Here is a 55,265-nt window from a genome sequence, read left to right as displayed (position 1 = left end):
TCTTCTGCTCGATGGAAATGGCGGGCGACAGGCCGTCGATCTGGTCGACGTCAGGCTTCTGCATCATCTCAAGGAATTGCCGCGCGTAGGCCGACAGGCTTTCGACGTAGCGGCGCTGGCCTTCGGCATAGATCGTGTCGAAGGCAAGCGATGACTTGCCGGACCCCGACAGGCCGGTCATGACAATCAGGCTGTCACGCGGCAAGTCGAGATCGACATTCTTCAGATTGTGTTCGCGCGCCCCGCGAATGGAAAGATATTTATGGTCGGCCATAGCCGGTCGCCGCCTCAGAATCTGGAATTTCCTGGAATGGCGGGTTTTCCCGGCCATCCCCTATGTAGGTAGTTTTGCCGCCACGTCGAGAGACGCCACAATTCCCGACCAAAGCGTTTAACCGTCTTTCGCGTGAACGGGCAAGCGGAAAGAACAAAGGCCGAACACGCTCCTGACAAAGCTGTGCAAAAGCTGACCTGCACGTAACCTCCCGGCGATCACATTTTTCGGTAACCGGCTATTGATGGTTGACGCCACCAGCTGACGGGAGCAGTCTCCAGCAGTCAACGAAGACGGCCGTCTTTCGATGGCCTCGCCGCCCAAAGGCGGCCTGCGAGACGCCGCAGGCATTTGCGATTTGTGCTTCGTGACGACAACGTCGCAATGGACAAAGGAGCGGAGCTATGACGCCACCGGATCGTCCCATAGGGTTCCAGTTGTTACTGGAGCGGCGGCAGGCATAAGTGCCAGGGTTTAGCGTTTTCGCCACCCGACAAACCGTGACCTGCCATATCCCCGTAAAAATCAGAGACTGTTAGTCGGATCGTCGGTTGAACGCCGCGTTGCATCCGAAATCAAATGCCGGCAGTACACTCCCGGTAGAGATTGGATTTGAGATCCAAAAAGGCCCCGTCCGTTTGCGCAAAGCACGGCGGGGCCGTTTTCATGTGCGGATTGTCTGTTTGGCGCAACGCAGCACGCGCCGACAGACTGTCAGTGGCGCGGCGGCCCGATCGAGCCGGCGCCGACATCGACGGTGATGCTGCCGGAAATCCTGACATCCGTATCGCCGATCTTGAACTGGCCGTTGCCGGGAAACGCGTCGTCGGACTCCGGAGCCGGCTTGGCGATGCGGTAGTCACCGGTTACGCCGGGCAGGGCGCCTTTTTGCGTTGACGGCGAACTGTCTTCGGCAAGTGCCGCGCCGCTGGTGAGGCCCCCAATGGCGAGCGCTATAACGGCGATGACGCGGTGCAATGATCTGGACTGATGAGTGTCGGTCATCCCAAGACTATAGTGGCGCGCCGCCGATGGAACCAGACCGGCATCGTCAAATCTTCGACAGCCGGACGTACTCCGATCCGGCCCTGGCTCACGCCGCCTTTTTTCGCGTGTCGAAAACATGGTCGACGATGCCCCATGCCTGGGCCTCGCGGGCGGTCATGAAGTGGTCGCGGTCCAGCGTGCGCTCGACCTCTTCATAGCTGCGGCCGCAATGCTGCGCGTAGAGTTCGGCCATGTGCCGTTTCGTCCGGCCGATGCGCTCGGCATGGCGCTGGATGTCGGAGGCCTGGCCCTGGAAGCCGCCCAGCGGCTGGTGCAGCAGGATGGTGGCGTTCGGCAGGGAAATTCGGCGCCCCGGTGTGCCTGCCATCAGCAGGAACGAGCCCATCGATGCGGCAAAGCCCATGCATACGGTCGACACCGGGCAGCTGATGTATTGCATTGTGTCGTAGATGGCGAAGCCGCTGGTGACCACGCCGCCCGGCGAGTTGATGTAGAGCGAGATCTCCTTGTCGGGATTGTCCGATTCCAGCGACAGAAGCTGCGCGCAGACCAACGCCGAGATGTCGTCGTTGATCTCACCGTTGATGAAGATGATGCGCTCGCGCAGCAGCCGCGAAAAGATGTCGAAGGCGCGCTCGCCGCGGCTCGATTGCTCGATAACCATCGGCACCAGACTGGCAACACCGCTCATTATCTCTCTCCGTCCGTTTTGTTTTCAGGCCGCGCGAAGCAGGAGGCGAGGCGTGTTTGCGGCGATTGGCTTAGATGACCTGTTTGCACCGAGCGAAACCCGGCAGCCGGCGCCTGCCATGGCGACGGCAGGCATGGCCTTGCGGGCAAAGCCGTCATGGACGACACGCAGATGCGTGCCGCCGGAAACGGTTCGGGCAAGTGTGAAGGTGACAATGCTGTCCAATGGGCTGTCGAGCGGATCCTGCCGCGCGGCGTCGCCTGGCTGCTCCCGCCAGGAATAGCGCAGCAGCTTCTCGGGATCGGCGTCGAGGATTTCGCATTCGATCGACGCGCCCGTTCCGGCGAAGGCAAAACGGTTGCCGATCTCGGGTCTCATGTCGTTCGGCATCATCCAGGCGGCCAGCAATTCCGGTACGGTCAGGGCCCGCCATACCTTTTCCGGCGGCTCGGCAAGCTCGTACTCGAACTCGAGCGCATCCGGGGCGTCGCTTTGACCGTTGTTGGTCGTTGATCCCGCCTTCTTCATTGATCCATGTCCTTCAAAACCGCCTTCAGCCTTTCGATGCGTTCCGGCCAGAAGGTCCGGTAGCGTTCGATCCAGGAGAGCAAGGGGGCGAGCCCCTGCGGATCGGCGCGGTAATAGGCGTTGCGGCCGGCTCGCCGCTCGACCACCAGCCCGGCGCCACGCAGCACCGCCAGATGCTGCGACACCGCGGGCTGCGACACCGTCATCCCGGTGCGCAATTCCGACACGCTCATCTCGCCGGCGGCCAGCCGCTCAAAGACGGCGCGGCGCGTCGGGTCGGCCAGTGCGCGAAAAATCTCTGCTTCGATCATGCCAAAAGCATAAGTGCATACTTATCGATTTGGCAAGCGGTCTTTTCGAGCCCATATGATCGGCTTCGGCATTGCTGCCATTCCTTGACAATAAGCAGCGATGCGGATAAGAACGAAAAGGGAACAAAAACCTTGTGGGTAAAGGCAGCCATGGCAAGCGGCGATCGCCTGCAACCTGTAAGGTGCTGCGACAAAAATTTGTTTCGGATGAGCGCGGAGAAATATCATGGCGGGTAGCGTCAACAAGGTCATTCTGGTCGGCAATCTCGGCGCGGATCCCGAAATCCGTCGCCTGAATTCGGGTGAACCGGTCGTCAACATCCGCATCGCCACATCGGAAAGCTGGCGCGACAAGAATTCCGGCGAACGCAAGGAAAAAACCGAGTGGCACAACGTCGTCATCTTCAATGAGGGCATCGCCAAGGTGGCGGAGCAGTATCTGAAGAAGGGCATGAAGGTCTATGTCGAGGGCCAGTTGCAGACGCGCAAATGGCAGGACCAGACCGGTGCCGACAAGTACACGACGGAAGTCGTGCTGCAGAAATTCCGCGGTGAGCTGCAGATGCTAGACGCACGCGGACAGGGCGAGGGCGGTCAGGTCGGCGGCTATACCGGTGGCGGCAGCAGCCGTGGTTCCGATTTCGGCCAGTCCAGCCCGAGCGAAGGCTTCAATCGCGGTGGTGGCGGTGCCAAGAGCGGCGGCGGTGGCGGTTCGTCGCGCGAATTGGATGACGAAATCCCGTTCTGATCGCAACAGTTATGTCAGACACAGTGCCCCGAGAGTCATTCATGGACTTTCGGGGTTTTGCATCGTGATTGAGGTTGACCGGGCCGATCAAGGAAATACGGTGAAAGGACGAGTTCGGTGAAAGCACGCGTAAAGTGGGTCGAGGAGCGCACCTTCGTCGGGGAATCCGGCAGCGGTCACAAGGTCGTGCTCGGAACAGCGCACGGATCGGAAGGCAAGACGCCGGGTCCAAGCCCGATGGAGCTGGTGCTGATCGGCACCGGTGGCTGTTCGGCCTATGATGTCGTGCATATCCTCGAAAAAGGCCGCGAGGCGGTCGAGGACTGCGTCGTCGAACTCGACTCCGACCGGGCCGAAACCGAGCCCAGGGTTTTTACACGCATCCATATGCATTTCGTCGTCAAGGGCAGGGCACTCTCCAGCGACAAGGTGAAACGCGCGATCGACCTTTCGATCGAAAAATATTGCTCGGCGTCTGCGATGCTGGCCAAGACCGCGACGATTACCCACGATTTCGAAGTGATCGACACGACTGTGAAATAGGGCCGGCTTCGGCGGCAGCTCGTCGCGTTACCCCGCCATCAGCGCCTTGATGCCATCGGCCACGAATTGCACGGCCAGTGCCGCCAGGATGACGCCAAGCAGCCGGGTCAGGATCGAACGACCAGTCTGGCCGAGGATGCGGTCGATGCGTTCCGACAGCACGAACACCAGATAGGTGATGGCGAGGCAGACGAAGATGATGCCGACCAGGGCTGCCTGCGCGGCAAATCCCTGAAATGAACCGGAAAGCAGCACCGTCGCCGAAATCGCGCCGGGGCCGGCGATCAGCGGGATCGCCAGCGGGAAGGCGGCGATGTTGTGGATCATGTCCTTGGTGATGGCGACGTCGCCGATCTTCTCCTTACGGTCCTGCCGGCGCTCGAACACCATCTCGAAGGCGATGAAGAACAGCAGGAAACCGCCGGCGACGCGGAAGGCCGGCAACGTTATGCCGAACACCGACAGGATCGATGCGCCGGCAACTGCAAACAACGCCATCACCAGGAAGCCGATGATCGAGGCACGGACGGAAACCTGCTGGCGCTCCTCGCGGTTCATGCCGCGCGTTACGGCCAGGAACAGCGGCGCCAGGCCAGGCGGATCGATGGTCACGAGAATGGTGACGAAGGCGTTGAACAGGCTGTCGAAACTCGGCATCTCTGACCCTCCCGCCGGGCCGTGCCCGGACAGAATATTGGTAGAGCAAAGCCCGGTCGGTGGGAACTGTCAGCGGGAAAGTGGTTGATGCCGGCGCAAAGGATCGCGACGCTTTTATTCTGGGCTGCTGCTGCATTCCTCGGCGATCAAACCTCTCGGCGCGCCAGGAACTCGACTTCCAGCCGCCATGTCGCGCCATTGTCTTGCGAGCGTTCGCCCAGCCATCGGAAGGAGTTTTCGGTGATGCGTGAAAAGCTCCAGCGTACTGAACTGCCGGTGCCGTCGGCGCCCACTTGCATGATCGTGTCGCCCTCGGCGCGACCGAGCTGGCGGCTGTAATACTGGTTGCGCGGATCGCTCCAGAAGATGTGCCAGGCATCCGCGCCGGGATCATAGACGCGCAGCGTCGTGCCATAAAAAGTCCATTTGCCGAGCGAAGGCTGGGAACCAGTGTCCCGCGCGGGCAGGATCCACACGTCCTGAATCGCCCGGCCTTCCAGCACCCAGCCGAAATGCACCTCGCCACGCCCGGTCAGCACCGTACCGTCCTCGAGATGGCGCGAGGCGTTGAAAGTCCAGGCGCCGACGAAGCGGCCGTAAAGGCTCAGTTTTTCGGCAAGCCCTTCGATCGGTCCGGGGCTATGCAGGGCTTCGGCAAACGAGGATTGATCGAACATGGTTGTGGCCTCTTCTTGTCAGGAGACCGGGAAGGGTAGGCGGTGAAGGGGTTCTGGGCTTGGGAAAAATTGCTATATTTCGGCCATGACAGCGACCACACATATTCTCGCCTCCGGACCTGGCTGGCACGTGACGGATGTCATCTGCACGGCCGGTGCCGGCGACCGGCCGTTCGAGGAAGCACATCAGGATTTCTGCGTGGCTGCCGTCACCAGCGGCACGTTCCGCTACCGTGCGCAACAAGGCACGGCGATGCTGGCGCCCGGCGCGCTCCTGCTCGGCAATCCCGGCACATGCTACGAATGCGGGCATGAGCATGGCGGCGGCGACCGTTGCCTGTCGTTTCATTTCGGACCGTCTTACATGGAGCGGGTCGTGGCCGGCGTGCCGGGCGCCAGGAAGCTGGCCTTCGCCACGCCGCGTCTGCCGCCTTTGCCGGTGCTGGCGCCACTGCTGGCCGAGGCGGAAGCCGCGCGCGAGACTGCTGACATGGATGCCTTCGAGGAACTTTCCCTGCGCATGGCCGGTGCCGCCGCGACGATTGCCACCGGAGCCACGCATGTCAGGCGCGCGCCGAGCCGCCGCGATCAGAAACGGGTGGCCGAAGTGGTGCGGCGGATAGAGTTGGATGCCGACGGGCCGGTCTCGCTTTCAGCGCTTGCGGATGAGACTGCGACCAGTCCTTACCATTTCCTGCGCATCTTCCGGCAGGTCGCGGGCATGACGCCCTATCAGTTCTTGCTCAAGACGCGGCTGCACAGGGCAGCGGTGCGGCTACGCATGTCGAACGATACGGTCTCGGCGATCGCCTTCGAGGCCGGCTTCAACGATCTGTCGACCTTCAATCGTCGTTTTCGGCGGATCATGGGGGAGACGCCGGGCCAGTATCGCAGCCGCCGTGGCGCACAGGCCGTTTCTGCTTCGTGAATCGGCCCCGTGCCCGCAAAGGCACACACGCAGGCTTTTGCGAGAGGGCGGCGAAAACCGCCTTGGCCATATCGTCGCAATCAGCGGTATCCATTTGAAATTACCATCAAAAATGACACTGGAAAAGTGCCGTGAAGGTTGGAGTTTCGGGCTTGCTTCCTATATAAGCACCAAGTGATTCCTGATTAGATTGTGATCCGATTTGACCGACCAGAAGACACCGCGCGGCGCCGACGGCGGCCCCACCGGCATCGAGCCGATATCCATCGTCGAGGAGATGCAGCGCTCCTATCTCGATTACGCCATGAGCGTGATCGTCAGCCGTGCGCTGCCGGACGTGCGCGACGGCCTCAAGCCGGTGCATCGCCGCATTCTCTTCGCCGCCCATGAGAGCGGCTACCACTGGAACCGCAAATATGTGAAGTCGGCGCGTCCTGTCGCCGACGTGATGGGTAAATACCATCCGCATGGCGACGCCTCCATCTATGACGCCTTGGTGCGCATGGCACAGGACTGGTCGCTGCGCGTTCCGTTGATCGACGGGCAGGGCAATTTCGGCTCCATCGACGGCGATCCGCCTGCGGCGATGCGCTACACGGAAGCGCGCCTGACCAAGGTCGCGCACGAGCTCCTGGAGGATATCGACAAGGATACCGTCGATTTCCAGGACACTTATGACGCGTCGGGCAGCGAGCCGAAGGTTCTGCCGGCACGGTTTCCCAACCTTTTGGTCAACGGCTCGGGCGGCATCGCCGTCGGCATGGCGACCAACATCCCGCCGCACAATCTCAGCGAAATCTGCAACGGCGCCATCGCCCTAATCGACAATCCGGCGATCGACCTGCCGGCGTTGATGGAGATCATTCCGGGACCGGATTTCCCGACCGGCGGCATCGTGCTTGGCCGTTCGGGCATCTACAACGCCTATTCGACCGGCCGTGGCTCCATCGTCATGCGCGGCAAGGTCAACATCGAACAGCGCGGCAATGACCGCGAGTCGATCATCATCACCGAAGTTCCCTACCAGGTGAACAAGTCGTCGATGATCGAGAAGATGGCTGAACTGGTGCGCGACAAGCGCATCGAGGGCATTTCCGATATCCGCGACGAGAGCGACCGCCAGGGCTACCGCGTCGTCATCGAATTGAAGCGCGACGCCGTTGCCGACGTCATCCTCAACCAGCTCTATCGCTTCACGCCGCTGCAGACCTCCTTCGGCGCCAATATGGTGGCACTGAACGGCGGCAAGCCGGAAGTGATGAACCTGACCGATATGCTGAAGGCGTTCGTCGCCTTCCGCGAGGAGGTGATCACAAGGCGGACGAAATTCCTGCTGCGCAAGGCGCGCGACCGCGCCCATGTGCTGGTCGGTCTCGCCATCGCCGTCGCCAATATCGACGAGATCATCAAGCTGATCCGCACCGCTCCGGATCCGCAGACGGCGCGTGAGCAGTTGATGGAGCGGCGCTGGCCCTCTGGCGACGTGGAATCTCTGATCCTCCTGATCGATGACCCGCGTCATCGGATCAATGAAGACGGCACCTACAATCTGTCAGAGGAACAGGCGCGCGCCATCCTCGAACTGCGCCTGCAGCGCCTGACCGCGCTCGGCCGCGACGAGATCGCAGACGAGTTGAACACGATCGGCGCCGAAATCATCGATTACCTGGACATTTTGTCTTCCCGCGCGCGCGTCCAGCAGATCGTCAAGGACGAGCTTGCCGCCGTGCGCGACGAGTTCGGCACGCCGCGCCGCACCGAACTCTCGGAAGGCGGTTCGGACATGGAAGACGAGGACCTGATCCAGCGCGAAGACATGGTCGTGACGGTGAGCCATTCCGGCTACATCAAGCGCGTGCCGCTGTCGCTCTACCGGGCGCAGCGCCGCGGCGGCAAGGGTCGCTCCGGCATGTCGACCAAGGAAGAGGATTTCGTCACCCGGCTGTTCGTGGCCAACACGCACACGCCGGTGCTGTTCTTCTCCTCGCGCGGCATCGTCTACAAGGAAAAGGTCTGGCGGCTGCCGATCGGCAATCCGCAGTCACGGGGCAAGGCGCTGATCAACATGCTGCCGCTGGAGCAGGGCGAGCGCATCACCACCATCATGCCGCTGCCCGAGGACGAGGCCAGCTGGGGCGAACTCTACGTGATGTTCGCCACCACGCGTGGCACCGTGCGCCGTAACGATCTATCCGACTTCGTCCAGGTCAACCGCAACGGCAAGATCGCCATGAAGCTGGAGGAAGAAGGCGACGAGATCCTCGGCGTCGAGACCTGCACCGACAAGGACGACGTGCTGCTGACCGCCAGTTCCGGCCAGTGCATACGCTTCTCCGTCGGCGACGTGCGCGTCTTCCAGAGCCGCAATTCGGTCGGCGTGCGTGGCATAACCATGGCCGAGACCGACCGCATCATCTCGATGTCGGTGATAGAGCATGTCGATGCTTCGCCGGCGGAACGCGCCGCTTACCTGAAGCGCGCGGCGGCGGAGCGGCGTCTTGCCACAGAAACGGCCGGCGAAGAGGAAGAGATCGCGCTGACCAATGAGGAGATCGGCGAGGAGACGGAGCTTTCCGAAAGCCGATACGAAGAGCTCAAGGCGCACGAACAATACGTGCTGACGGTGACCGAGTTCGGCTACGGCAAGCGTTCGTCGTCTTATGATTTCCGGCTGACTGGACGCGGCGGCAAAGGCATCCGCGCCACCGACGTGTCGAAGGCAGCCGAGATTGGCAGGCTGGTGGCGACGTTCCCGGTCGGCAATGACGACCAGATCATGCTGGTGTCGGACGGCGGCACCGTCATCCGGGTGCCGGTCAACGGCATCCGTTTCGCCAGCCGCGCCACCAAGGGCGTGACCATCTTCAACACGGCTGAAGGTGAAAAGGTGGTTTCGGTCGAGCGGATATCGGAACCGCAAGCGGACGAAGAAAGCGACGAGACGGTCGAGGGCGGTCCCGATGCCGCTCCGGCGCCTGACGCCGGTCCGGAGGGTACGGACTAAGTCCGGCACCCAGGTTTTGACATGGCAACGCCGGCCAGTTGGCCGGCGCAGCAGCAAATCAGGCTTTATCAGTAGTGACGATATGGCTTGCGCGGGCCGAAGCCTTCGAAGCGCTTGGTGTTTGCCTTGACGCGGATGCGTTGTGCCTCGTGATGCAGCCCAAAGACGGTGGCGATCAGCATGGCGACGGTCATTGCGGTGGCGAGCATGTAGATCAGCATGTGCGTGTTCTCCTGCGCCTAACAACGGATAGATGGGATTTTGGTTTCATCTTATTAAGGTGCAACCTAGTGAACGCTGCGTGAAGGCTTCGTGATCAGCGTGTTCATCTGTCGTTCATGTGCCGGAAAAGGTTCATGGCCGGCGCGCCGATCGGATTTGCCTTTGCGAGAGAGGCTCGCTAGAGCCTGTTCCATCTTGATGGACGGAAGATGGAACAGGCTCTAGCTTTCATTTGAGCATGATCTCTAGGACAAACGAAAAACCGTTTGTCCGCAAAAACCGGTTTCCACTTTTTGGGATCATGCATTAGAAGCACCAGCCATGACTGAACGCATCGCCCTCTATGCCGGCTCCTTCGACCCGCTGACCAACGGCCATCTCGATGTGCTGAAGGCCTCGCTGGCCGTGGCCGATATCGTTTATGCGGCGATCGGCATCCATCCGGGCAAGCAGCCGCTGTTTTCCTTCGAGGAGCGGGTGAAGCTGATCGAGACGGCGACGAAGACGGAATTCGGCAGCGATGGTGCCCGCATCAAGGTCGTCGCCTTCGACGGGCTGGTCATCGACGCCGCCAGGAAGCACGGCGCCTCGATCATGATCCGCGGCCTGCGCGACGGCACCGACCTCGACTATGAGATGCAGATGGCCGGCATGAACGAGACCATGGCGCCTGAACTGCAGACGGTTTTTCTGCCCGCCAGTCCTTCGGTGCGCACCATTACCGCCACACTTGTCCGCCAGATTGCCTCGATGGGCGGCGACATTCGCCCCTTCGTGCCGGCGGCGGTTGCCGGCGCGCTCACAGCCAAGTTCAAGAAGTAAGTTTTCGGAGAAAACCATGCAGCTGAAAAAGCTAGCCTCGTTCCTTGTCGTGCTCGCCGGTCTTGTGGCTGCGTCGGTCTCGGCTTTCGCCGCCGACCCGGAAAACACAATGATCATCACGCTGAAGGACGGCGACGTCACCATTGCGCTGAGGCCCGATCTGGCGCCAAAGCATGTCGAGCAGATCAAGAAGCTGGTGCGCCAAGGCGCCTATGACAACGTCGCCTTCCACCGCGTCATCGACGGCTTCATGGCGCAGACCGGCGACGTCAAGTTCGGCAATATGAAAAAGGGTTTCAGCGCCGAGGCCGTTGGCACCGGCGGTTCCGACCTGCCCGACCTGCCCGCCGAATTCTCACAGACCGAACATTATAAGCGCGGCGTGGTCGGTATGGCCCGCTCGCAGGACCCCAATTCGGCCAATTCGCAGTTCTTCATCATGTTCGCTCCGGCACCGCCCCTCGATGGCCAGTACACGATCGTCGGCAATGTCGTCAGCGGCATGGAACTGGTGGATCACATCAAGAAGGGCGACCAGGCGGACAACGGCACGGTCACCGATCCCGACCGGATGATCAAGGTGCGCATCGCCGCCGACAAGTAAATTGTCGAATAACTCTGTTTTTCTGAAAAAGGATATCTGACATGGCCGAAATCAAGGACCGCGAGAACGCGCTCATCATGGAAACGACCAAGGGCAATGTGGTCATCGAACTTTTCCCCGACCTGGCGCCGGGCCATGTCGCCCGCATCAAGGAACTGGCCAGGGAAGGCGCCTATGACGGCGTGGTCTTCCACCGCGTTATCGAGGGTTTCATGGCGCAAACCGGCGACGTCAAGTTCGGCAATTCCAGCAAGCCTTCCTTCGCGCCGTCCCGCGCGGGCATGGGCGGCTCTGAAAAGCCGGATTTGAAGGCTGAATTCTCCAACGCCAACCATGCTCGCGGCACCTGCTCGATGGCCCGTTCGCAGAACCCGAACTCGGCCAATTCGCAGTTCTTCATCTGCTTCGACGATGCCGCCTTCCTCAATCGTCAGTACACGGTCTGGGGCCAGGTCATCGAAGGCATGGACAATGTCGACAAGATCAAGCGCGGCGAGCCGGTGCAGGATCCCGACAAGATCGTCTCGCTGAAGGTCGCGGCCGACGTCAAGTAAGGGCAAACGACAATGATGGGCGTCGTCTGGTCGCTTCTCGGCATCCTGTCCGGCGCCTTCATTGCCATTCAGGCGCCGATCAATTCGCAACTGGCGCGCGGCCTGGGCCTCCCGGTCGCGGCGGCTGCGTTTTCGTTCCTGTCGGGCGCGATCGTGCTCGGCATTATTTCCGTCACGGTGGTGAAGCTGCAGGGCATCTCGCTCGACTGGAAGGCGCCGGCGCCCTGGCTGTTCGTGGCCGGCGGCATGCTGGGCGGTTTCTATGTCACGCTGTCGACGATTCTGACGCCACGCATCGGTGCGGCCGCGCTGATGGCGTTTCTGGTCGCCGGCCAGTTGCTGGCCGGCATGCTCATCGACCGCATCGGCTTCCTCGGCGTCGCGGTGCGTGAAATCTCGCTCGGTCGCATCGCCGGCGCGGTGCTGCTGCTGGTCGGAGCGCTGCTCGTCCGGCTCTACTGATGCGCGTCGATCTCTTTGACTTCGATTTGCCGGAGGAGCGCATCGCGCTTCGCCCGGCGGAGCCGCGCGACAGCGCCAAGATGCTGGTGGTCAAGCCGGGCGAGGCGCTCGACGACCGGACGGTTGGCAACCTGCCATCGTTGCTCAGGGCCGGCGACGTGCTGGTGTTCAACGACACCAAGGTCATTCCAGCGCAGCTCAAAGGCATCCGGCGGCGGGGTGAGGCGACGGCGCAGGTCGAAGCCACGCTGCATATGCGCATGGCGCCGGACCGCTGGCTGGCCTTCATGCGGCCGGGCAAGCGCATCGCAGCCGGCGACCGTATCCATTTCGGCCATGACGGCAATTCCTGTTTCCTCGGTCAGCTCGACGCCACGGTGATCGAGAAAGGCGAGGGCGGCGAAGCGCTGCTTGGCTTCGATCTGTCGGGGCCGTTCCTCGACGAGGCGCTGCACGCGGTCGGCCACATTCCGCTGCCGCCCTACATCGCCTCGAAACGCGACGACGACGAACGCGACCGGGCCGACTACCAGACCATCTATGCAAGCGAGGAAGGCGCCGTTGCGGCTCCGACAGCGGGCCTGCATTTCACGCCGGAGCTTTTTGCAGCGCTTGACAGCAAGGGCATCGAACGCCGCTTCGTCACCTTGCATGTCGGCGCAGGCACGTTCCTGCCGGTGAAGGCGGACGATACCGCCGACCACAAGATGCATGCCGAGACCGGTTCGGTCAGCGAAGCCACTGCGGACGCCCTGAATGCCGCAAGAGCAAGGGGCGGGCGCATCGTCGCTGTCGGAACGACCTCGCTGCGTCTGCTGGAGAGTGCGGCGCGTGAGGACGGTACTCTGGCTGCGTGGTCCGGTCCGACCGATATCTTCATCACGCCCGGCTACCGTTTTCGCACCGCCGACGTGCTGATGACCAATTTCCATCTGCCGCGCTCGACGCTGTTCATGCTGGTCTCGGCCTTCAGCGGCCTCGGCACGATGCGCGCGGCCTATGCGCATGCCATCGAGAGCCGCTACAGATTCTATTCCTATGGCGACGCAAGCCTGCTTTTCCGAGCGGAGACGAGCGATGGACGATGATCTGCAAGCCTTTGACCGTGATGCGCTGGTCGCGGAAGTGAAAAAACTGCGCGCGGGCATTCGCCAGCACCGCGATTCCACCATGCGCGGCATCCACTACCGCCAGTCGCTTGACAATCAGGCGCCGGACGCCCCGGTCCACGACAAGGAATTCAATGGCTAAGCCGTTCAGCTTCAAGGTTCTGGCAACCGACGGCAAGGCGCGACGCGGCGTGATCGACATGCCGCGCGGCGAAATCCGCACGCCGGCCTTCATGCCGGTCGGCACCGGCGGCACCGTCAAGGCGATGTATATGGACCAGGTGCGCGGTGTCGGCGCCGACATCATCCTGGGCAACACCTATCATCTGATGCTGCGGCCCGGCGCCGAGCGTGTGGCGCGGCTCGGTGGCCTGCACGAGTTCGCCCGCTGGCCGCATCCGATTCTGACCGACAGCGGTGGTTTCCAGGTGATGTCGCTGTCGAAGCTGAGAAAGCTGACCGAAAAGGGCGTCACCTTCCGTTCGCATATCGATGGCGCTGCCTACGAGATGTCGCCGGAGCGGTCGATCGAGATCCAGGGACTGCTTGATTCCGACATCCAGATGCAGCTCGACGAATGCACGGCGCTGCCGGCCGAGATGAAGGAGATCGAGCGCGCCATGGAGCTGTCGCTGCGTTGGGCCGAGCGCTGCAAGACGGCGTTCGGCGATCAGCCGGGCAAGGCGATGTTCGGCATCGTGCAAGGCGGCGACAACGCAGCGCTCAGGGTGCGTTCGGCGCAGGCGCTGAGCGCGATGGAGCTGAAGGGCTACGCGGTTGGCGGCCTGGCCGTCGGCGAGCCGCAAGCGGTGATGCTCGAAATGCTCGACATCACCTGTCCGGAATTGCCAGCGGACAAGCCGCGCTATCTGATGGGCGTCGGCACGCCTGACGATATCCTGAAATCGGTGGCGCGCGGCATCGACATGTTCGACTGCGTAATGCCGACGCGGGCCGGCCGCCACGGCCTTGCCTATACAAGGCGCGGCAAGGTCAATCTGCGCAACGCCCGCCATGCCGACGATCCGCGGCCGCTCGACGAGGAAAGCGACTGCCCTGCCGCCCGGGACTACTCACGCGCCTATCTGCATCATCTGGTGCGCTCACAGGAGGCACTTGGCGCCATGCTTTTGACCTGGAACAACCTTTCCTACTATCAAAAGCTGATGCAGGATATCCGCGCTGCGATCGAGGCCGGCGCCTTCGAGGCGCGCGGCGCGGAAATCACCGAGGGCTGGGCAAGGGGCGATATCCCGTTGCTGTGAGGCCTCAAGTGCTGGGCGAATTCGAGGCGCGCAGGCTGCAACCGGTGATCTGGAACGTGCCGTCGGGCTGTTGCTGCAACGTGTAGACAGCCTCGTAGTCCTTGCCGTTGGGGCCGACGATCAGCACCTGCTGGACGATCGAACCCGGAGCCGTCTCCTCGACCTTGCCGAAGGAATAGGTCCGCGGCTTGCGCACCGGCGGATAGCCGTTGGTCACCATGTTCATGAAGGCGTCGACGGTCGGGAAGATCCGCTTCACATTCGGGGCGGCGAAGCTGTAGGCAGTGGCGCCGTCATCGGCAATGAGGGCCCCTAGCTGACTGTCGATGACGGACTGGCCCGCCTTGATCTCGGCATCGCCGGCCAATGCCGACGATACAAAGAGGAATGGAACGACTGCGATTGCGAAAAAGGCGTGGCGCATGGCCTGTCTCCGTTATCCCGCGAAATATCTTCCCTCAAAAATGGTGCTGTCCGAAGACGCATCATAACATACGCTTGGCAGCGCATCGCGGTTTCAGCGATTGCGAATAATCGCTGGCGATCGGCGGCAGATTGCATGCTGGTGTAGGGGCTGCGGGAGGTTGCAGCCCAGGCCTGGGCCGGCTGAGTACGGATTCCAGCGCTTGAAAGCCCGCCTCCAGTCTGCCAGAAGGGCCGCTGGACTTGGACGTTTAGCGGGACGAAGCCATGAAGGCGTTTTTCGTGCAGATCAAATGCGAGCTCGGCAAATCCTATGAGGTTGCCAGCGCGCTTGCCGATGCCGAGATCGCCTCGGAAATCTACTCCACCGCCGGCAATTACGATCTGCTCGCCAAATTCTACGTCGACGACGAGGAAGACGTCGGCCATTTCGTCAACGAAAAGGTGCAGATTCTCCCCGGCATCAAGGACACGTTCACCGTCGTCACGTTCCGCGCTTTCTAGCTGGCAAACGCATTTGCCCGGGCACGAGGCAAAGGCTGACCAAGGTCATATTTCACCTGCCTCAATTTTAGGCAGGCGCAACATACTGATCGTCCGTATCTCCCAAATCACCGATTGCGCTTGATTTTCTCCGGCGACGCCAGTGAAATGGCGTCACAGGGGAGTATGCGATTGGCAGCGTTCGATGAAATGCTTCCGGAAGTCTCCGGATTGAGAAGACCGTATTCGGCTTATGATCGCTGGCTGAAGGAGCAGGACCCAGCCAGGTTGACCGAGAAGATGCAGGACGCCGAACGCGTCTTCCGCAAGACCGGTATCACCTTCGCCGTTTATGGCGAGCAGGAAGCCTCCGAGCGGCTGATCCCGTTCGACATCGTTCCCCGCATCATTTCAGGCAATGAATGGCGGCGCCTCACGCAGGGCATAGAGCAGCGCGTGCAGGCGCTGAACGCCTTCCTCGACGACATCTATCATCGCCAGGAAATCCTGCGCGCAGGGCGCGTCCCCAGGGAATTGATCGCCAGGAACGAGGCCTTCCTGCCGGAGATGATCGGGGTCAGGCCGCCGGCCGGCGTCTACACCCATATCATCGGCGTCGACATCGTCCGCATCTCGGAGGACGAATTCTACGTGCTGGAGGACAATGCGCGCACACCGTCGGGCGTCTCCTATATGCTGGAGAACCGCGAGACGATGATGCAGCTGTTCCCCGAGCTGTTCCAGAAGATCAAGGTGCGGCCGGTGGAAAACTACCCTCAGCTTCTGCGCCAGTCGCTGGCGGCGGTGCGGCCGCAAAGCACAAAGGGTGCGCCGACCATTGCGGTGCTGACGCCCGGCAGTTTCAACTCCGCCTATTTCGAACACGCCTTCCTCGCCGACCAGATGGGCGTGCAACTGGTCGAAGGCCAGGATCTGCGGGTCGTCGACGGGCATGTCGCGATGCGCACGACCGAAGGCTACAAGCAGATCGATGTGCTTTACCGCCGCGTCGATGATTCCTTCCTCGACCCGCTGACCTTCCGGCCGGACTCCGCACTTGGCATACCCGGCATCATGGATGTCTATCGGGCCGGCAACATCACCATCGCCAACGCGCCGGGCACCGGCATTGCCGACGACAAGGCGATCTATTCCTACATGCCCGAGATCATCGAATTCTACACCGGCCGCAAGGCGATCCTGGGCAACATCCCAACCTGGCGCTGCTCGGAGCCGGACAGCCTGAAATACGTGCTCGAACACATCGACGAACTGGTGATCAAGGAAGTGCACGGTTCCGGCGGCTACGGCATGCTGGTTGGGCCGGCAGCAACCAAGAAGGAATGCGAGACGTTTGCCAAGAAACTCCAGGCAAAACCTTCGAATTACATCGCCCAGCCGACGCTCGCGCTGTCGACATGCCCGATCCTGACGGAAAAGGGGTTGGCGCCGCGCCATGTCGATCTCAGGCCTTATGTGCTGGTCTCCGACCGCATCCAGATCGTGCCCGGCGGGCTGACCCGCGTCGCGCTGAAGGAAGGCTCGCTGGTGGTCAATTCCTCGCAGGGCGGCGGGACGAAGGATACGTGGGTGCTGGATGATTGAAGTGAGTGAGTAAGGAATTAGGCAGTAGGCAGCAGGCAGCAGGCAGCAGGCAGTAGTGGAAGCAGAGGACAGGGAAATGCCATATTCCATTGAGATTCAAACTCTTACTATTCCCTACTGCCTATTCCCTACTCACTAGCCCGAGGGGCCAATTCAATGCTTTTAGGCCGCACCGCCAACGGGCTCTATTGGATGAACCGCTATATCGAGCGGGCGGAAAACATGGCGCGCTTGGTCGATGCCGGCCTGCGCATGGCGCTGACCCGCACGCAGAGCGCCTCGGAAGAGTGGAGTTCGGTGCTGCTCAGCGCCGGTTCCGACGTCACCTTCAGCCAGAAATATTCTGACTATACCGCCGCCAATGTCGCCGACTTCCTGTTGCGCGACACGTCGAACCCGTCGAGCACGATGGCGTCGATCGAGACGGCCCGCAACAATGCCCGCATGGTGCGTACCGCGCTGACGCGCGAAACCTGGGAAAGCATCAACGAAGCCTGGATGTCGCTGAAGCGGATGCTGGCCAGGCCGATCGACGAGCGCGACCTACCCAGCGTGCTCGACGCCATCAAGCGCGAGACGGCGCTGATCCGCGGCTCATTCTACGGCACCATGCTGCGCAACGAGATCTTCGACTTCTCGCAGCTCGGCACTTATGTCGAGCGCGCGGACAACACGGCGCGCATCCTCGACGTGAAATATTATGTGCTGCTGCCGTCGATCTCCTGGGTCGGCTCGACGCTCGACAATTATCAGTGGGAATCGATCCTGCGTTCGGTCTCGGCGCATCGCTCCTATCGCTGGGTCTACGACGCCGATTACAAGCCGACCAACATTGCCGATTATCTGATCCTCAATGTCCGGATGCCGCGCTCGCTGATGTTCTGCTATCGCTTCCTGTCGGAGCATCTGAAATTCCTCGGTGACGATTACGGCGAGCGCCATGCCTGCCACGCAACGGCCGAGAAGACGCAGACAATGCTGAGAGCCGGGTCGATCAAGGGCATATTCGACGCCGGCCTGCATGAGTTCCTGGCCAATTTCATTCGCGACAACACCAAGCTGGGCGAAGAGATCGCACAAGATTATCGGTTCAATTGAGCATGGTCCCGAAAGGTGGAGCCGGTTTTCTCAGACAAATGGAAACCGTTTGTCCGGAGATCGTGCTCACAAACGGAATAGAAGCATGCGGCTGAAGATCACCCACCGGACCGAGTACCGTTACGATACGCCGGTGCACTATCTGTTGCAGCGGCTGCGGCTGCTTCCGGTCAGCGGATCGACGCAGACCATTCTGTCCTGGGCTCTGGCGATCGAAGGCGCGCGCGAAGAGGTCCGCTTCGTCGACCATTTCGGCAACGACACAAGGCTGTTGAGCGTCGAGGGCGAGCGCGACTTCATCACTGTGGAAGCATCAGGCGAAGTGGTGACGCGCGACACCGCGGGTGTCTCGGGACCACACCAGGGCTTTACGCCGCTCTGGCTGTACAGCCATGAGACACCATTGACGACGATCGGCAGCGGTGTTCGCGATCTCGCCGCGTCGGTCGGCAAGGGCAGCGACATTGAAAGGCTGCACCGGCTGATGGCCATCATCGGCGAACGCGTCGCCTACACGCCCGGCACCACCAACGCGACGACGCCGGCGGAGGAAGCCTTGGCGCTCAAGACCGGGGTCTGCCAGGATCATACCCATATCTTTGCCGCCGCCGCCCGCGCCATGGGCTTTCCAGCTCGCTATGTCAGCGGCTATCTGATGCTGGATGCCACGGTCGAGCAGGCGGCCAGCCATGCCTGGGCCGAAGCGCATGTCTCGGGTCTCGGCTGGGTTGCCTTTGATGCCGCCAATGGCATTTCACCCGACGAGCGTTATGTAAAGGTGGCAACGGGCCGCGATTACCGCGACGCCACGCCGGTGTCGGGAATTCGGCTGGGACAGGCGGAAGAACGGCTTGCGGTCACCGTCACGGTGGAGCAGTAATCCTCCGCACGATTGCTGCCGAGCGATTCATCGTTTCAAGGAACGCCGAACCGCTCTATCCCCTTGTTTTAACGCAATTCCGCACGGAAAACCGCTTCACACTTTTCCTGGAATTGCTCTAGAAGAGATTCCATGACCTATTGCGTTGGCCTGAAGATCGACCGCGGGCTCGTGTTCATGTCGGACACGCGCACCAATGCAGGCATGGATTCCATCTCCACCTTTCGCAAGATGCATGTCTGGGAAGAGCCGGGCGAGCGTGTCATCGTTTTGATGTCGGCGGGCAATCTGGCGACGACGCAGGCCGTGGTCAGCCTGCTCGACGAGCGCACCAAGGCGATCTCCGAAAGGCATTCTACGGTGCTCGAAACGCCGTCGATGTACCAAACGGTCCGCATTGTTGGCGACACGGTCAAGGAGGTCATCGCCAATTCGTCACCCGCTGGCGAAAAGGCGGATTCCTATTTCAATGCGTCCTTCATCCTCGGCGGTCAGATCAAGGGCAGCGAGCCGCGCCTGTTCATGATCTATCCCGAAGGCAATTTCATCGAATCGACCGATGACACGCCGTTTTTCCAGATCGGCGAGACCAAATACGGCAAGCCGATCATCATCCGCGCCTACGAAAGGACGATGAGCCTGGCCGAGACGGTGAAGCTGCTTTTGGTGTCGTTCGATTCGACGTTGAAGTCGAACCTGTCCGTCGGCTTGCCGCTCGACCTGCTCTTCCTGGAGAAGGACGCCTTCAAGGTCGGATTGAAGAAGCGGATCGGCCAGGATGACCAGTACTACCGCACGATCTCCGACGGCTGGTCGAATGCGCTGAAGACGGCCTTTGCCAGCCTGCCGGATTTCCCCGGCTGAGGCGTGCGGCATCCGTTGCTGGTTGCATATATTTCACGCGTTAATTAATAAGGAGGCCAGCCGCGATGGATGGTGGCGGTCGATCATGTCGGGAGGACAGGATGAACAACGATGATTTCCGGCAATGGTCGCGGCGCGCCGCCGACTGGGGCGCTGACTATCGCAACAATCTGCGCGACCGCCCCGTGCGGCCACTGGTAGAACCCGGCGCCATTTCTGGAAGCATTGAGGTTTCGCCGCCCGAAGACGCCGAACCGATGGACCGGATCTTCGCCGACTTCGAAGAGAAGATCCTGCCGGGAATGACGCATTGGCAGCATCCGCGTTTCTTCGCCTATTTCCCGGCCAATGCGGCGCCGGTCTCGGTGGTGGCGGAATATCTGGTTTCGGCGATGGCCGCGCAATGCATGCTCTGGCAAACGTCGCCGGCGGCGACCGAACTCGAAACGCGCACCGTCGACTGGATGCGCCAGGCGCTCGGCCTGCCCGAAGGGTTTTCCGGGGTGATCCAGGATTCAGCCTCGTCGGCGACACTGGCCGCGGTGCTGACCATGCGCGAGCGGGCGCTCGATTGGCAAGGCAACAAACAAGGCCTGGCAGGGCAGGCGCGGCTGCGCATCTATTCCTCCGATCAGGTGCACACGTCGATCGACCGGGCGATCTGGGTGTCCGGCATCGGCGAGGACAATCTCGTGCGCATTCCGGTCGGCGGCCGCTTTCGCGCCATGGACACGGCAGCACTCGAGGCGGCAATCGCCGCCGACCTGGAAGCCGGCATGCAGCCGGCCGGCATCATCGCTTGCGTAGGCGGCACCAGCACCGGCGGCACCGACGACATTGCAGCGGTTGTCGAGGTCGCACGGCGGCATGGGCTTTATCTTCACGTCGACGCCGCATGGGCGGGATCGGCGATGATCTGTCCGGAGTATCGGCATTTCTGGACAGGCGTCGAAGGCGCCGATTCGATCGTCTTCAATCCGCACAAATGGCTGGGCGCGCAGTTCGACTGCTCGATCCAGTTCCTGCGCGATCCCGAGAGCCATGTCAGGACGCTGGCCATCAAGCCGGATTATCTGAAGACGCACGGTCATGACGGCATCATCAACTATTCCGAATGGTCGGTGCCGCTTGGCCGGCGCTTCCGCGCGCTGAAATTGTGGTTCCTGCTGCGCGCCCATGGCCTGGAAAATCTGCGCACGATGATCCGCAATCATGTCGGGTGGAGCGAAGGGTTGGCGGCGCGGCTGGCAAGGGAGCCGGATTTCGAGATCGTCAGCGAACCGATGCTGTCGTTGTTCTCGTTCCGACACAAGACCGCAACCGATGCGGACGAGCACAATCTGCGCCTGGTCAATGCGATCAATGACGATGGCCGTATTTACCTGACGCAGACGAGGGTCGACGACAGGATCGCAATCCGGTTCCAGGTCGGACAGTTCGAGGCGACCGCCGCCGATGTCGATGCGGCTTTTGTCGTCATTACTGAAGTAGCACGTGGCCTGGATCGCTGATTTCGTTAGCCGGCTTATGCCTTTCCATCGATTTCGTTTTCGACTATAGACAAGAAAAACGAAAACGGGAGGTTGCCCCATGTATCTGTCGCCACGCCATGCCGAGATTATCCAGATGGCCAAGGATCATGGCCGCGTGCTGGTAGATGATCTGGCCACCCACTTCAATGTGACGCCGCAGACCATACGCAAGGATCTCAACGATTTGTGCGACCAGCGGCTGCTCTCGCGCATCCATGGCGGCGCGCTGTACCCCTCCGGCATCGAGAACATGGAGTATGAGGCGAGACGCAAGATCGCCGCCGACGAAAAGGAGGCGATCGGCCGTGCGGCCGCCAGGTTGATTCCCGACAATGCCTCGCTGTTCATCAACATCGGCACCACGACAGAGTCGGTCAGCAAGGCGTTGCTCGATCACAACGGTCTCATGGTCATCACCAATAACATCAATGTTGCCAATAGGATGCGGATATATCCGTCGATCGAGGTGGTGATTGCGGGTGGTGTCGTGCGCGGGTCCGATGGCGGTGTGGTCGGCGAGGCGGCGGTCGACTTCATCAGGCAGTTCAAGGTCGACTACGCGGTGATCGGTGCATCCGCCATCGACCATGACGGCGCCTTGCTCGATTTCGATTTTCGCGAGGTCAAGGTGGCGCAGGCGATCATCGCCAATGCAAGGCATGTCATCCTGGTTTCCGACCAGACCAAATTCGAGCGAACCGCACCGGTGCGCATCGGCCATCTGTCGCAGGTCAACACCTTCATCACCGATCGTTGCGACATCCCGTCAGTGCGCAAGATCTGCCAGGAGGCCGAGGTTCAGCTGATCGAGACGTCGCTCGCCTAGGCGGTTTTCACCCGATATCACGCGCTCGCGATATTTCGTTTGACATTCGTTATCATTTCGAAATAATTCCGACACGGTTTCGTAAAAGCCCAAAAATGGTGCAATGCGAAATCGTTGGAGGAATTGTGGACGCATCTCCGATCCGTGACATTTTCGTCATAGGTGGCGGCATCAATGGCTGCGGCATTGCCCGTGATGCCGTCGGTCGTGGCTTTTCCGTGTTTCTCGCCGAGATGAACGACCTCGCCAGCGGAACCTCCTCGGGTTCGACCAAATTGATCCATGGCGGCCTGCGCTACCTCGAATTCTACGAATTCCGCCTGGTGCGCGAGGCGCTGATGGAGCGCGAGGTTTTGTGGAAGAACGCGCCGCACATCATCTGGCCAATGCGCTTCGTGCTGCCCTATGCCAAGGGCCTGCGCCCGGCCTGGCTGATCAGGCTCGGTCTCTTCCTCTACGACCACATTGGCGGGCGCAAATTGCTGCCCGCGACCCGGACGCTGGACATGGCCAGGGATCCGGCCGGTAAGCCTTTGAAGCCGCTGTTCAAGAAGGCCTTCGAATATTCTGATGGCTGGGTCAATGACGCGCGGCTGGTGGCGCTGAACGCACGTGATGCCGCCGACCGCGGCGCCACGGTTCGCACCCGCACGAAAGTGACCGGCGCGCGCCGCGAAAACGGCCTGTGGGCAATCCAGATCGAGGATCTGCAGACCGGCGAGACCGAGGAGATCAAGGCGCGACTGCTGGTCAATGCCGCCGGCCCCTGGGTCGATCATGTGCTGTCCGGCGTCGTCGGGCTCAACGATGTGCACAATGTTCGTCTCGTGCAGGGCAGCCACATTGTCATCGCCAGGAAGTTCGACGATCCACGCGCGTATTTCTTCCAGAACAAGGATGGCCGCATCATCTTCGCCATTCCCTATGAGGAAGAGTTCACCCTGATCGGCACCACCGACCAGGATTATCCCGGCGATCCGCATGACGTGAAGATCAGCGACACCGAGATCGATTATCTCTGCGCCGCGGCAAGCGAATATTTCGCCCAACCCGTCAAGCGCTCGGACATCGTTTGGACCTATTCGGCCGTCCGTCCGCTCTATGATGACGGCGCCTCCAAGGCGCAGGAAGCGACGCGCGACTATGTGCTCAAGGCCGATGGCGGCGAGGGCGCCGCCCCGATCGTCAACGCCTTCGGCGGCAAGATCACCACCTATCGCCGGCTGTCGGAATCGATGCTGGAAAAGATCGAGGGTTTTCTCGGCAAGCGCGGCAAGCCGTGGACGGCAAACGCGCCACTGCCGGGCGGCGATTTCCCGGCCACCGGTTTCGATGCCGAAGTGGCGAAATTGAAAACCGCTTATCCATTCCTCGACGCGCGCCTGGCTCGCCGGTTGACCCGGCTCTATGGAACCCGCGCGAGGATGCTGTTGGGGCTGGCCAAATCGAACGTCGATCTCGGCCGCAACTTCGGCGCCGATCTCTATGAGGCCGAGGTGCGCTATCTCGTTCAAAACGAATGGGCCGTCACATCAGAAGATGTATTGTGGCGCCGGACCAAGCGCGGTCTGCATCTCAGCCGCGAGCAGGTGGCGGCGCTCGATGAATTCATGCGCGGCATAAGCCGGCGCCATGTCGCGGCTGCCGAATGAAGAGGGGTTTGAGCTGATGCGGAAGGCCTGGGAGGAGGCGTCATGCTGGAACTGAGAAACGTCACCAAGACGGTCGGTGCGGTCGAGCATATAAGCGACGTGTCGCTGACGCTCCAGCACGGCTCGCTCAACGTCCTGCTCGGACCGACGCTTTCGGGCAAGACCAGCTTGATGCGGCTGATGGCCGGCCTCGATGTGCCAACCTCCGGTTCGATCTGGTTCGACGGTCAGAATGTCACCGGCGTGCCGGTGCAGAAGCGCAAGATCGCCATGGTCTACCAGCAGTTCATCAACTATCCGGCGATGACCGTCTATGAGAACATCGCTTCGCCGCTGCGGGTAGCCGGCATCGAGCAGGCCAGGATCGACAGCCAGGTAGGTGAAGCCGCCGCACTTCTCAAGCTGACACCCTATCTCGACCGCACGCCGCTCAGCCTGTCCGGCGGCCAGCAGCAGCGCACCGCACTGGCGCGCGCCATCGTCAAGAACGCCAGCCTGGTCCTGCTCGATGAACCGCTCGCCAATCTCGACTACAAATTGCGCGAGGAACTGCGCGCCGAATTGCCCAGGATATTCGCCGCCGCCGGCACCATCTTCGTCTACGCCACCACCGAGCCGCACGAGGCCCTGCTGCTTGGCGGCAACACGGCGACGCTTTCGCAAGGCAAGATCACCCAGTTCGGACCGACCATCGAGGTGTTCCGCAAGCCGGTAGATCTGGTGACAGCCAGGACGTTTTCCGATCCGCCGCTTAACACCATCGTGCTCGCCAAGAAGGGTCGGGATTTCCTGCTCGAGGGCGGCGTGAACCTACCGGTGCCGGCCGAACTCTCCGGCATTGCCGACGCCATCTATACGATCGGTTTTCAGCCGCACCACTTGTCGCTCGAGCGGCCCAATGCGGCGGCGGTGCCGGTGCGTGCCAAGGTGACGATCACCGAGATCACCGGATCGGAGAGCTTCATCCATCTCGATTTCGCCGATGCGCGCTGGGTCATGCTGACCCATGGTATCAGGCATTTCGAGCCAGACGAGGTGGTCGAGGTGTTCATCGATCCGCGCCACATCATGGTTTTCGACGAGCACGGCAGCGCCGTGACTGCGTCGAAGCTGGCGGCTTGAGGGCAAAGAGATGGCACGCATCGACGTCAACCATGTCCGACATTCCTACCTGCCGAACCCGCAGAAAGATGCCGATTTCGCGCTGCGGGAAGTGCATCATGTCTTCGAGGACGGCGGCGCCTATGCGCTGCTCGGGCCCTCCGGTTGCGGCAAGACCACGCTGCTCAACATCATTTCGGGATTGTTGCACCCCTCGCACGGCCAGTTGCTGTTCAACGGCAAGGACGTGACCAATTTATCGACGCAGGAGCGCAACATCGCGCAGGTGTTCCAGTTCCCGGTCATTTACGACACCATGACCGTCTACGATAATCTGGCCTTCCCGCTGCGCAACCGCGGCGTGCCGGAAGCCGATGTCGACCGCAAGGTTCGCGAGACGTTGGAGATGATCGATCTGGCGTCCTGGGCGAAGAAGAAGGCGAGGGGCCTGACCGCCGACCAGAAGCAGAAGATCTCGCTCGGCCGCGGGCTGGTGCGCTCCGACGTCAACGCCATCCTGTTCGACGAGCCGCTGACCGTCATCGATCCGCACATGAAGTGGGTGCTGCGCTCGCAGCTGAAGCAGTTGCACCGCCGCTTTGGCTACACCATGGTCTATGTGACCCACGACCAGACCGAGGCGCTGACCTTCGCCGAGCAGGTCGTGGTCATGTATGATGGCGGCATCGTGCAGATCGGCACACCGGCCGAATTGTTCGAACGGCCACGCCATACCTTTGTCGGTTATTTTATCGGCTCGCCGGGCATGAACGTCATGCCGGTGGCGATCGACGGCAAGACGGCGACACTCGGCTCGCAGCGCATCGAACTGCCGGGCGCGCCAAAGGCAGGCAGCGGCGCCGTCGAGCTCGGCATCCGTCCCGAATATGTCCGGCTCGGCCGCGAAGGCATGGCCGTGCAGGTCAGCAAGGTCGAGGATCTCGGCCGCCACAAGGTGGTGCGCGCCAAGCTCGAAGGCCGCGATATTTCTGCCGTGATCGGTGAGGACGAGACCCTGCCCGCCGATCCGAAGGTGCGGTTCGACCCGGCCGGCATCAACATCTATGCCGATTCCTGGCGTGTCGAGATGGAGGCCTAGATGGAGAAGACCTGGAACAACAAGGCCTGGTTTATGGTGCTGCCGGTTCTTCTGCTGGTGGCGTTCTCGGCGGTGATCCCGCTGATGACGGTGGTCAACTATTCGGTGCAGGACACGTTCGGAAACAACGTCTTCTTCTGGAACGGCTCGGACTGGTACACCGAAATCCTGGAGTCGGAACGCTTCTGGCTGTCGATGGTCCGCAACCTGATCTTTTCCGCAACCATCCTCGCCATCGAGATTCCGCTCGGCATCTTCATCGCTCTTAACATGCCCAAGAAAGGCTGGGGCGTGCCAGTCTGCCTGGTGCTGATGGCTCTGCCGCTGCTGATCCCGTGGAACGTCGTCGGCACGATTTGGCAGGTATTCGGCCGCATCGACATTGGCCTGCTCGGCTACACGCTGTCGGCGCTCGGCTTCGACTACAACTACGTCAACGATCCGACTGATGCCTGGGTGACGGTCATCCTGATGGACGTATGGCACTGGACAAGCCTCGTCGTTCTGCTCTGCTACGCCGGACTGGTCTCGATCCCCGATGCTTTCTACCAGGCGGCCAAGATCGACGGCGCCTCACGCTGGGCAGTGTTCCGCTACATCCAGCTGCCGAAGATGAACCGCGTGCTTCTGATTGCAGTGCTGCTGCGCTTCATGGACTCGTTCATGATCTACACCGAGCCGTTCGTCGTCACGGGCGGAGGCCCTGGCAATTCGACGACGTTCCTGTCGATAGACCTGGTCAAGATTGCGATCGGTCAGTTCGATCTCGGGCCGGCGGCCGCCATGTCGATCATCTACTTCCTGATCATCCTTTTGCTGTCTTGGGTGTTCTACACCGTCATGACCAATGTCGATGCGGAGCGCTGAGATGAGCGGCGCCAACGAAGGAACGACGAGGCAGGACCGAGTGCGTGAGACGGCGGTTTCGGACGGGCTCGCCAGCACATTGTCGCAGGACCAGCTTGCGCGGCTGATGCGCCGGCGCGGCGAAGAATCCCGGTTCTGGTGGTTGGTGCCAACGATCTACATCATCTTTCTGATGCTGCCGATCTACTGGCTGGTCAATATGAGCTTCAAGACCAATCAGGAGATTCTGGGCGCGTTTTCGCTGTGGCCGAAGAGCCCGACCCTGGCCAACTACATCGTGATCTTCACCGACCCGTCCTGGTACAAGGGCTACATCAATTCGATCATCTATGTCGTCATGAACATGGTGATCTCGGTTTCGGTGGCGCTGCCGGCGGCCTACGCTTTCTCGCGCTACCGGTTCCTCGGCGACAAGCACCTCTTCTTCTGGCTGTTGACCAACCGCATGGCGCCGCCGGCAGTGTTCGCGCTGCCGTTCTTCCAGCTCTATTCGGCGTTCGGGCTGATCGACACGCATATCGCGGTGGCGCTGGCGCACTGCCTGTTCAACGTGCCGCTGGCGGTCTGGATCCTCGAGGGTTTCATGTCCGGCGTGCCGAAGGAGATCGACGAGACCGCCTATATCGATGGCTATTCCTTCCCGCGCTTCTTCCTGAAAATCTTCATGCCGCTGATCGCAAGCGGCGTCGGCGTGGCCTGCTTCTTCTGCTTCATGTTCTCATGGGTCGAACTGCTGATCGCGCGCACCTTGACCACGACGGCCGCCAAACCGATCGCGGCGATCATGACGCGTACGGTCTCGGCCTCCGGGCTCGACTGGGGCGTGCTGGCCGCCGCCGGCGTGCTCACCATCCTTCCAGGCGCGCTCGTGATCTGGTTCGTCCGCAACTACATCGCCAAGGGCTTTGCCCTAGGGAGGGTATGACCATGAACCTCACCTGGATGGCATGGACGCTGCCAACGGCGATCTTTTTCATCACGATCCTGGTACTGCTCTGTGGCATGGCGGTCTGGGAATACGCCTCGCCTGGCGGCAATCCCCGGGTCGGCCTCCTGCGCTTCGAGACGACGCGCGGCGACCGCCTCTTTGTTTCGCTGCTCGGCAGCGCCTTTATCCATCTCGCTTGGCTGGGTCTTGTCGGACCCAACCTGTGGTGGGCTCTCGCTCTCTCCGTAGTCTACGCCGTCGGCGTGTTCCGCTACGTATAGAGGGGGAAACTGTTGGAGCGACCGCGTGCCGACGGCCGCTCCAGATCGCACTTGAAACTTGAAAAGTGGAGGAACGAAATGCGAAGGCAATTTTTAACATCAACGACTGCGCTTGTCCTGCTCTGGGGAGCAGGCCAGGCCTATGCCGGAATGGACGAAGCCAAGACTTTCCTCGATACCGAAATCAAGGACTTGTCGACGCTCGATCGCGGCGCCCAGGAAGCCGAATTGCAATGGTTCATCGATGCCGCGAAGCCTTTCGCCGGGATGGACATCAAGGTGGTCTCCGAGACCATCGATACGCATAGCTATGAGTCCAAGGTCTTGGCGCCCGCCTTCACCGCGATCACCGGCATCAAGATCACTCACGACCTGATCGGCGAAGGCGATGTCGTCGAGAAGCTGCAGACGCAGATGCAGTCGGGCGAAAACATTTACGACGCCTACGTCAACGACTCCGACCTGATCGGCACCCACTGGCGGTACCAGCAGGCGCGCAGCCTGACCAAGTGGATGGCGAATGAGGGCAAGGATGTCACCAATCCCAACCTCGACCTCGCCGACTTCATCGGCACCAAGTTCACGACCGCTCCGGACGGCGACCTCTACCAGCTGCCCGACCAGCAGTTCGCGAATCTCTACTGGTTCCGCTACGACTGGTTCAACGACGAGAAGAACAAGGCCGATTTCAAGGCCAAGTACGGCTACGACCTCGGCGTTCCGGTCAACTGGTCGGCCTATGAGGACATCGCCGAGTTCTTCACCGGCCGCGAAATCGACGGCAAGAAGGTCTATGGCCACATGGACTACGGCAAGAAGGACCCCTCGCTCGGCTGGCGGTTCACCGATGCCTGGCTGTCCATGGCCGGCAATGGCGACAAGGGCCTGCCGAACGGTCTTCCGGTCGACGAATGGGGCATCAAGGTCAACGAGAAGTCGCAGCCTGTCGGCTCGTGCGTCGCGCGCGGCGGCGACACCAACGGCCCGGCTTCCGTATATTCGATCCAGAAGTACCTGGATTGGCTGAAGGCCTATGCGCCGCCGGAAGCCCAAGGCATGACGTTCGGCGAATCCGGCCCCGTCCCGTCGCAGGGCACGGTCGCGCAGCAGATGTTCACCTACACCGCCTTCACCGCCTCCTTCGTCAAGGAAGGGCTGCCGGTCGTGAACGCGGACGGCACCCCGAAATGGCGCTTTGCTCCCTCGCCGCATGGCGTCTACTGGAAGGACGGCATGAAGCTCGGCTACCAGGACGTGGGTTCATGGACGCTTCTCAAGTCCACGCCTGACGATCGCGCCAAGGCCGCCTGGCTCTATGCGCAGTTCGTCGTATCGAAGACGGTCGACGTGAAGAAGAGCCATGTCGGCCTGACGCTGATCCGCGAGTCGACGATCCAGGACAAGAGCTTCACGGAACGCGCTCCGAAGCTCGGCGGCCTGATCGAGTTCTACCGCTCGCCGGCCCGTGTTCAGTGGTCGCCGACCGGAACGAACGTTCCGGACTATCCGAAGCTGGCACAGCTCTGGTGGCAGGCGATCGGCGATGCGTCGTCGGGTGCCAAGACGGCACAGGAGGCGATGGACTCGCTTTGCTCTGAGCAGGAAAAGGTCATGGAACGCCTGGAAAAGGCCGGCATCCAGGGCGATATCGGCCCGAAGATGGCCGAAGAGCATGACCTCGCCTACTGGAACGCCGACGCGGTCAAGAAGGGCAATCTCGCTCCTCAGTTGAAGATCGAGAACGAGAAGGAAAAGCCGGTCACCATCAATTACGACGAGCTGGTGAAGAGCTGGCAAAAGTAAGACTGTTCTAAGCGGGCGTCTGCGCCCGTGTGACATTGGGGGAGGCGGCATCTTGCCGTCTCCCCTGTTTGTGTAAAAGACAAAGCGGGGAGGCATAATGACCGGATATATCCTTGCCATCGACCAGGGCACGACTTCGACCCGGGCGATCCTGTTCGACGGCGAGATGAAGGTCGCCGGCAGTGGGCAAAAGGAATTCGCCCAGCACTATCCGGCCTCCGGCTGGGTCGAGCACGATCCCGAGGATATCTGGGCGAGTGTGGTGTCGACCGTGAAGGCGGCGCTGAAGAAGGCCGGCCGGAATGCTTCCGACGTGGCCGCGATCGGCATCACCAATCAGCGCGAAACCGTGGTCATCTGGGACAGGGCGACCGGCAAGCCGATCCACAATGCCATTGTCTGGCAGGACCGGCGCACCGCGCCGCTGTGCCAGAAACTCAAGAAGCAAGGGTTGGAGAAAAAGTTCACCCGCAAGACCGGCCTGCTGCTCGATCCCTATTTTTCCGGCACCAAAATCGCCTGGATGTTGGACAAGGTGAAAGGCGCGAAAAAACGCGCCGAGAAGGGCGAATTGCTCGCCGGCACCATCGACAGCTTTTTGATCTGGCGGCTGACCGGCGGCAAGGTCCACGCAACGGACGCCACCAACGCCTCGCGCACGCTGGTCTACAATATCGCTGAGAATGCCTGGGACGACGAGTTGCTGTCGATCCTCAACATCCCGGTAGAAATGCTTCCCGAGGTGAAGGACTGCGCCGATGACTATGGAATCACGGAGAAAAATCTCTTTGGCGCCGAGATAAGAATCCTCGGTGTCGCCGGCGACCAGCATGCGGCAACCATCGGCCAGGCCTGCTTCGAGCCAGGCATGATGAAATCGACCTACGGCACCGGCTGTTTTGCGCTCCTCAACACAGGCAGCGACCTGGTGCGTTCGAAGAACCGGCTCTTGACCACCATTGCCTACAGGCTGAACGGCAAGACGACTTACGCGCTGGAGGGCTCGATCTTCATTGCCGGTGCTGCGGTGCAATGGCTGCGTGATGGCATCAAGGTGATCGGCAAGGCCGAACAGAGCGGCAAACTGGCTGATGAAGCCGATCCGACCCAAAACGTCTATCTGGTGCCGGCCTTCGTCGGGCTCGGCGCGCCGCATTGGGACGCCGAGGCACGCGGTGCGATTTTCGGACTGACGCGCAATTCAGGACCGGCGGAGTTTGCCCGCGCCGCGCTCGAATCCGTCGCCTACCAGACACGCGACCTGCTCGACGCCATGCGCAAGGACTGGAAAGGCGCTTCGGCCAAGACAGTGCTGCGTGTCGATGGCGGCATGGTGGCGTCGGACTGGACCATGCAGCGGCTGGCCGACATCCTCGATGCGCCGGTCGACCGCCCGACCATTCTCGAGACGACCGCGCTCGGTGCAGCCTGGCTGGCCGGCTCGAAAGCTGGCGTTTGGCCGGATGCAAAGAAGTTTGCGAAGAGTTGGGCACTCGAACGGCGCTTCAAGCCGGACATGGATGGCTCCGTGCGCGCAGCTAAGCTCGCTGGTTGGCGCGATGCTGTGCGCAGGACGCTCAGCGTGTCATAAACAGCCATCAGTGGCGGGTGATGGGGCGCGAGGAATGCAGCCAGATTGGTATCCTGCTTGGCGCGACGAGGCTATCGAACAGCTGAAGGCCAAGAATGCACGCTTGAAAAAAGATCTCCACCTCGGTAGCTGGTTGCGCTATGACTATGACCTGACGGCCGGAACGCTTCTGTTCTCGCAAGACGGGGTCGCCAAGGTCGTTACCGAAATCCAGATTGTCGGCTCAACGAGCACGGAGGCCGGAAACTGGCTGTGGGCTTGGGCAAATTCCAGCCTGCCCAGCGAGCTCCTCAGCGATGCAAAGCTAGTCCGATCCTTCGGGGAGCAGAATGGCATCGACGAACTGGCCCAAGCCTATGCGACGGATGCGGACAATGCGCTGGAAGTGGTTGGTTGGGAACTCAGTGCGGTGATGGCCCGTATCTGCAATGGGTTGGGTATCTATCGTTGTCCCAGCAGAGAGGACGGCGGTGGCTTTTATCTGATGCTCAAGAGCATCAACTGGGCAAGCTGACGGCAACTGTTCGTCTTCCGGCCAAAGGATCAAAAGCCCGCGCCGTTGCCGGCGCGAGCTCCACTAACGCATCTCAGCTACTTAAACGCGCCTTGATCAGTAAGGCGAACGGCACTCCTTGCGAGGGCCGTAATTCGGCTGGAACGTGTTGTCCGAAGCACGGTAGCTGCGATAGCGGTCGTAGCACCATTGGACGTGGGCGTTGCCTCCGTAGACGCGGTTGTTTTCGTTGTTGATGATTGCGCCGGTAATCAGCGCGCCAGTAGCGAAGGCGGCAAGCGGGAACCAATAATCGCCGTGACGACGGTAGCCGGGGCGATATTCGCGATAGCCCCGATGGCCGTTCCAATATGCGCCGCGATTGCGGGAAAAATTGCGGTCACGCGAAAAACTGCGGTCACGCGAAAAATTGCGATTGTGGCGGTCCTTACGCCACTCCCGGTACTGGACTGTCTGCACATCCGGCACCGCGACCTGGGATTGCGGCACATAGTTCGGTTGGGCATTAACGGACACCGCCTCCGCCGCAACGAATGTGACGGAGAGAGTGGCCGCCAGCAGGCTCGTTGTGATTCTGTTCATTGGTCTTCTCCTCGATAGTTTGGCGGACGTCCCTGTGCCGGGAAAACGAGCGGCGCATACAATTGTTCCCCAGACTGGATGCCGCTGTCGGGCAGAAATGCCAGTGTTCCCTTGGCTGTTCTCCCACCGATGGCGCGGCTGGCAAGTGTCGCGACAGGGCGAAGCCGCCCGTGTTTGCGAGCCCTCTTTTTCCGGTTGACCGGTCGAGGCACTCTCCCTATGTTCCGCGCAATTTCGAGGGCCGCCTTTCGCCCGCGGGAGCGCGTAGCTCAGCCGGTAGAGCAACTGACTTTTAATCAGTAGGTCATGGGTTCGAATCCCATCGCGCTCACCAAATCCACGCGATAAACTGTCACCCATCTCTCGGGAAGGGCACACCACAACCGGTGGGGAAGCCGTCAACGCTTCCAGAAAGCGCGGTGCGGTGCGAGCATCTCGTCGGCGATTTCGGGGAAGGGGCCAAAGACCTCGATCTTTTTCTGGCCGGAGTCGAGGACGGTGCGCGAAGAGAGGCTCATCGTCGGATTCTCTGCGTGATCCCCGGTGAGCGCCAGCAGCTCGGTCTCCTCGAAGCCGTAGACCAGCCGGCCGATATTCGCCCAGTAGAGCGTTCCGGTGCACATCGCGCAGGGCTCACCGGTTGAGACCAGCGTGCATTGCCATAAGAACTCCGGCTCGTAGGCTGCCGCGGCGCGCCGGGCGAGCTCCGTCTCGGCGTGGCGCACCGTGTCGAGATTGCCTTGCCGCATCAGCACCCGATCGTCCGGCCCGACCAGCACGCAACCAAACGGATGATGCCCATGCGCCGCCGCCTCGCGCGCGACCGCGTCGGCGGATCGAAGGTGGGCGAGCATCTGATCGCGTGTCATGGCAAGATCCTGTCATGCCGACATCCACCGATGAGCGGCTGAGCGAGATTGGTGCCAACGGACGCGAGTGGCAAGAGCCAACTTTTGCTTGAGACCTTTGCCTCGGGATATCAGACCTTTGCCCTACAATCCGCCGGCCGGTCTTGGCGTCGAACAGATGAGCACAGGCGCGGCAAAGCGGAAAGCCGGCTGAAAAGGCCATCCTCGCCGAGCTTCTCGAAGGAGTTCGGCGGCGCGAAAATGCGAACAGCGTCAGACCGAAGGCTCCCCGAACACCAGCGAAACATTGGCGCCGGCGTGGCGTTCGAGCCGGCCGGCGAGGTCGAGTTCCAGCAGCACCATGAAGACCTGGGCCGGGTGCAGGCCGGTGTGGCGGATGATCTCGTCGACCGCCACTGGCGTCGGGCCGAGCGCCTCGATGACGCGGGCGCGGTCGCTTTCGCCGGGCGGTGGTGTGGCCGAGAAGTCGGGCGGCTCTTCGAACGGCGGCACGTCGGGCGCCCGCATGCCGGTCAGCGGGGCGATCGCCCTGGAAATATCCGATGCCTCGGTGACCAGGGTGGCACCATCCTTGAGCAGGCCGTTGGTACCGGCGGCGCGTGGATCGAGCGGTGAGCCCGGCACGGCAAAGACCAGCCGGCCCATTTCGCCGGCAAGCCTGGCGCTGATCAGGGAGCCGGAGCGTTGCGCTGCCTCGACCACCACCAGCCCAAGGACCGCACCCGCAACAAGGCGGTTGCGGCGCGGAAAATCCTGGGCGCGCGGCTGCCAGCCGAACGGCATCTCCGAAATGATGGCGCCACGCTCGGCGATTTCCTCGCACAGGCCGGCATTTTCAGGCGGGTAAGGCAGGTCGAGACCGCCAGCCAGGACGCCGATCGTGCCGGTCGCAAGACTGCCCTGATGCGCCGCGGTGTCGATGCCGCGCGCCAGGCCGGAGACGATTGCGTAGCCGTCGCGGCCGAGGTCGGCTGCCAGCATGCGTGCCATCTTGATGCCGGCCAGCGACGCGTTGCGTGCCCCGACGATGGCGACACCCGGCGGCCGGAAAACAGCTGCGTTGCCCTTTACCGCCAGCAGGGGCGGCGGATGGTCCATGTTGCGCAACAGGGGTGGGTAGTCTGTCTCACCGATCCCGACAAAGCGGGCGCCGGCCTTTCCGGCTAGTTCCAGTTCCGCCTCGGCTTCGGCAACGGAAGGGATGCGAGCGATCCGGATGGCGCCGCCCGAAATCATCAGTTCCGGCAATATCTCCAGCGCCACCTCGGCCGAACCGAAACGGTTGATGAGGTCGCGAAAGGATGCGGGGCCGACATTCTGGGTGCGGATCAGCCGCAGCCAGCTCAGCCGCTGCCGGTCGCTGAGACGCGGCCCGGCGGCCGGCCCACTCACGACGGCGGCAGGCTCGCTCACCCCTTGGCTCCGATCTTGCCCTCGGTGCCGGCAAGCAGGCGTGAAATGTTTTCCCGGTGCTTGATGAAAACGATGATGCTCATCAGCACGAACAAGGCCGCATTCTGCGGTGTGCTCAGGACATGGAGGGCGATCGGCACGATGACCGCCGCTGTCAGCGCCGCAAGCGAGGAATACCGGAAGAGGAATGCCATCACCAGCCAGGCGACGGCGAAGATCAGCGCCACCTGCCAGGAAAGGCCGATCAGCACACCGAGATAGGTGGCGACGCCCTTGCCGCCCTTGAAACCGAGCCAGACCGGGAAGAGATGACCGAGAAAGGCGCCGAGACCGGCCCAGATCGCCAGGTCAGGCGCGAAATGGCCTGCTATCAGCACGGCGGCCGTGCCCTTCAGCGCGTCGAGCAGCAGCGTCGCGGCGGCAAGGCCCTTGTTTCCGGTGCGCAGAACGTTGGTGGCGCCGATATTGCCGGAGCCGATCTTGCGCACATCGCCAAGGCCAGCCGCGCGGGTGAGCAGGAGCCCGAACGGAATCGAGCCAAGCAAATAGCCGAACACGAGCGCTGGGATGAGGCTGTAAATCATTGTTTCCCCCGCATTTCCCCAGTTCGGCCGGATCAGGCGCGATGCGCCGTGGCCGGTTCAGGCGGAAAACACTGTGCGGCCCGCAACCAGCGTTTGCAAGACCTTGCCTTGCAGTCGCGCGCCTTCGAAACAGGTGTTTTTCGACCGCGAACGAATGCCGCTTTCGCTGACGATCCAGGGTCCGTCGAGGTCGACAAGCGCAAGATCGGCGACAGCGCCCGGCTTCAGCGTGCCGCCGGGCAGGCCGAACAGTTTTGCGGGAGCGGTGGACAGGGTTTCTATCAGCCGCAGCAACGGCACATCGCCATTGTGGTAGAGCCGCAGTGCGGCGCCCAGAAGCGTCTCCAACCCTATGGCGCCGGCCGCCGCATCGGCGAAGGGCAGGCGCTTGGTGTCGACATCCTGCGGATCATGCGAGGAGACGATGATGTCGATCGTGCCGTCCCTGACCGCCTCGATCATCGCCAACCGGTCTTCCTCGGCGCGCAAAGGTGGCGTCAGGCGGAAGAAGGTGCGGTATTCGCCGACATCGTTTTCATTCAGCGACAGATTGTGGATCGCCACGCCTGACGTCACCGTCGCGCCGTCGGCTTTCGCACGCGTTATGGCGTTTGCCGCCATCGCCGTCGAGATCTTTGCTGCATGGTACGAACCACGCGTCAGCCGGGCCAAGGCCAGATCGCGCTCCAGCGGGATGGATTCGGCTTCGCGCGGAACGCCGGAGAGGCCGAGCCAACTGGCGTAGAGGCCTTCATTCATCACGCCGGATGAACCGAGGTCCGCATCCTGCGTCTCATGCACGATGGTGGCGTCGAAGTCGCGCGCATAGGTCAGCGCGCGGCGCATCACCAGCGCGCTCGATATGGTGTGGCGGCCATCGGTGAAGGCGACGGCGCCGGCTTCGCGCAGCAGGCCGAACTCGGTCATTTCGCGCCCGTCGAGGCCCTTGGTGATCGCCGCAGCCGGAAAGACGTTGACGATGGCCGTGTCCTTGGCGGTGCGCAGCACGAATTCGACCAGCGCCACATTGTCGATCACCGGATCGGTATCGGGCATCATGACGATGGATGTGACGCCGCCGGCCGCCGCCGCGACACTTGCCGACGCAATGGTCTCGCGATGCTCGCCGCCCGGTTCGCCGATGAAGACACGGCCGTCGATCAGGCCTGGAATGATCGCCTTGCCGGCGCAGTTGATAACGGTGGCGCCCTCGGGCGCGCCCTGGTTCAGCGCTGCTTTGCCGGCGGCTACGATCTTGCGGCCATCGACGAAGACGGCGCCGACTTCATCGATGCCGCGCGAGGGGTCGACAACGCGGGCGCGCTCAAAGACCGTTATGCTCATGCGCCGCGGCCCTCTTGATTACGGCGCGGGTCAAGAAGCGCTTCCATCACCGCCATGCGCACGGCGACGCCCATTTCAACTTGTTCCTGGATGACGCTTTGCGGACCGTCGGCGATTTCCGAGGCGATCTCGACGCCGCGGTTCATCGGCCCGGGATGCATCACCAGCGCGTCATCCTTGGCGGCCTTCAGTTTCTCGGCATCGAGGCCGAAATAGCGGAAATATTCGCGGACCGAAGGCACGAAGGCGCCCTCCATGCGCTCGCGCTGCAGGCGCAGCATCATCACCACATCGGCGCCCTTGAGGCCTTCGGCCATCGAACGGGTTACGATGACGCCCATCTTCTCGATGCCGGTGGGCAGCAGCGTCGACGGAGCGACGACGCGCACCTGCGCGCCGAGCGCGTTGAGCAGCATGATGTTGGAACGCGCCACGCGCGAATGCAGGATGTCGCCGCAGATTGCCACGATGAGCTTCGACAGCGGACCCTTGGCGCGACGAATGGTCAGCGCATCGAGCAGCGCCTGTGTCGGGTGTTCATGCGCGCCGTCGCCGGCGTTGACGACGGAGCAGCCGACCTTCTGCGCCAGAAGGGCGGCAGCACCGGCCGATTGGTGGCGGATGATCAGGATGTCGGGCCGCATGGCGTTCAGCGTCATCGCCGTGTCGATGAGCGTTTCGCCCTTCTTCACCGAAGAGCTTGCCACCGACATGTTCATGACATCGGCGCCGAGCCGCTTTCCGGCAAGCTCGAACGACGACTGTGTGCGCGTCGAGGCTTCATAGAAGAGGTTGATCTGTGTGCGACCGCGCAGCGTCGAGGTTTTCTTCTCCGACTGCCGCGAGATCGCGACCGCCCGGTCCGCCCTGTCGAGCAACAGCTCGATATCGGCGGGGGAAAGGTCGCGGATGCCCAGAAGATGGCGATGAGGATAGGGGGACGAAGCGTCGGTCATCTCAAGGCGCTGCTATAGGGTGGAGACTTTGCGGCTGCAAGCGCCAGCTTTGCATTGTAGCCGTTCTCCTCAATTTTTTCGTGTAGATAGCCGATTGTATCGGCCGGTATTTTCATCGCGCGCGCTGCATGGCTTGGCTATATCTAGCCGACAGCCCCGGATTCGTGGCTTTCTGACGATAGAAGGATTGGGCGTGACCGACGACGTGACGAACCAGCCGCCGCCGCTGACGGGCGGCAACGCCTGGCGGGGCGATCCGTTGCTGATCCAGCTAGCGGAGCGTTTTTCCGATCCGGTGCGCCGGGAACTCGATGGTCTCGGCCGCTTTGTGCTGACGCAGGAGGCGCAGGAATTGGCGCGCCTCGCCAATGTCGAGACGCCGAAGCTCAGGACGCATGATCGCCAGGGACGGCGCATCGACGTGGTCGAGTTCCATCCCGCCTATCACGCCTTGATGCGCCGCTCTGTGGCCAACGGGCTGCATTCCTCGGTGTGGGAGAACGGCGACACCGAGATCGGCCGCCGCCATCAGGTCCGTGCCGCCCGGTTTTATCTGACGGCGGAGCTGGAGACCGGGCATCTGTGCCCCATCACCATGACCAACGCTTCGCTGGCGGCCTTGATGGCCAGCCCGAAACTGTTTCGCGAATGGGCGCCGCGCGTGACGACGCGCAAATACGACCAGAGCCAGAAACCGCCGGTCGAGAAGGCCGGGCTGACCCTCGGCATGGGCATGACCGAGAAACAGGGCGGCACCGATGTGCGCGCCAATGTGACGAGGGCGGAACGCGCCGGCAGCGGTTTTTATCGTCTGAACGGGCACAAATGGTTCATGTCCGCGCCGATGTCGGATGCCTTCCTGGTGCTGGCGCAGGCGCCTGAGGGACTATCGTGCTTCCTCGTGCCGCGCGTTCTCGGTGACGGTTCGGGCAACGGCTTCCGCTTTCAGCGGCTGAAGGACAAGCTCGGCAATCGTTCCAACGCCTCCTCCGAAGTCGAATTTGTCAATGCTATCGGCGAGATGGTCGGCGAAGCCGGTGCCGGTGTGAAGACGATCATGGACATGGTCACCCTGACCCGGCTCGATTGTGCCATCGCATCGTCGGCGATCATGCGCGCGGGCCTGGCCGAGGCCGTTCACCACGCCCGCCATCGCCAGGTGTTCGGTTCGACCCTGATCGAGCAGCCGTTGATGCAGCGCGTTCTGGCCGACATGGCGCTCGATGTCGCCGCCGCCACCGCGCTGTCGTTCCGGTTGGCGCGCTCCTTCGACGAGGCGGCCAGCGATCGCGGCGAGGCGGCGTTTGCTCGGGCCATGACGCCGGTCGTCAAATACTGGGTCTGCAAGATCGCGCCGCCTTTGCTCTATGAGACTATGGAGTGCCTCGGCGGCAATGGCTATGTCGAGGAGGCGCCACTCGCCCGCTACTATCGCGAGGCCCCGGTCAACGCGATCTGGGAAGGCTCGGGCAATGTCATGGCGCTTGATGTGCTGCGCGTGCTCGGCCGTGCGCCCGGCCTGTTCGAGGATGTGCTGGCCGGCATCGACCGTGATCTCGGCGCCGGCGGACGCGGCACGATCGGCGTGCTGAAGGCGGCGATGCAGGTTGCCTCAACCGACGAAGGTTCTGCCCGGCTGCTGACCGAGCAGCTGGCGCTGTCGGCTGCGGCGGCGGAATTGCGCCGTCTGGGGGCAGGGCGGATCGCCGACGCTTTCGTCGAGACGCGTTTGGCCGGCCAATGGCGCAACACCTATGGCATGATCGATTCGCGCCACGATGCACGCATGATCATCGACACGCTCTATCCGCCGGTGAACTGAGCCGCGAGCATCGCAAAAACCGGCGCCATCCACAGTTTTGACGCGTTGGCGGGCATCTTCACGCGTATGGCTAATCGCCGTTAACCTTAACAAATGGTTTCCATTGCGATGGCGGACGGCAAGGCCCACTGTCCTAGTGCAAGCAGGGAATGGTTCAGATTGGCCGTCTCTTGCTTTGCGAAGCAGGAACACCGATGCGACAGGTACTGACCTCTTTTCTGGCCTTGCACTGGGCGATTGTTTTCGCCCTGCTTGCGCTAATCTGCATCGACGGAAACCGGGGTGTGGCGGCGGCGCTCGGCGTGCTGGGCACTACAATCGAGGGTACCCGCTTCGTCGACCTCGACAATTTCGTCGTCGTGGCGCCGCTCGCCACCGCATTGCTTGTCGTCGCGGTTCTGTTTTTCTGGGCCTTTGTCGAAGCCCTGGTCAACGACGCGACCAGCGCGGGCGCCGACAGCGTCGCCCGCATCGCCTTCATATGCGCGTCCGGCGTGTTGTCGCTGATCGTCGTCGGTGGCGCCGCGCAAGGCATCAACGGGCTGTTCATGGCTGTCGCCGTGCAACTGGCGGCACTTCTGGCGTCCTATGTCGCCATGCTTGCCGAACGGCGATCCTTGGTTGCGACAGCGGCTTCGGGCGAAAGCGAGATCCATGCCATCGCGCACGGCATGGCAAAAGCCGCGGCCCACAATTCGCTGCTTTCACTCATATCAGGCCGAACGGTGTCCAAGACCGGCTCCCATCCCAGGGGAGGCCGCTGATGCGCTACATCTTCGGATTCTGGGCGGCGCCGATGGCGATTTTCTGGGGCTGGTTCTATCTGTCGGCCAATGACATCAATTTCGGCTACACGATGCTCAGCCGACAGATGCACGACTTCTTCTTCCAGCTCTATGGTCAGATGCTCGGCATCGACCCGGCGATCATTCCCGGCATGGTGGCGAAGACGTGCGTCTTCGACGGGTTGCTGCTGATGGCGCTTTGGGCCTTCCGCCGTCGCCGCGAAATCGCCGGCTGGGTCAGACAGCGCTGGGCGGGTCCGGTTCCGTTCGAGCGGATGCGTGGAGCGACTGAAGCCGGTCCAAAACTCCCTGCAGAATAAACGCGGCAGCCGCCGAATCGATCTTGCCGGCGCGTTTGCGGCGCGAGAAATCCATCTCGATCAGCGTCCTTTCGGCCGCGACCGTCGATAGTCTCTCATCCCAGAGCACGAACGGCAGGTCGCTTATCTGGGCCATGTTGCGGACGAAGGCGCGTGATTTCTGCGCACGCGGACCTTCCGAACCGTCCATGTTGATCGGCAGCCCAATCACCACCGCGCCGGCATTCTCCTTGTGCAGCAAGGCGAGCAGCACCGCCGCATCGAGCGAGAATTTCCTTCGCATGATGACCGGGCGCGGATGGGCGAAGGAAAACCTCTGGTCCGAGACCGCGACGCCGATCGTCTTGTCGCCGAGGTCAAGCCCCGCCAGCGTCTTGCCGCCGGTTAGCCGCGCCGGCAATTCTTCGATCGTGATAATGCCCACCGGCCGTCCTTCGCCTTTCACCACCAGGTGTTTTGTCAAACGCGTGGCGGCAAGTAACCCTTTGATCTCGGGGCCATCGGCGTTCTATCCTTTGGCAAGATAAAAATCGAGGAATGCATTCATGAAACTGACCTGGTACGGCCACTCGGCCTTTCGCATCGAGACCGCTGATGCCAAGATCCTCATCGATCCCTATCTGATCGGCAATCCGTCCTGGACGGGCGGCTGGGAGGGACCGGCCGAGGGGATCACGCATGTGCTGCTGACGCATGGCCACAGCGATCACATCAGCGGCGCCGTGGAAGTGCTCGGCAAAAGCGGCGCGCAGCTGGTCGCCAATTTCGAGATCTGCATGTATCTGGTCGGCAAGGGGGTCAGCGACAAGAAGATCAACCCGGGCAACATCGGCGGCACCGTCGATTGCGGCAGCTTCACCACCACTTTTGTCCAGGCGCTGCACTCATCCTCGTTCCCCGGCGAGGGCGGCCAGAACACCTATCTCGGCAATCCGGGCGGCCTCGTCCTGCATTTCCCGGAAGACAAGACGCTCTATCACATGGGCGACACCGACATCTTCTCCGACATGGCGCTGATCAACGAGTTGCATGAACCGAAGATCGGCATCGTGCCGATCGGCGACCGTTTCACCATGGGCGGCGCGGTGGCTGCACTTGCCTGCCGGCGCTTCTTCAAATTCGATACCGTGGTTCCCTGTCACTTCGGCACGTTTCCGATGATCGATCCGACCGCCGACAAGTTCGAGGCCGGCATGGAAGGGTCCGGCGTGACGGTGGCATTGCCTGATATCGGTGAGACGATTACGATCTAGGCGTGGCGAAAGCGGAATAAGACCATGGCTTTGAGGAAATCTCTTTGTGTATCGATGTTGGTCGCGGCGTCGCCCGCGCTCGCCGCGGATGATTTCATCGAGGGCGTCTACCTGCAATCCGAGGAGCTTTGCAAACAGGCCAAAAAGGACACGCTGCAAACGCTGATCGACGCAGGCAACATCGTGCTTTCGGCGCACGGCCTGCAGAGCGTCGAATACAATTGCGAGTTTCTGCAGATCAGCAAGGCCACGGCTTCGCCGAGCTGGGCGGTGACGGCCATCTGCCAGGAACCGGGTTATGTCTTTCCCGACGTTCTCTCCGTGACGCAAATGAACGCCAAGCAGATCGATCTCGTGTCGGTTCGGCCCGTCGACGACGAAAGCGAAGCAAGCGGCAACAGCGGCAGCTACTATCTGTGCGAAGGCGTTGCTCTGCCATAGACGTATTCTGAGGGCCCACGAGCGGGCCGCCGGCACAGCCTGGTCTCTCGCACGATGCATGTTGCGCAGCGCGCGCGGCGCCGCTATAGCCCGAACTGGTTTTCCCCGAGGCAAAAACATGTCCGTAGATCTTCAGACAGTGAAGCGCGTCGCGCATCTCGCCCGCATCGCGGTGAGCGAAGAAGATGCCGAACGGATGACCGGGGAGCTGAACGCCATTCTGGGCTTCGTCGAGCAGCTGAACGAGGTCGATGTTTCCGGTGTCGAACCAATGACCTCGGTAACGCCGATGGACATGAAGAAGCGCAGCGATGTCGTCACCGACGGCGGCAAGGCCGCCGACATCGTCGCTAACGCGCCGGCGACCGAAGAGAATTTCTTCCTCGTGCCGAAGGTCGTGGAGTAAGTCGGCCGATGGCAATCGAGATCGCCATTGAGAAGCCGCTCCAGGACGACGTGCGCAGGCTGGTCACGGAACTCAACGAGACCTTGCTCGAACTGACGCCGCCGGAGCATTGCTACCATTTGACGGTCGAGCAGATGGCCGGTGAGGACACGACGGTTTTCATCGCCCGCGATAATGGCCTGGCCATTGGCTGCGGCGCGCTGAAGCGTCATGACGGCGCCATTGGCGAGGTCAAGCGCATGTATATCAGGCCGTCGCATCGCGGGCAGAAGATCGGCGCGAAAATCGTTGAGCGGGTCGGATCGCTGGCGCGCAACGAGGGGCTGAAGCGCCTGGTGCTGGAGACGGGCGATCGTCATCCCGCGGCGTGGACAGTCTACGAACGCGCCGGGTTTTCGCGCTGCGGCCCGGTGCTGGATTATCCCGATTCTGAGTGGTCGGTGTTTTACGAAAAGAGCCTTTGATGAGCGACCTGACCCAGCTGACGATTTCACAGGCCCGCGCCAAGCTGCGCGACAAGGAAATCACCGCGACCGAGATCACCGAGGCCTATCTCGGCGCTATCGAGCGCGCCAATCCGGCGCTCAATGCCTATGTCGCCGTGACCGGCGACAAGGCGCGCGACATGGCCAAGGCGTCCGACGCCAGGCTGGTCAAGGGCGAGGGCGGTGCGCTGGAAGGCATTCCGTTGGGGATCAAGGACCTGTTCGGCACCGAAGGCGTCCACACGCAGGCTTGCAGCCATGTGCTCGACGGGTTCAAGCCGCGCTACGAATCGACCGTTACGTCAAATCTGTGGGCCGACGGCGCCGTTATGCTCGGCAAACTCAACATGGACGAGTTCGCCATGGGCTCGTCCAACGAGACGTCCTACTATGGCCCGGTCATCAATCCGTGGCGGCGCTCGCGCCTCGATACTGCGGTGATGCCCACGACGCATCAGGGCGACGGCGGCTTCGTTTCGGCCGGCGGCACGAGGACCGTGCGCAGCCTGGACAATGCGCAGTTGGTGCCGGGTGGCTCTTCTGGCGGGTCGGCCACGGCAGTCTCCGCCTTCCTGTGCGCCGGCGCGACCGCGACGGACACTGGCGGCTCGATCCGCCAGCCGGCCGCCTTCACCGGGACGGTCGGCATCAAGCCGACCTATGGCCGCTGCTCACGCTGGGGTATCGTCGCGTTCGCCTCGTCGCTCGACCAGGCCGGCCCGATCGCGCGCGACGTACGCGATGCCGCGATCCTGTTGAAATCGATGGCCTCTGTCGATCCGAAGGACACGACGTCGGTCGACCGGCCGGTGCCGGATTATGAGGCGGTGATCGGCAAGCCGATCAAGGGCATGAAGGTCGGCATTCCCAGGGAATACCGCGTCGACGGCATGCCCGAAGAGATCGAAGCGCTGTGGCAGAAGGGCATTGCCTGGCTGAAGGACGCCGGCGCCGAGATCGTCGACATTTCCCTGCCGCATACGAAATACGCGCTGCCCGCCTATTACATCGTGGCGCCGGCCGAGGCTTCGTCCAACCTCGCCCGCTATGATGGCGTCCGCTACGGCTTGCGCGTGCCGGGCAAGGATATCGTCGACATGTATGAGAAGACCCGCGCCGCGGGTTTCGGCCGCGAGGTCAAGCGCCGCATCATGATCGGCACCTATGTGCTGTCGGCCGGCTATTACGACGCCTACTATCTGCAGGCGCAGAAGGTGCGCAATCTGATCAAGCGGGATTTCGAGACTGTCTTCGCCGCCGGCGTCGATGTCATCCTGACCCCGGCAACGCCGTCCGCCGCCTTCGGCATCGCCGACGAGGACATGGCTGCCGATCCGGTCAAGATGTACCTGAACGACATCTTCACCGTCACTGTGAACATGGCGGGCCTGCCGGGCATCGCTGTGCCCGCCGGGCTCGACGCCAAGGGCCTGCCGCTCGGCCTGCAGCTGATCGGCCGGCCGTTCGATGAGGAAACCCTGTTCCAGACCGCTGCCGTCATCGAGCAGGCCGCAGGCACGTTCCAGCCGGAGAAGTGGTGGTAGGGACGTCGCTCGTCTAGCGCATGCCCTGAAAGTCGAATCGATTTTCGGAAGGATCCTGCGCAAAATCAAAGTGTTAGCGTCCTTTGAGCGCGCACGCCCGCGCGGCGCTGCAATGGGGTGAGCGATGTTCTTCTACCTGTCCAAGATCTTTTGGTTCTTCATCCAGCCGCTGAACCTGGCGATCTTTCTGCTGCTGGCGGGATTGCTCGCGGCCATGATCGGGCGCCGGCGGCTGGCGGCTACCGGCAGCGTGCTGGCATTTCTGGTCCTTGCGCTGTCAGCGTGGACGTCGCTCGGCGCCATGATGCTCAATCCGCTGGAAGAGCGCTTCGCGCGCCCGCCGCTGCCGGCAAAGGTCGACGGCATCGTCGTGCTCGGCGGCGGCTTCGAGGGCGCCATCAATCTGGCGCGCGGCGGCTATGAGTTGAACAGCAGCGGAGATCGGATGGTCGAGACCGCAGTTCTGGCCCGGCGCTTTCCTACCGCCAAGGTGGTCGTCTCCGGCGGCACCGGCGCGTTGTTTCTCGATGGCGAGGGCGATGCCGCAACCGCGCCGCGCCTGCTCACCGCGCTTGGCGTGGCCGCCGATCGTCTGATCCTGGAGAACAAGTCCCGCAACACCTATGAGAACGCGGTCTTCACCAAGGAGTTGCTAACGCCGAAGCCCGGCGAGACCTGGCTGCTGGTGACTTCGGCCTTCCATATGCCGCGCGCCAAGGCGCTGTTCGACAAGGCTGGCTTTGCGACTGTTCCCTGGCCGGTCGACTATCGCACCTCGGGCAAAGAAGGCATCGGCCTGTTCCGCGACAATCCAGCCGATTCGCTGCAGGCCGCCACCATGGCCATCCGCGAATGGATCGGGCTTTTTGCCTACTGGCTGTCAGGCCGGATCGATCAGCCTTTTCCAGGCGGCTGACCGATCACCGCCTGCCTGGCGGCCGAGAAGAACTGGCGCCGCACCAGAACGGCCAGCAGCAACAGCGTCGACAACACGAACACCATTGGGTCGACGAACCAGCCGAGATAACCGATCGAGAAGAACACGCCGCGCAGGCCGGAGTTGAAGTGCTTTCCGGCCAGCATGTTCATTTGCGCCGCACGCCACACCGCCGTTTCGGTGACCGGATTGCGTGAGGCTTCGCCATGCGGGATCGGCACGGCGCCGATCAGGATCGTGCAATAGTTGAACAGCCGGTACGCCCAGCCGAATTTGAAGAACGAAAACGCCAGGATCAGCACCAGCCCGAACACCTTTATCTGGAAGGCCGCGCGCGACGGCGCGCCACCCAGGGGCAGGTCGCTGAGCACTTCAAGAACCCGGTCGGATGCGCCGAGCAGGGCAAAACAGCCGCCGATGGCGATCAGCGAGCTGGAGGCGAAGAAGGCGGTGCCTTGCTGCAGCCCGCTCATGATGGCGGTATCGACGATGCGGATCTCGCGCTCGGCCATGGTCCGCATCCAGGCTTGCCGCTGTGCATTCATCGCCGTCGTCAGTGACATGCGGCTGACCAGCTTGCCGTCGGAGGCGAACGTGTGCAGCAGCCACGCGACGAGGAAGAAGGCCAGCGCCGCGAGATCGGCTGTCGAAAGATCGAGGGAATCGCCCATGGCCTGAATTTAGCACATTCAGCGCGATCGCTTCGATGTCCGCCTACAGCGATAAGGCACCAATGTCGCTGCCGGAGCAAACAAGGTCGGCGGGTGCAGCGCCGCGATTTCCAAAAGAGCGGAAACATCGTGGGAATTCCTATATGTAGTCATCGACCTGACGCCAGGAGACAACGCCGCGTGTTCCTTTCGGTTTTCGACCTGTTCAAGATCGGCATAGGACCCTCGAGTTCGCACACGATGGGGCCGATGACAGCCGCTGCGCGGTTTCTCGACGAGGTCGCGGGAAATGACTGGCCGCGTCCGGCGGGCGTCAAGGTCGATCGGCTTGGCGCAAGTCTGCACGGGTCACTCGCCTACACCGGTATTGGCCACGGCAGTGATCGCGCCGTCATGCTCGGCCTTGCCGGCCTGACGCCGCAGACGGTCGATCCCGACCAGGCCGATGGCATTGCCAGCCGCATCGCCGCCGAAAAGCGCATTTCGCCGCCCGGCCATCCCGCCTATCGCTTCGATCCGGCCACCGATCTGGTGCTGGACCGCAAAACGCCGCTCACCGGTCACGCCAACGGCATGGCGTTCTACGCCTATGATTCCGGCGGCCGCCTGCTGCTCAAGCGCATCTATTATTCGATCGGCGGCGGCTTCGTGGTTTCCGAAGAAGAACTGCAGCGGATGAAAGCCAAAGGTTCGGTGACAACCGAAGGCAAGAAAGTGCCTTATCCGTTCAAGAATGCGGTCGAGATGCTGGCCATGGCCGGCAAAAGCGGCCTTTCCATCGCCGACATGAAACGCGTCAACGAGGAGACGCAGATGACGCGCGAGGAGCTCGACGCCGGCCTCGACGGAATCTGGAGCGCCATGAAGGGCTGCATCGACCGTGGCCTGTCGCAGGATGGCATCATGCCGGGTGGGCTGAAGGTGCGCCGCCGTGCCCGCATGCTGCACGATAAGCTGCAGGAGCAGTGGCAGCAGAACAAGCCCAATCCTTTGCTCGCCAATGACTGGCTGTCGATCTACGCCATGGCCGTGAACGAGGAAAATGCCGCCGGCGGCCGCGTCGTCACCGCGCCGACCAATGGCGCTGCCGGCACGCTGCCGGCGGTGCTGCGCTACTGGCTGCATTTCCATCCCGAGGCGGACCAGCCGAGCATTCGTGATTTCCTGCTGACGGCTGCCGCCGTTGGCGGCATCATCAAGACCAACGCGTCGATCTCGGGCGCCGAGGTCGGCTGTCAGGGCGAGGTCGGCTCGGCATCGGCGATGGCGGCGGCCGGCCTGTGCGCCGTCATGGGCGGCACGCCCGAGCAGGTCGAGAATGCCGCCGAGATCGCGCTCGAACATCATCTCGGCATGACCTGCGATCCGGTCGGCGGGCTGGTGCAGGTGCCGTGCATCGAACGCAATGCGCTGGGCGCGGTCAAGGCGGTGACGGCAGCGTCACTGGCCATCAAGGGCGACGGCATCCATTTCGTACCGCTCGATGCGGCGATCGAGACCATGCGCCAGACCGGCCTCGACATGAACGAGAAGTACAAGGAAACCAGCCTTGGCGGGCTTGCAGTCAACGTCGTGGAGTGCTGAAGGCTGGCCTAAACCGCTACTGTGGAGAAGTCGATCCGGTCGTTGACGCGTTCGCGTGCAGGACTAACCTTAAGCGATGTCTCTCAATCTCATAAAACTCTGTGTCGGCTGCGACAGCGTCGAGGATCTCGAAGAGTGGATCGCCTTCCGCCTCGACGAGCGGCGGCGCGCCGGTGAGCCGGTCGAGCAGTATCACACCACCCGTATGATGCCGACGCGCGGCGCCGAGGTTACCGATGGCGGTTCGCTCTATTGGGTGATCAAAGGCAATGTGCAGTGCCGCCAGTTGATCACCGAAATCCGGCCGTTCACCGACAGTGAAGGCATAGGCCGTTGCCATCTGATACTCGACCCCGAGGTTGTACGCACCGACTGGCAGCCACGCCGGGCTTTTCAGGGCTGGCGCTACCTGAAGCCGGCGGACGCGCCGCTCGATCTGGGTAAGGGCAAGGCCGGATTGATCGAGATGCCGCCGAAACTCAGGCGCGAGCTGGCCGATCTCGGTCTGCTCTGACCCCAGGTGGCATCACCGCCTGGCCCTTTGCACTGCCCGATGTGGGGCTTGCAAGCGATGTGGCAACGCCACATCTTGTTTTTCATGAGCGATAAGAAGCAGCCTGTGCCAGCGGGGACCAATCCTGCGCCGATCAAGCCTCAATCCAACGCCGGCGAGATCGACGCCTTCATTCGTCAGGCGAGGACACTTGCCGCGTCGGCGACCGATTCGGGCAGGCTGATCCTTGCTCTCGACGCAACAATGAGCCGCCAGCCGACCTGGGATCTGGCTTGTGAGCTGCAGGGCCAGATGTTCGACGCTGTCGGCAAGGCCGGAACCCTCAGCGTGCAACTGGTTTATTTTCGTGGTCTCGGCGAGTGCCGTTCGTCCGCTTTCGTGAGCGACACCAATGCCTTGAAGCAGCTGATGACGCGGATCGAATGCCGCAGCGGCCACACCCAGATCGGCAAGGTCCTGACGCATGCGTTGAAACAGACGGCGGCCGCCAAGGTCAATGCGCTGGTCTACATCGGCGACGCGATGGAAGAGAATATCGACGATCTGGCCGAAAAGGCCGGCAGCCTCGGCCTTCATGGCGTTCCCGTCTTCGTGTTTCAGGAAAGCCATGATTCCGGCGCAGAAAAGGCGTTCAAAGAGATTGCGCGGCTGTCCAAGGGGGCTTGGTTTAGATTTGATCGGCGGGCTGCCGCGACCCTGGCAGGACTGCTTTCGGCCGTCGCCGTGTTTGCGACCGGCGGGTTGAAGGCGCTCGAAGCCAGGGGCAGGCCGGAAGACCGGCTGATGATCGAGTATCTGCGGGGCGGCGGAAAATAATGGGCGCGATCATCGCTTTTGGAGCGTTGCTTCTGCTGCTCCTCGGCGCGGTGACGATCTTTCTGCGTGCCGAGCCGGCGAAACTGGCGAGCACGCTGCGAACGCTCGGGCCGGCTCTTCTGGCACTTGTCGGCGTCGCCGTGCTTGTGGTCGGCCGGGAAGGCATCGGCGGCATGATTCTCACCGGCGCAATTGCCTGGTATGGTTCCATGCGCATGAAACGCCAGCCGGCCGGGCTTGCACCGGGCAAACGCTCGACGGTGCGCACAGCGGCATTGGAAATGGAACTCGATCACGATACCGGCGGCCTCGAAGGACTGGTCCTGGCTGGCCGCCACGAAGGCAAGATGCTTGGCGCGATGGGGCTGGCGGAATTGCAACACCTCTACCGCGAACTCTCCGGCGATCCGGAGAGCCGACAGCTGCTAGAGACGTATCTTGACGGCAGATTTCCCGTCTGGCGCAAAAACGCTGAGACGAACGGTGGCGAAGGGCTGGGTGTTGCGCCAGGTCCGGGCGCCATGACTAAGGAGGAGGCCTACAAGGTCCTTGGTCTTGAAGCGGGGGCCGCCGCGGCGGATGTCCGCAAGGCGCACCGCCGCCTGATGCAGCGCCTGCACCCCGATGTCGGCGGCACGTCTTTCCTGGCGGCGCGGATTAACGAAGCCAAGGACGTCTTGCTCTCCAATCACAACTAGTCTCCTTCGACGCAGAATTTTTCCGGGAGATGGCTTGCACGCCGTCCTACTGCTGGACGGCGTAGCACTCGATGTTCTTCTTCTTCAAAGCGGTACAGGCCTTCCAGGCGGCGGTCTTCGAACCGAAGCCACCGAAGCGGGCGCGGTAGTAGGTGACGCCATCCTTGTCGAAGGCGACAGTGAAACCGGAAGCGTCCGCCAGCACCTTGGGCGCCTGCTTGGTGGTCTTGTCGAGAAAGGCCTGGGCCTCGGACTGCTTGGGCGACGAGGCGACCTGAATGGCCCAACCCGAAGGCACCGACGCGGTGTTGACCGGGTCGACAGCCGCCGGCGTCGGCTCGGCATAGGCCGCTACAACCTGGGCCGTCGCGACTTGGGGGGCTGAAACGATGACGGTCTTGACCTTTCTGGTCTTGACGACGGGGGCTGCTTCTTCGGCCTGCGCGGTATCGTCTTCCGCGACCGTGGCGTCCTCGGCAACGGTGACATCGTCCTGCGCTATGACAGGCTTGTCGTCCGGTGTCGGAGCGTCATGCTTGGGCAGGAGAACCTTGGCAAGGGCGGTGATCGGGTTGTTGCCACCGGCCTTGGCGACCAGATCGCCACCACCGCGAGTCGACGCCCTCGGCAGATAGGTGTTGATCAAGCTGGCCATCTGATTGTCGCGGCTGCCGCCCGAGGTGCCGCCCATGACCACGCCGACGATGCGGCGATTGCCATCGGAAACCGATGAGACGAGGTTGAAGCCGGAGGCGCGGGTGTAGCCAGTCTTGATGCCGTCGACGCCCTTGATGCGTCCAAGCAGACGGTTGTGGCCGTTGATGCGCTGGCGCCCATAGAGAAAGGAGCGCTGCGAGAAATAGCCGTAATACTGGGGAAAATGCTCGCGCAGCGCGATGCCGAGCGTCGCCATGTCGCGCGCGGTGGTGAACTGGCCGGGGTCGGGCAGGCCATTGGCGTTGCGGAACACGGTGCCGTTCATCCCCAGCGCACGCGCCTTGGCGGTCATCATGCGGGCAAAAGTGGTTTCATTGCCGCCGAGCATTTCGCCGAGCGCGGTGGCCGAGTCATTCGCCGACTTGGTGACGATCGACAGGATCGCGGTCTCGACCGTGACGGAACCGCCCGGCTTCACGCCAAGTTTCGTCGGCGCCTCGGCGGAGGCCTTGGCGGAAAACACCACTGGCGTGTTCCTGCTGATCTTGCCCTTCGCCATCGCTTCGAAGGTCAGATACAGCGTCATCATCTTGGTCAGCGAAGCCGGATAGCGCCTGCCGTTGGCGTCGGCGGAGTAGAGCACTTTGCCGGTCTTGGCATCCACGACGATGGCCGCCTGCCTGGCCGCCAGCGACGAGGCAACGTCGCCAAAAACGAATGTCATCGCCAGGGCGATGATCATCATCGTTTTGAGAGGGGAGGTAGATTTGGAAACGATGCCCAACAACGCCTTACGCACTGGTACTTCCCTTGGATTTCTTCGTTGCGTTGGAGGCGGCAAAGGGTCCTGCCTCGCTTCCGGCCAAGCTACCGGCGCAGCGTTACCAATCCGTTTATGGTAACCGCCGCGTTCACCATTTTCTTCGGGCTTGTGGCTCTCTTTATTCGATTTTTAGCCATTGGCTGCGCAGGCGGGTCCGCAAGCCCGCGAAATCTTGACTTTTGTGCGGCGCACAATATATTATCTTGCATTGCACAAGGGCGCCCCGAAGAAGGACGCTTCAACCGTCAAGGGAATCGTGAAATGACCCAGACCTATGAGGACTTCAGCAAATACGGCAAAGAGTTCGCCGACACCGGATTGAAGAGCTTTGCGTCGCTGTCCAAGGGCGCGCAGGCGATTGCCACCGAAGCTGGTGAATACACCAAGAAGAGTTTTGAAACCGGCAGCGCCACGGTGGAGAAGCTGTTTTCAGCCAAGTCGCTGGAAAAGGCGATCGAGATCCAGTCGGATTACGCCAAGCAGTCCTATGAGGCGTTCGTCGCCGAGGCCACCAAGATCGGCGATCTCTATGCCGAACTCGCCAAGGAAGCTTACAAGCCATTCGAATCGATCGTTGCCAAGGCAAAGTAATTTTGCCCGGGCGAACTGATTTCGCCTGACGTGACCCCAGATTCAGCCTTTGAACCCGAGAAAAAGCCCGGCCACGGAAACGCGGCCCGGCTTTTTCGTGTCAATTTCCGTTCCAGAGCCTCGCGCCCCTTCACGATTGCGAAAATCGTCCAAGTTTGGTGACCTAGCCATATTGTCAGCTAACCAGAAGGGCTTAAAATCGTACATCGAACACCTACATGTCGAACTCGCATGGGGAATCGAAAGAGGCAGGAATACGTGACGATCGGTTTGACTGCCACGAGACGAGTGGTGCGGATGCAAGACGGCGACGGTAACGGCAATGGGGCCGGCCGTGGGACGGCCGTCATCACGCGCACCAAAACCAAGACCAAGAAGCCCAGCCTTTATCGGGTCCTCATCCTCAACGACGACTACACTCCGATGGAGTTCGTGGTTCACGTGCTGGAGCGTTTTTTCCAGAAGGATCGCGAAGCCGCCACACGCATCATGCTTCATGTTCACAATCATGGAGTGGGCGAGTGCGGGGTCTATACATTCGAGGTGGCCGAGACCAAAGTGTCCCAGGTCATGGATTTCGCCCGACAGAATCAGCATCCGCTGCAATGCGTGATGGAGAAGAAGTGAGGTAACATGCCGGCTTTCTCCCAAGGCCTGGAAAAGGCGCTTCACCAGGCGCTGACGCTCGCCAATGAGCGGCACCATGAATATGCAACCCTAGAACATCTGCTGCTCGCGCTCATCGACGACACCGAGGCGGCCGCCGTCATGCGCGCCTGCAATGTCGATCTCGATGAGCTCAAGCACACGGTTCTCACCTATATCGACACCGAGCTCGACAACCTCGTCACCGGTTACGACGAGGACTCCAAGCCGACCGCCGGTTTCCAGCGCGTCATCCAGCGCGCGGTGATCCATGTGCAGTCGTCTGGCCGCGAGGAGGTTTCGGGCGCTAACGTCCTCGTCGCCATCTTCGCCGAGCGCGAGAGCCATGCCGCCTATTTCCTGCAGGAACAGCAGATGACCCGCTACGACGCGGTCAACTACATCTCGCACGGCATTGCCAAGCGTCCGGGCGCATCGGAGACACGCTCGCCGCGCGGTGCCGATGACGAGCAGGGCGGCCAGAACGGCGCCGAGCCACAAGAGGAAGGCGGCAAGAAGAAGCAGCAGCAGGATGCGCTGACGGCTTATTGCGTCAATCTCAACAACAAGGCCAAGGCCGGCAAGATCGACCCGCTGATCGGCCGCGAGTCCGAGATCAACCGCACCATTCAGGTGCTGTGCCGCCGCTCGAAGAACAACCCGCTCTATGTCGGTGATCCCGGCGTCGGCAAGACGGCGATCGCCGAGGGTCTGGCCAAGCGCATCGTCGAGGGCGACGTTCCCGAAGTGCTGCACAACGCCACCATCTTCGCGCTCGACATGGGCACGCTGCTCGCCGGCACGCGCTATCGCGGCGATTTCGAGGAACGGCTGAAGCAGGTCGTCAAGGAACTCGAGGACTATCCCGGTGCCGTGCTGTTCATCGACGAGATCCATACGGTCATCGGCGCAGGGGCTACTTCAGGCGGCGCCATGGACGCGTCCAACCTGTTGAAGCCGGCGCTGTCATCGGGTGCGATCCGCTGCATCGGCTCGACCACCTACAAGGAATTCCGCCAGTTCTTCGAGAAGGACCGTGCTTTGGTGCGGCGCTTCCAGAAGATCGACGTCAACGAACCGACCATCGCGGACGCCATCGAGATCATGAAGGGCCTCAAGCCCTATTATGAGGAGTTCCACAAGGTGAAGTTCACCAACGAGGCGATCAAGGCCTCGGTGGAGCTGTCGGCACGTTACATCAACGACCGCAAGCTGCCGGACAAGGCGATCGACGTGATCGACGAGACCGGCGCCTCGCAGATGCTGGTTCCGGAAGCCAAGCGCAAGAAGACGATCGGCATCAAGGAGATCGAGGCGACGATCGCCACCATGGCCCGCATCCCGCCGAAGACGGTTTCGGCCGATGACGAGAAGGTGCTGCAGGGTCTCGATATCGAGCTGAAGCGCGTCGTCTATGGCCAGGACACCGCGATCACCGCGTTGACCTCGGCGATCAAGCTGGCGCGTGCCGGCCTGCGCGAACCGGAGAAGCCGATCGGCTCCTACCTGTTCTCCGGCCCGACCGGCGTCGGCAAGACCGAAGTGGCCAAGCAGTTGGCCGCGTCGCTCGGCGTCGAGCTGATCCGCTTCGACATGTCGGAATATATGGAACGCCACACCGTCTCGCGGCTGATCGGCGCGCCTCCCGGCTATGTCGGCTTCGACCAGGGCGGTCTTTTGACGGACGGCGTCGACCAGCATCCGCATTGCGTGCTGTTGCTCGATGAGGTCGAGAAGGCACATCCGGACCTGTTCAACATCCTGTTGCAGGTTATGGACCATGGCAAGCTGACCGACCACAACGGCAAGCAGATCGACTTCCGCAATGTGATCCTGATCATGACCACCAATGCGGGCGCGTCGGATGCGCAGCGCGCGGCGATCGGCTTCGGCTCGACCAAGCGCGAAGGCGACGATGTCGAGGCGATCAACCGGCTGTTCACGCCGGAATTCCGCAACCGTCTCGATGCGATCATCCCGTTCGGCTCGTTGCCGGTGCCGGTCATTCATCAGGTGGTGCAGAAGTTCGTCATGCAGCTCGAGGCCCAGCTTTCCGAGCGTGGCGTCACCTTCGACCTGTCGGCGGATGCGATCGCCTGGCTCGCCGACAAGGGCTATGATGAGCGCATGGGAGCGCGGCCGCTCGGCCGGGTAATCCAGGAGCACATCAAGAAACCGTTGGCCGACGAGGTGCTGTTCGGCAAGCTCAAGAAGGGCGGCACGGTGCGTGTCACCGTCGAGAAGAAGGAAACCGGCGAGACCGGCCTGAAGCTCGAATCACTCGCCGACGAGGCGCCGGTGAAGCCGAAGAAGGAAGAGCCGGAAGAAACAACGAAGCCCAGAAAGGCCGTGACGAAAAAGCCCGCGGCCAAGAAGCTGGTGGCGCAGAAGCCCGAAGCCAAGGGCAAGGACGGCGGCAAGCGCAGCCTCGTGCCGCAACTGCCCCGAAAGAACTGACCTTGACGAAAGTCGAAAAAAGCCCCGGAAATGAACTGACCCCATAAAGTTGGACGGTTCATTGAGTTGGTAGGTTTAAGGGCTGGTTCCTGTATTGCACAGGGGCCAGCCCTT

Annotated in this window: 61 protein-coding genes and 1 tRNA gene (1 of these 62 running past the window's edge); 44 read left to right on the top strand and 18 right to left on the bottom strand. The window is 61.9% G+C overall.

The window, feature by feature from the left end; genetic code table 11:
* From uvrA to NKI99_RS28670, 5 genes are all read right to left on the bottom strand, one after another.
* A protein-coding gene (gene uvrA / locus NKI99_RS28690) for an excinuclease ABC subunit UvrA (protein ID WP_352612951.1) crosses the window boundary here: on the bottom strand, nt 1–274 show its start. The gene continues 2,648 nt to the left of window position 1, outside the view; the window shows 274 of its 2,922 coding nt (coding positions 1–274); its start codon is at nt 272–274; its stop codon lies off the left edge, out of view.
* Between the two features lie 714 nt (nt 275–988).
* Nucleotides 989–1,279, bottom strand: coding sequence for a hypothetical protein (locus tag NKI99_RS28685; RefSeq protein WP_352612949.1), 291 nt, complete (start codon nt 1,277–1,279; stop codon nt 989–991).
* 88 nt (nt 1,280–1,367) lie between these two features.
* Nucleotides 1,368–1,973, bottom strand: coding sequence for an ATP-dependent Clp protease proteolytic subunit (locus NKI99_RS28680; protein ID WP_127295901.1), 606 nt, complete (start codon nt 1,971–1,973; stop codon nt 1,368–1,370).
* Between the two features lie 24 nt (nt 1,974–1,997).
* The gene (locus tag NKI99_RS28675; protein ID WP_352612947.1) at nt 1,998–2,501 is read right to left on the bottom strand and encodes an SRPBCC family protein; all 504 of its coding nucleotides are present in this window, start codon (nt 2,499–2,501) and stop codon (nt 1,998–2,000) included.
* Nucleotides 2,498–2,812: an ArsR/SmtB family transcription factor gene (locus NKI99_RS28670; RefSeq protein WP_013531836.1), complete on the bottom strand. Its 315-nt coding sequence runs from the start codon at nt 2,810–2,812 to the stop codon at nt 2,498–2,500. Before NKI99_RS28670 ends, NKI99_RS28675 begins: the two co-directional genes overlap by 4 nt.
* A gap of 226 nt (nt 2,813–3,038) precedes the next feature.
* Here NKI99_RS28670 and NKI99_RS28665 point away from each other — a divergent pair, with 226 nt between their 5' ends.
* Together NKI99_RS28665 and NKI99_RS28660 are read left to right on the top strand one after the other, a co-directional pair.
* Nucleotides 3,039–3,560, top strand: coding sequence for a single-stranded DNA-binding protein (locus NKI99_RS28665; RefSeq protein WP_127270744.1), 522 nt, complete (start codon nt 3,039–3,041; stop codon nt 3,558–3,560).
* 117 nt (nt 3,561–3,677) lie between these two features.
* Entirely contained in the window at nt 3,678–4,103 is a 426-nt protein-coding gene (locus tag NKI99_RS28660; RefSeq protein ID WP_023812998.1) for an OsmC family protein, read from the top strand.
* 27 nt (nt 4,104–4,130) lie between these two features.
* On the opposite strand, the gene NKI99_RS28655 is transcribed toward NKI99_RS28660, so the two are convergent.
* Both NKI99_RS28655 and NKI99_RS28650 read right to left on the bottom strand, forming a co-directional pair.
* The gene (locus NKI99_RS28655; protein ID WP_023670949.1) at nt 4,131–4,760 is read right to left on the bottom strand and encodes a MarC family protein; all 630 of its coding nucleotides are present in this window, start codon (nt 4,758–4,760) and stop codon (nt 4,131–4,133) included.
* 146 nt (nt 4,761–4,906) lie between these two features.
* Nucleotides 4,907–5,437, bottom strand: a complete 531-nt coding sequence (locus NKI99_RS28650; RefSeq protein ID WP_023812997.1) for a hypothetical protein — start codon at nt 5,435–5,437, stop codon at nt 4,907–4,909.
* Nucleotides 5,438–5,522: 85 nt separating this feature from the next.
* Here NKI99_RS28650 and NKI99_RS28645 point away from each other — a divergent pair, with 85 nt between their 5' ends.
* Nucleotides 5,523–6,365, top strand: coding sequence for a helix-turn-helix transcriptional regulator (locus tag NKI99_RS28645; protein ID WP_352612945.1), 843 nt, complete (start codon nt 5,523–5,525; stop codon nt 6,363–6,365).
* A 202-nt stretch (nt 6,366–6,567) separates the two neighbouring features.
* Complete coding sequence (gene gyrA, locus NKI99_RS28640; RefSeq protein ID WP_352612943.1) at nt 6,568–9,369, top strand: DNA gyrase subunit A; 2,802 nt, start codon at nt 6,568–6,570, stop codon at nt 9,367–9,369.
* A 68-nt stretch (nt 9,370–9,437) separates the two neighbouring features.
* Here the strand turns inward: gyrA and NKI99_RS28635 are convergent, their stop codons facing one another.
* A complete protein-coding gene (locus NKI99_RS28635) occupies nt 9,438–9,590 on the bottom strand; it encodes a hypothetical protein (protein WP_352553047.1) in 153 nt (50 codons plus the stop codon).
* A 322-nt stretch (nt 9,591–9,912) separates the two neighbouring features.
* On the opposite strand from NKI99_RS28635, the gene coaD reads away from it, so the two are divergent.
* From coaD to tgt, 7 genes are all read left to right on the top strand, one after another.
* A complete protein-coding gene (coaD, locus tag NKI99_RS28630) occupies nt 9,913–10,413 on the top strand; it encodes a pantetheine-phosphate adenylyltransferase (protein WP_023812993.1) in 501 nt (166 codons plus the stop codon).
* Nucleotides 10,414–10,522: 109 nt separating this feature from the next.
* Complete coding sequence (locus NKI99_RS28625) at nt 10,523–11,017, top strand: peptidylprolyl isomerase (protein ID WP_245273275.1); 495 nt, start codon at nt 10,523–10,525, stop codon at nt 11,015–11,017.
* Nucleotides 11,018–11,058: 41 nt separating this feature from the next.
* Nucleotides 11,059–11,571, top strand: a complete 513-nt coding sequence (locus tag NKI99_RS28620) for a peptidylprolyl isomerase (RefSeq protein ID WP_352442597.1) — start codon at nt 11,059–11,061, stop codon at nt 11,569–11,571.
* Nucleotides 11,572–11,583: 12 nt separating this feature from the next.
* Nucleotides 11,584–12,033: a DMT family transporter gene (locus tag NKI99_RS28615; RefSeq protein ID WP_352442598.1), complete on the top strand. Its 450-nt coding sequence runs from the start codon at nt 11,584–11,586 to the stop codon at nt 12,031–12,033.
* Nucleotides 12,033–13,121, top strand: a complete 1,089-nt coding sequence (gene queA / locus NKI99_RS28610) for a tRNA preQ1(34) S-adenosylmethionine ribosyltransferase-isomerase QueA (RefSeq protein ID WP_352442599.1) — start codon at nt 12,033–12,035, stop codon at nt 13,119–13,121. Before NKI99_RS28615 ends, queA begins: the two co-directional genes overlap by 1 nt.
* Nucleotides 13,111–13,284, top strand: a complete 174-nt coding sequence (locus NKI99_RS28605) for a hypothetical protein (RefSeq protein ID WP_023812988.1) — start codon at nt 13,111–13,113, stop codon at nt 13,282–13,284. Before queA ends, NKI99_RS28605 begins: the two co-directional genes overlap by 11 nt.
* Nucleotides 13,277–14,407, top strand: coding sequence for a tRNA guanosine(34) transglycosylase Tgt (tgt, locus tag NKI99_RS28600; RefSeq protein ID WP_023812987.1), 1,131 nt, complete (start codon nt 13,277–13,279; stop codon nt 14,405–14,407). The genes NKI99_RS28605 and tgt overlap by 8 nt, the downstream gene beginning before the upstream one ends.
* 4 nt (nt 14,408–14,411) lie before the next feature.
* Here the strand turns inward: tgt and NKI99_RS28595 are convergent, their stop codons facing one another.
* Entirely contained in the window at nt 14,412–14,831 is a 420-nt protein-coding gene (locus NKI99_RS28595; RefSeq protein WP_352612940.1) for a DUF4864 domain-containing protein, read from the bottom strand.
* Nucleotides 14,832–15,097: 266 nt separating this feature from the next.
* Here NKI99_RS28595 and NKI99_RS28590 point away from each other — a divergent pair, with 266 nt between their 5' ends.
* From NKI99_RS28590 to NKI99_RS28515, 16 genes are all read left to right on the top strand, one after another.
* Nucleotides 15,098–15,334, top strand: coding sequence for an Lrp/AsnC family transcriptional regulator (locus NKI99_RS28590; protein WP_010909609.1), 237 nt, complete (start codon nt 15,098–15,100; stop codon nt 15,332–15,334).
* 171 nt (nt 15,335–15,505) lie between these two features.
* A complete protein-coding gene (locus tag NKI99_RS28585; protein WP_023812984.1) occupies nt 15,506–16,918 on the top strand; it encodes a circularly permuted type 2 ATP-grasp protein in 1,413 nt (470 codons plus the stop codon).
* Nucleotides 16,919–17,074: 156 nt separating this feature from the next.
* The gene (locus NKI99_RS28580; protein WP_023812983.1) at nt 17,075–18,016 is read left to right on the top strand and encodes an alpha-E domain-containing protein; all 942 of its coding nucleotides are present in this window, start codon (nt 17,075–17,077) and stop codon (nt 18,014–18,016) included.
* Between the two features lie 85 nt (nt 18,017–18,101).
* Nucleotides 18,102–18,896, top strand: a complete 795-nt coding sequence (locus tag NKI99_RS28575) for a transglutaminase family protein (RefSeq protein WP_352442601.1) — start codon at nt 18,102–18,104, stop codon at nt 18,894–18,896.
* A gap of 132 nt (nt 18,897–19,028) precedes the next feature.
* The gene (locus NKI99_RS28570) at nt 19,029–19,760 is read left to right on the top strand and encodes a proteasome-type protease (protein ID WP_023812981.1); all 732 of its coding nucleotides are present in this window, start codon (nt 19,029–19,031) and stop codon (nt 19,758–19,760) included.
* Nucleotides 19,761–19,861: 101 nt separating this feature from the next.
* On the top strand, nt 19,862–21,271 hold the full coding sequence (locus NKI99_RS28565; protein WP_352612938.1) for a pyridoxal phosphate-dependent decarboxylase family protein: 1,410 nt from the start codon (nt 19,862–19,864) through the stop codon (nt 21,269–21,271).
* Between the two features lie 79 nt (nt 21,272–21,350).
* A complete protein-coding gene (locus NKI99_RS28560; RefSeq protein WP_127258922.1) occupies nt 21,351–22,118 on the top strand; it encodes a DeoR/GlpR family DNA-binding transcription regulator in 768 nt (255 codons plus the stop codon).
* A 125-nt stretch (nt 22,119–22,243) separates the two neighbouring features.
* Nucleotides 22,244–23,770, top strand: coding sequence for a glycerol-3-phosphate dehydrogenase (gene glpD / locus NKI99_RS28555; RefSeq protein WP_023812978.1), 1,527 nt, complete (start codon nt 22,244–22,246; stop codon nt 23,768–23,770).
* A gap of 42 nt (nt 23,771–23,812) precedes the next feature.
* Nucleotides 23,813–24,892, top strand: coding sequence for an ABC transporter ATP-binding protein (locus NKI99_RS28550; protein WP_352612936.1), 1,080 nt, complete (start codon nt 23,813–23,815; stop codon nt 24,890–24,892).
* Between the two features lie 10 nt (nt 24,893–24,902).
* A complete protein-coding gene (locus NKI99_RS28545) occupies nt 24,903–25,970 on the top strand; it encodes an ABC transporter ATP-binding protein (RefSeq protein WP_023812976.1) in 1,068 nt (355 codons plus the stop codon).
* Complete coding sequence (locus tag NKI99_RS28540) at nt 25,971–26,837, top strand: carbohydrate ABC transporter permease (protein ID WP_023812975.1); 867 nt, start codon at nt 25,971–25,973, stop codon at nt 26,835–26,837. It abuts the gene before it with no gap.
* 1 nt (nt 26,838) lies between these two features.
* Entirely contained in the window at nt 26,839–27,762 is a 924-nt protein-coding gene (locus NKI99_RS28535; protein WP_027036701.1) for a carbohydrate ABC transporter permease, read from the top strand.
* 2 nt (nt 27,763–27,764) lie between these two features.
* Nucleotides 27,765–28,046 (top strand): DUF2160 domain-containing protein, encoded by a 282-nt coding sequence (locus NKI99_RS28530; RefSeq protein ID WP_023812973.1) that lies wholly within the window; start codon nt 27,765–27,767, stop codon nt 28,044–28,046.
* 78 nt (nt 28,047–28,124) lie between these two features.
* Nucleotides 28,125–29,849, top strand: coding sequence for an ABC transporter substrate-binding protein (locus tag NKI99_RS28525; RefSeq protein ID WP_023812972.1), 1,725 nt, complete (start codon nt 28,125–28,127; stop codon nt 29,847–29,849).
* Between the two features lie 97 nt (nt 29,850–29,946).
* Nucleotides 29,947–31,440 carry a glycerol kinase GlpK gene (gene glpK / locus NKI99_RS28520; protein ID WP_352612934.1) on the top strand — a complete coding sequence of 498 codons (1,494 nt, stop codon included), beginning with the start codon at nt 29,947–29,949 and terminating at the stop codon, nt 31,438–31,440.
* A gap of 34 nt (nt 31,441–31,474) precedes the next feature.
* Complete coding sequence (locus NKI99_RS28515) at nt 31,475–31,954, top strand: DUF6882 domain-containing protein (RefSeq protein WP_128303598.1); 480 nt, start codon at nt 31,475–31,477, stop codon at nt 31,952–31,954.
* 96 nt (nt 31,955–32,050) lie between these two features.
* Here NKI99_RS28515 and NKI99_RS28510 read toward each other — a convergent pair whose 3' ends face one another.
* Nucleotides 32,051–32,536, bottom strand: coding sequence for a BA14K family protein (locus NKI99_RS28510; RefSeq protein ID WP_023812969.1), 486 nt, complete (start codon nt 32,534–32,536; stop codon nt 32,051–32,053).
* Nucleotides 32,537–32,794: 258 nt separating this feature from the next.
* On the opposite strand from NKI99_RS28510, the gene NKI99_RS28505 reads away from it, so the two are divergent.
* A tRNA-Lys gene (locus NKI99_RS28505) sits at nt 32,795–32,870 on the top strand.
* Nucleotides 32,871–32,934: 64 nt separating this feature from the next.
* On the opposite strand, the gene NKI99_RS28500 is transcribed toward NKI99_RS28505, so the two are convergent.
* The 5 genes from NKI99_RS28500 to NKI99_RS28480 form a co-directional block, all read right to left on the bottom strand.
* A complete protein-coding gene (locus tag NKI99_RS28500; RefSeq protein WP_352612933.1) occupies nt 32,935–33,405 on the bottom strand; it encodes a nucleoside deaminase in 471 nt (156 codons plus the stop codon).
* A 252-nt stretch (nt 33,406–33,657) separates the two neighbouring features.
* The gene (dprA, locus tag NKI99_RS28495; RefSeq protein WP_352612960.1) at nt 33,658–34,797 is read right to left on the bottom strand and encodes a DNA-processing protein DprA; all 1,140 of its coding nucleotides are present in this window, start codon (nt 34,795–34,797) and stop codon (nt 33,658–33,660) included.
* A 17-nt stretch (nt 34,798–34,814) separates the two neighbouring features.
* Nucleotides 34,815–35,402 carry a glycerol-3-phosphate 1-O-acyltransferase PlsY gene (plsY, locus tag NKI99_RS28490; RefSeq protein WP_352612931.1) on the bottom strand — a complete coding sequence of 196 codons (588 nt, stop codon included), beginning with the start codon at nt 35,400–35,402 and terminating at the stop codon, nt 34,815–34,817.
* Between the two features lie 57 nt (nt 35,403–35,459).
* The gene (locus NKI99_RS28485; RefSeq protein ID WP_352612929.1) at nt 35,460–36,746 is read right to left on the bottom strand and encodes a dihydroorotase; all 1,287 of its coding nucleotides are present in this window, start codon (nt 36,744–36,746) and stop codon (nt 35,460–35,462) included.
* Complete coding sequence (locus NKI99_RS28480) at nt 36,743–37,702, bottom strand: aspartate carbamoyltransferase catalytic subunit (RefSeq protein ID WP_127411308.1); 960 nt, start codon at nt 37,700–37,702, stop codon at nt 36,743–36,745. The genes NKI99_RS28485 and NKI99_RS28480 overlap by 4 nt, the downstream gene beginning before the upstream one ends.
* A gap of 193 nt (nt 37,703–37,895) precedes the next feature.
* Here NKI99_RS28480 and NKI99_RS28475 point away from each other — a divergent pair, with 193 nt between their 5' ends.
* The 3 genes from NKI99_RS28475 to NKI99_RS28465 all read left to right on the top strand — a co-directional run bounded on the left by NKI99_RS28475 (nt 37,896) and on the right by NKI99_RS28465 (nt 40,629).
* Nucleotides 37,896–39,524: a DNA alkylation response protein gene (locus tag NKI99_RS28475; protein ID WP_352612927.1), complete on the top strand. Its 1,629-nt coding sequence runs from the start codon at nt 37,896–37,898 to the stop codon at nt 39,522–39,524.
* A 194-nt stretch (nt 39,525–39,718) separates the two neighbouring features.
* Nucleotides 39,719–40,288, top strand: coding sequence for a hypothetical protein (locus NKI99_RS28470; protein WP_352612925.1), 570 nt, complete (start codon nt 39,719–39,721; stop codon nt 40,286–40,288).
* Entirely contained in the window at nt 40,288–40,629 is a 342-nt protein-coding gene (locus NKI99_RS28465) for a DUF6105 family protein (protein ID WP_023812962.1), read from the top strand. Before NKI99_RS28470 ends, NKI99_RS28465 begins: the two co-directional genes overlap by 1 nt.
* Here the strand turns inward: NKI99_RS28465 and ruvX are convergent.
* Nucleotides 40,547–41,053, bottom strand: a complete 507-nt coding sequence (gene ruvX / locus NKI99_RS28460) for a Holliday junction resolvase RuvX (RefSeq protein ID WP_352612923.1) — start codon at nt 41,051–41,053, stop codon at nt 40,547–40,549. The two genes, NKI99_RS28465 and ruvX, sit on opposite strands and share 83 nt — an antisense overlap.
* 121 nt (nt 41,054–41,174) lie before the next feature.
* Here ruvX and NKI99_RS28455 point away from each other — a divergent pair, with 121 nt between their 5' ends.
* The 6 genes from NKI99_RS28455 (at nt 41,175) to NKI99_RS28430 (ending at nt 45,674) form a co-directional block, all read left to right on the top strand.
* The gene (locus tag NKI99_RS28455; RefSeq protein WP_352553069.1) at nt 41,175–41,882 is read left to right on the top strand and encodes a metal-dependent hydrolase; all 708 of its coding nucleotides are present in this window, start codon (nt 41,175–41,177) and stop codon (nt 41,880–41,882) included.
* 24 nt (nt 41,883–41,906) lie between these two features.
* Nucleotides 41,907–42,323: a hypothetical protein gene (locus NKI99_RS28450; protein ID WP_352553071.1), complete on the top strand. Its 417-nt coding sequence runs from the start codon at nt 41,907–41,909 to the stop codon at nt 42,321–42,323.
* A 118-nt stretch (nt 42,324–42,441) separates the two neighbouring features.
* The gene (gene gatC, locus NKI99_RS28445; protein WP_023812958.1) at nt 42,442–42,729 is read left to right on the top strand and encodes an Asp-tRNA(Asn)/Glu-tRNA(Gln) amidotransferase subunit GatC; all 288 of its coding nucleotides are present in this window, start codon (nt 42,442–42,444) and stop codon (nt 42,727–42,729) included.
* 8 nt (nt 42,730–42,737) lie between these two features.
* Nucleotides 42,738–43,193 (top strand): GNAT family N-acetyltransferase, encoded by a 456-nt coding sequence (locus NKI99_RS28440; RefSeq protein WP_352612921.1) that lies wholly within the window; start codon nt 42,738–42,740, stop codon nt 43,191–43,193.
* Nucleotides 43,193–44,758, top strand: coding sequence for an amidase (locus NKI99_RS28435; RefSeq protein WP_023812956.1), 1,566 nt, complete (start codon nt 43,193–43,195; stop codon nt 44,756–44,758). The genes NKI99_RS28440 and NKI99_RS28435 overlap by 1 nt, the downstream gene beginning before the upstream one ends.
* A 124-nt stretch (nt 44,759–44,882) precedes the next feature.
* Nucleotides 44,883–45,674 (top strand): YdcF family protein, encoded by a 792-nt coding sequence (locus tag NKI99_RS28430; RefSeq protein ID WP_352553072.1) that lies wholly within the window; start codon nt 44,883–44,885, stop codon nt 45,672–45,674.
* Here NKI99_RS28430 and NKI99_RS28425 read toward each other — a convergent pair.
* Complete coding sequence (locus tag NKI99_RS28425; RefSeq protein ID WP_027161543.1) at nt 45,653–46,366, bottom strand: DUF599 domain-containing protein; 714 nt, start codon at nt 46,364–46,366, stop codon at nt 45,653–45,655. The two genes, NKI99_RS28430 and NKI99_RS28425, sit on opposite strands and share 22 nt — an antisense overlap.
* A gap of 180 nt (nt 46,367–46,546) precedes the next feature.
* Between NKI99_RS28425 and NKI99_RS28420 the strand changes: the two genes are divergently transcribed.
* The 4 genes from NKI99_RS28420 to NKI99_RS28405 all read left to right on the top strand — a co-directional run bounded on the left by NKI99_RS28420 (nt 46,547) and on the right by NKI99_RS28405 (nt 49,978).
* On the top strand, nt 46,547–47,950 hold the full coding sequence (locus tag NKI99_RS28420) for an L-serine ammonia-lyase (protein WP_127295570.1): 1,404 nt from the start codon (nt 46,547–46,549) through the stop codon (nt 47,948–47,950).
* A gap of 76 nt (nt 47,951–48,026) precedes the next feature.
* Nucleotides 48,027–48,464 carry a DUF1489 family protein gene (locus NKI99_RS28415; protein ID WP_013531780.1) on the top strand — a complete coding sequence of 146 codons (438 nt, stop codon included), beginning with the start codon at nt 48,027–48,029 and terminating at the stop codon, nt 48,462–48,464.
* A gap of 84 nt (nt 48,465–48,548) precedes the next feature.
* Nucleotides 48,549–49,280, top strand: a complete 732-nt coding sequence (locus tag NKI99_RS28410; RefSeq protein WP_023812953.1) for a hypothetical protein — start codon at nt 48,549–48,551, stop codon at nt 49,278–49,280.
* A complete protein-coding gene (locus tag NKI99_RS28405; protein ID WP_023812952.1) occupies nt 49,280–49,978 on the top strand; it encodes a DnaJ domain-containing protein in 699 nt (232 codons plus the stop codon). The genes NKI99_RS28410 and NKI99_RS28405 overlap by 1 nt, the downstream gene beginning before the upstream one ends.
* Nucleotides 49,979–50,024: 46 nt before the next feature.
* On the opposite strand, the gene NKI99_RS28400 is transcribed toward NKI99_RS28405, so the two are convergent.
* Nucleotides 50,025–51,434 carry a D-alanyl-D-alanine carboxypeptidase gene (locus NKI99_RS28400; RefSeq protein ID WP_128303603.1) on the bottom strand — a complete coding sequence of 470 codons (1,410 nt, stop codon included), beginning with the start codon at nt 51,432–51,434 and terminating at the stop codon, nt 50,025–50,027.
* A gap of 285 nt (nt 51,435–51,719) precedes the next feature.
* Here NKI99_RS28400 and NKI99_RS28395 point away from each other — a divergent pair, with 285 nt between their 5' ends.
* The 3 genes from NKI99_RS28395 (at nt 51,720) to clpA (ending at nt 55,151) form a co-directional block, all read left to right on the top strand.
* Complete coding sequence (locus tag NKI99_RS28395) at nt 51,720–52,049, top strand: phasin family protein (protein ID WP_013531776.1); 330 nt, start codon at nt 51,720–51,722, stop codon at nt 52,047–52,049.
* Nucleotides 52,050–52,346: 297 nt separating this feature from the next.
* On the top strand, nt 52,347–52,676 hold the full coding sequence (gene clpS, locus NKI99_RS28390) for an ATP-dependent Clp protease adapter ClpS (RefSeq protein WP_023812950.1): 330 nt from the start codon (nt 52,347–52,349) through the stop codon (nt 52,674–52,676).
* Nucleotides 52,677–52,682: 6 nt separating this feature from the next.
* Nucleotides 52,683–55,151 carry an ATP-dependent Clp protease ATP-binding subunit ClpA gene (clpA, locus tag NKI99_RS28385; protein ID WP_023812949.1) on the top strand — a complete coding sequence of 823 codons (2,469 nt, stop codon included), beginning with the start codon at nt 52,683–52,685 and terminating at the stop codon, nt 55,149–55,151.
* Nucleotides 55,152–55,265: the final 114 nt, after the last annotated feature.

Source organism: Mesorhizobium sp. M0239 (assembly GCF_040321815.1).
Lineage (GTDB): Bacteria > Pseudomonadota > Alphaproteobacteria > Rhizobiales > Rhizobiaceae > Mesorhizobium.
This window is presented reverse-complemented; position numbering and strand designations above follow the sequence as displayed.

Coding starts and splice junctions, on each gene's coding strand:
- NKI99_RS28535 (WP_027036701.1), top strand. CDS start 26,839: ATGAGCGGCGCCAACGAAGGAACGACGAGGCAGGACCGAGTGCGTGAG.
- NKI99_RS28415 (WP_013531780.1), top strand. CDS start 48,027: ATGTCTCTCAATCTCATAAAACTCTGTGTCGGCTGCGACAGCGTCGAG.
- NKI99_RS28405 (WP_023812952.1), top strand. CDS start 49,280: ATGGGCGCGATCATCGCTTTTGGAGCGTTGCTTCTGCTGCTCCTCGGC.
- NKI99_RS28395 (WP_013531776.1), top strand. CDS start 51,720: ATGACCCAGACCTATGAGGACTTCAGCAAATACGGCAAAGAGTTCGCC.
- NKI99_RS28485 (WP_352612929.1), bottom strand. CDS start 36,746: ATGAGCATAACGGTCTTTGAGCGCGCCCGCGTTGTCGACCCCTCGCGC.
- NKI99_RS28455 (WP_352553069.1), top strand. CDS start 41,175: ATGAAACTGACCTGGTACGGCCACTCGGCCTTTCGCATCGAGACCGCT.
- NKI99_RS28575 (WP_352442601.1), top strand. CDS start 18,102: ATGCGGCTGAAGATCACCCACCGGACCGAGTACCGTTACGATACGCCG.
- NKI99_RS28480 (WP_127411308.1), bottom strand. CDS start 37,702: ATGACCGACGCTTCGTCCCCCTATCCTCATCGCCATCTTCTGGGCATC.
- NKI99_RS28530 (WP_023812973.1), top strand. CDS start 27,765: ATGAACCTCACCTGGATGGCATGGACGCTGCCAACGGCGATCTTTTTC.
- NKI99_RS28580 (WP_023812983.1), top strand. CDS start 17,075: ATGCTTTTAGGCCGCACCGCCAACGGGCTCTATTGGATGAACCGCTAT.
- NKI99_RS28595 (WP_352612940.1), bottom strand. CDS start 14,831: ATGCGCCACGCCTTTTTCGCAATCGCAGTCGTTCCATTCCTCTTTGTA.
- NKI99_RS28655 (WP_023670949.1), bottom strand. CDS start 4,760: ATGCCGAGTTTCGACAGCCTGTTCAACGCCTTCGTCACCATTCTCGTG.
- NKI99_RS28510 (WP_023812969.1), bottom strand. CDS start 32,536: ATGAACAGAATCACAACGAGCCTGCTGGCGGCCACTCTCTCCGTCACA.
- NKI99_RS28605 (WP_023812988.1), top strand. CDS start 13,111: ATGGACGATGATCTGCAAGCCTTTGACCGTGATGCGCTGGTCGCGGAA.
- NKI99_RS28450 (WP_352553071.1), top strand. CDS start 41,907: ATGGCTTTGAGGAAATCTCTTTGTGTATCGATGTTGGTCGCGGCGTCG.
- NKI99_RS28515 (WP_128303598.1), top strand. CDS start 31,475: ATGCAGCCAGATTGGTATCCTGCTTGGCGCGACGAGGCTATCGAACAG.
- tgt (WP_023812987.1), top strand. CDS start 13,277: ATGGCTAAGCCGTTCAGCTTCAAGGTTCTGGCAACCGACGGCAAGGCG.
- queA (WP_352442599.1), top strand. CDS start 12,033: ATGCGCGTCGATCTCTTTGACTTCGATTTGCCGGAGGAGCGCATCGCG.
- NKI99_RS28675 (WP_352612947.1), bottom strand. CDS start 2,501: ATGAAGAAGGCGGGATCAACGACCAACAACGGTCAAAGCGACGCCCCG.
- NKI99_RS28430 (WP_352553072.1), top strand. CDS start 44,883: ATGTTCTTCTACCTGTCCAAGATCTTTTGGTTCTTCATCCAGCCGCTG.
- glpK (WP_352612934.1), top strand. CDS start 29,947: ATGACCGGATATATCCTTGCCATCGACCAGGGCACGACTTCGACCCGG.
- NKI99_RS28625 (WP_245273275.1), top strand. CDS start 10,523: ATGATCATCACGCTGAAGGACGGCGACGTCACCATTGCGCTGAGGCCC.
- clpA (WP_023812949.1), top strand. CDS start 52,683: ATGCCGGCTTTCTCCCAAGGCCTGGAAAAGGCGCTTCACCAGGCGCTG.
- plsY (WP_352612931.1), bottom strand. CDS start 35,402: ATGATTTACAGCCTCATCCCAGCGCTCGTGTTCGGCTATTTGCTTGGC.
- NKI99_RS28410 (WP_023812953.1), top strand. CDS start 48,549: ATGAGCGATAAGAAGCAGCCTGTGCCAGCGGGGACCAATCCTGCGCCG.
- NKI99_RS28685 (WP_352612949.1), bottom strand. CDS start 1,279: ATGACCGACACTCATCAGTCCAGATCATTGCACCGCGTCATCGCCGTT.
- NKI99_RS28635 (WP_352553047.1), bottom strand. CDS start 9,590: ATGCTGATCTACATGCTCGCCACCGCAATGACCGTCGCCATGCTGATC.
- NKI99_RS28670 (WP_013531836.1), bottom strand. CDS start 2,812: ATGATCGAAGCAGAGATTTTTCGCGCACTGGCCGACCCGACGCGCCGC.
- NKI99_RS28540 (WP_023812975.1), top strand. CDS start 25,971: ATGGAGAAGACCTGGAACAACAAGGCCTGGTTTATGGTGCTGCCGGTT.
- NKI99_RS28650 (WP_023812997.1), bottom strand. CDS start 5,437: ATGTTCGATCAATCCTCGTTTGCCGAAGCCCTGCATAGCCCCGGACCG.
- NKI99_RS28590 (WP_010909609.1), top strand. CDS start 15,098: ATGAAGGCGTTTTTCGTGCAGATCAAATGCGAGCTCGGCAAATCCTAT.
- NKI99_RS28465 (WP_023812962.1), top strand. CDS start 40,288: ATGCGCTACATCTTCGGATTCTGGGCGGCGCCGATGGCGATTTTCTGG.
- NKI99_RS28680 (WP_127295901.1), bottom strand. CDS start 1,973: ATGAGCGGTGTTGCCAGTCTGGTGCCGATGGTTATCGAGCAATCGAGC.
- coaD (WP_023812993.1), top strand. CDS start 9,913: ATGACTGAACGCATCGCCCTCTATGCCGGCTCCTTCGACCCGCTGACC.
- NKI99_RS28545 (WP_023812976.1), top strand. CDS start 24,903: ATGGCACGCATCGACGTCAACCATGTCCGACATTCCTACCTGCCGAAC.
- NKI99_RS28620 (WP_352442597.1), top strand. CDS start 11,059: ATGGCCGAAATCAAGGACCGCGAGAACGCGCTCATCATGGAAACGACC.
- NKI99_RS28470 (WP_352612925.1), top strand. CDS start 39,719: ATGCGACAGGTACTGACCTCTTTTCTGGCCTTGCACTGGGCGATTGTT.
- NKI99_RS28615 (WP_352442598.1), top strand. CDS start 11,584: ATGATGGGCGTCGTCTGGTCGCTTCTCGGCATCCTGTCCGGCGCCTTC.
- gatC (WP_023812958.1), top strand. CDS start 42,442: ATGTCCGTAGATCTTCAGACAGTGAAGCGCGTCGCGCATCTCGCCCGC.
- NKI99_RS28550 (WP_352612936.1), top strand. CDS start 23,813: ATGCTGGAACTGAGAAACGTCACCAAGACGGTCGGTGCGGTCGAGCAT.
- NKI99_RS28570 (WP_023812981.1), top strand. CDS start 19,029: ATGACCTATTGCGTTGGCCTGAAGATCGACCGCGGGCTCGTGTTCATG.
- clpS (WP_023812950.1), top strand. CDS start 52,347: ATGCAAGACGGCGACGGTAACGGCAATGGGGCCGGCCGTGGGACGGCC.
- NKI99_RS28565 (WP_352612938.1), top strand. CDS start 19,862: ATGAACAACGATGATTTCCGGCAATGGTCGCGGCGCGCCGCCGACTGG.
- NKI99_RS28425 (WP_027161543.1), bottom strand. CDS start 46,366: ATGGGCGATTCCCTCGATCTTTCGACAGCCGATCTCGCGGCGCTGGCC.
- NKI99_RS28665 (WP_127270744.1), top strand. CDS start 3,039: ATGGCGGGTAGCGTCAACAAGGTCATTCTGGTCGGCAATCTCGGCGCG.
- NKI99_RS28525 (WP_023812972.1), top strand. CDS start 28,125: ATGCGAAGGCAATTTTTAACATCAACGACTGCGCTTGTCCTGCTCTGG.
- NKI99_RS28645 (WP_352612945.1), top strand. CDS start 5,523: ATGACAGCGACCACACATATTCTCGCCTCCGGACCTGGCTGGCACGTG.
- NKI99_RS28440 (WP_352612921.1), top strand. CDS start 42,738: ATGGCAATCGAGATCGCCATTGAGAAGCCGCTCCAGGACGACGTGCGC.
- NKI99_RS28500 (WP_352612933.1), bottom strand. CDS start 33,405: ATGACACGCGATCAGATGCTCGCCCACCTTCGATCCGCCGACGCGGTC.
- NKI99_RS28435 (WP_023812956.1), top strand. CDS start 43,193: ATGAGCGACCTGACCCAGCTGACGATTTCACAGGCCCGCGCCAAGCTG.
- NKI99_RS28560 (WP_127258922.1), top strand. CDS start 21,351: ATGTATCTGTCGCCACGCCATGCCGAGATTATCCAGATGGCCAAGGAT.